46 protein-coding genes and 1 pseudogene (1 of these 47 running past the window's edge) are annotated in these 57,671 nt (G+C 70.9%); 24 read left to right on the top strand and 23 right to left on the bottom strand.

The window, feature by feature from the left end; genetic code table 11:
* Positions 1-798: the start of a sensor histidine kinase gene (locus HY68_RS03395; protein ID WP_041984230.1), read on the bottom strand. The gene continues 813 nt to the left of window position 1, outside the view; only the first 798 of its 1,611 coding nucleotides appear in the window; it begins with the start codon at positions 796-798; the stop codon falls past the left edge of the window.
* 152 nt (positions 799-950) lie between these two features.
* Here HY68_RS03395 and HY68_RS03390 point away from each other — a divergent pair, with 152 nt between their 5' ends.
* Positions 951-2,366: a cation:dicarboxylase symporter family transporter gene (locus HY68_RS03390; RefSeq protein WP_078863409.1), complete on the top strand. Its 1,416-nt coding sequence runs from the start codon at positions 951-953 to the stop codon at positions 2,364-2,366.
* 82 nt (positions 2,367-2,448) lie between these two features.
* Here the strand turns inward: HY68_RS03390 and HY68_RS03385 are convergent, their stop codons facing one another.
* On the bottom strand, positions 2,449-2,865 hold the full coding sequence (locus HY68_RS03385) for a DUF6415 family natural product biosynthesis protein (RefSeq protein ID WP_078863408.1): 417 nt from the start codon (positions 2,863-2,865) through the stop codon (positions 2,449-2,451).
* Positions 2,866-3,186: 321 nt separating this feature from the next.
* Between HY68_RS03385 and HY68_RS03380 the strand changes: the two genes are divergently transcribed.
* Positions 3,187-4,110, top strand: coding sequence for a CDP-diacylglycerol diphosphatase (locus HY68_RS03380; protein WP_041984229.1), 924 nt, complete (start codon positions 3,187-3,189; stop codon positions 4,108-4,110).
* A 43-nt stretch (positions 4,111-4,153) separates the two neighbouring features.
* Here HY68_RS03380 and HY68_RS03375 read toward each other — a convergent pair whose 3' ends face one another.
* Entirely contained in the window at positions 4,154-4,714 is a 561-nt protein-coding gene (locus tag HY68_RS03375) for a TetR/AcrR family transcriptional regulator (RefSeq protein WP_041984227.1), read from the bottom strand.
* Between the two features lie 113 nt (positions 4,715-4,827).
* Between HY68_RS03375 and HY68_RS03370 the strand changes: the two genes are divergently transcribed.
* Positions 4,828-5,661 carry an enoyl-CoA hydratase/isomerase family protein gene (locus HY68_RS03370; RefSeq protein ID WP_041984225.1) on the top strand — a complete coding sequence of 278 codons (834 nt, stop codon included), beginning with the start codon at positions 4,828-4,830 and terminating at the stop codon, positions 5,659-5,661.
* 5 nt (positions 5,662-5,666) lie between these two features.
* On the opposite strand, the gene HY68_RS03365 is transcribed toward HY68_RS03370, so the two are convergent.
* The 3 genes from HY68_RS03365 to HY68_RS03355 all read right to left on the bottom strand — a co-directional run bounded on the left by HY68_RS03365 (position 5,667) and on the right by HY68_RS03355 (position 8,980).
* Positions 5,667-8,012, bottom strand: a complete 2,346-nt coding sequence (locus tag HY68_RS03365; protein WP_241778730.1) for a tetratricopeptide repeat protein — start codon at positions 8,010-8,012, stop codon at positions 5,667-5,669.
* A 76-nt stretch (positions 8,013-8,088) separates the two neighbouring features.
* On the bottom strand, positions 8,089-8,718 hold the full coding sequence (locus HY68_RS44700) for a DUF6879 family protein (protein ID WP_041984223.1): 630 nt from the start codon (positions 8,716-8,718) through the stop codon (positions 8,089-8,091).
* The gene (locus HY68_RS03355; RefSeq protein ID WP_041984221.1) at positions 8,711-8,980 is read right to left on the bottom strand and encodes a hypothetical protein; all 270 of its coding nucleotides are present in this window, start codon (positions 8,978-8,980) and stop codon (positions 8,711-8,713) included. The genes HY68_RS44700 and HY68_RS03355 overlap by 8 nt, the downstream gene beginning before the upstream one ends.
* 223 nt (positions 8,981-9,203) lie before the next feature.
* Between HY68_RS03355 and HY68_RS03350 the strand changes: the two genes are divergently transcribed.
* The 5 genes from HY68_RS03350 to HY68_RS03330 all read left to right on the top strand — a co-directional run bounded on the left by HY68_RS03350 (position 9,204) and on the right by HY68_RS03330 (position 14,758).
* Entirely contained in the window at positions 9,204-10,238 is a 1,035-nt protein-coding gene (locus HY68_RS03350; RefSeq protein WP_052457002.1) for an AraC family transcriptional regulator, read from the top strand.
* A 90-nt stretch (positions 10,239-10,328) separates the two neighbouring features.
* Positions 10,329-11,342: an aldo/keto reductase gene (locus HY68_RS03345; protein WP_041984219.1), complete on the top strand. Its 1,014-nt coding sequence runs from the start codon at positions 10,329-10,331 to the stop codon at positions 11,340-11,342.
* A gap of 109 nt (positions 11,343-11,451) precedes the next feature.
* Complete coding sequence (locus tag HY68_RS03340; protein WP_078863406.1) at positions 11,452-11,940, top strand: MerR family transcriptional regulator; 489 nt, start codon at positions 11,452-11,454, stop codon at positions 11,938-11,940.
* Positions 11,927-12,259: a thioredoxin domain-containing protein gene (locus tag HY68_RS03335; protein WP_041984217.1), complete on the top strand. Its 333-nt coding sequence runs from the start codon at positions 11,927-11,929 to the stop codon at positions 12,257-12,259. Before HY68_RS03340 ends, HY68_RS03335 begins: the two co-directional genes overlap by 14 nt.
* A 183-nt stretch (positions 12,260-12,442) precedes the next feature.
* Positions 12,443-14,758: an ATP-binding domain-containing protein gene (locus tag HY68_RS03330; RefSeq protein ID WP_041984215.1), complete on the top strand. Its 2,316-nt coding sequence runs from the start codon at positions 12,443-12,445 to the stop codon at positions 14,756-14,758.
* Between the two features lie 93 nt (positions 14,759-14,851).
* Here the strand turns inward: HY68_RS03330 and glgB are convergent, their stop codons facing one another.
* The 4 genes from glgB to HY68_RS03310 form a co-directional block, all read right to left on the bottom strand.
* Complete coding sequence (gene glgB / locus HY68_RS03325; protein WP_198533203.1) at positions 14,852-17,314, bottom strand: 1,4-alpha-glucan branching enzyme; 2,463 nt, start codon at positions 17,312-17,314, stop codon at positions 14,852-14,854.
* Positions 17,315-17,504: 190 nt separating this feature from the next.
* Positions 17,505-18,956, bottom strand: coding sequence for a phosphotransferase (locus HY68_RS03320; RefSeq protein ID WP_041984211.1), 1,452 nt, complete (start codon positions 18,954-18,956; stop codon positions 17,505-17,507).
* 200 nt (positions 18,957-19,156) lie between these two features.
* Entirely contained in the window at positions 19,157-20,911 is a 1,755-nt protein-coding gene (gene treS, locus HY68_RS03315) for a maltose alpha-D-glucosyltransferase (protein WP_041984209.1), read from the bottom strand.
* Complete coding sequence (locus HY68_RS03310) at positions 20,908-22,896, bottom strand: alpha-1,4-glucan--maltose-1-phosphate maltosyltransferase (RefSeq protein WP_041995065.1); 1,989 nt, start codon at positions 22,894-22,896, stop codon at positions 20,908-20,910. The genes treS and HY68_RS03310 overlap by 4 nt, the downstream gene beginning before the upstream one ends.
* 623 nt (positions 22,897-23,519) lie before the next feature.
* On the opposite strand from HY68_RS03310, the gene glgP reads away from it, so the two are divergent.
* Positions 23,520-26,162 carry an alpha-glucan family phosphorylase gene (glgP, locus tag HY68_RS03305; RefSeq protein ID WP_041984207.1) on the top strand — a complete coding sequence of 881 codons (2,643 nt, stop codon included), beginning with the start codon at positions 23,520-23,522 and terminating at the stop codon, positions 26,160-26,162.
* A 221-nt stretch (positions 26,163-26,383) separates the two neighbouring features.
* The gene (locus HY68_RS03300; RefSeq protein WP_041984205.1) at positions 26,384-27,634 is read left to right on the top strand and encodes an alginate lyase family protein; all 1,251 of its coding nucleotides are present in this window, start codon (positions 26,384-26,386) and stop codon (positions 27,632-27,634) included.
* 56 nt (positions 27,635-27,690) lie between these two features.
* Here HY68_RS03300 and HY68_RS39485 read toward each other — a convergent pair whose 3' ends face one another.
* Together HY68_RS39485 and HY68_RS03290 are read right to left on the bottom strand one after the other, a co-directional pair.
* Complete coding sequence (locus HY68_RS39485) at positions 27,691-28,623, bottom strand: squalene/phytoene synthase family protein (protein ID WP_052457001.1); 933 nt, start codon at positions 28,621-28,623, stop codon at positions 27,691-27,693.
* A 158-nt stretch (positions 28,624-28,781) separates the two neighbouring features.
* Positions 28,782-30,845: a M4 family metallopeptidase gene (locus HY68_RS03290; protein WP_041984204.1), complete on the bottom strand. Its 2,064-nt coding sequence runs from the start codon at positions 30,843-30,845 to the stop codon at positions 28,782-28,784.
* A 420-nt stretch (positions 30,846-31,265) separates the two neighbouring features.
* Here HY68_RS03290 and HY68_RS03285 point away from each other — a divergent pair, with 420 nt between their 5' ends.
* Positions 31,266-31,631, top strand: a complete 366-nt coding sequence (locus tag HY68_RS03285) for a hypothetical protein (RefSeq protein WP_041995061.1) — start codon at positions 31,266-31,268, stop codon at positions 31,629-31,631.
* A gap of 30 nt (positions 31,632-31,661) precedes the next feature.
* Here the strand turns inward: HY68_RS03285 and HY68_RS03280 are convergent, their stop codons facing one another.
* Positions 31,662-33,632 (bottom strand): ABC transporter ATP-binding protein, encoded by a 1,971-nt coding sequence (locus tag HY68_RS03280; RefSeq protein ID WP_041984202.1) that lies wholly within the window; start codon positions 33,630-33,632, stop codon positions 31,662-31,664.
* Entirely contained in the window at positions 33,629-35,467 is a 1,839-nt protein-coding gene (locus tag HY68_RS03275) for an ABC transporter ATP-binding protein (RefSeq protein ID WP_078863403.1), read from the bottom strand. Before HY68_RS03275 ends, HY68_RS03280 begins: the two co-directional genes overlap by 4 nt.
* Before the next feature lie 176 nt (positions 35,468-35,643).
* Between HY68_RS03275 and HY68_RS03270 the strand changes: the two genes are divergently transcribed.
* The 4 genes from HY68_RS03270 (at position 35,644) to HY68_RS03255 (ending at position 39,340) form a co-directional block, all read left to right on the top strand.
* Entirely contained in the window at positions 35,644-36,618 is a 975-nt protein-coding gene (locus HY68_RS03270; protein ID WP_078863402.1) for an ABC transporter ATP-binding protein, read from the top strand.
* Between the two features lies 1 nt (position 36,619).
* A complete protein-coding gene (locus tag HY68_RS03265; protein WP_041984201.1) occupies positions 36,620-37,363 on the top strand; it encodes an ABC transporter permease in 744 nt (247 codons plus the stop codon).
* Between the two features lie 86 nt (positions 37,364-37,449).
* Positions 37,450-38,706 (top strand): sensor histidine kinase, encoded by a 1,257-nt coding sequence (locus HY68_RS03260; RefSeq protein ID WP_041984200.1) that lies wholly within the window; start codon positions 37,450-37,452, stop codon positions 38,704-38,706.
* The gene (locus tag HY68_RS03255; protein ID WP_041984199.1) at positions 38,699-39,340 is read left to right on the top strand and encodes a response regulator transcription factor; all 642 of its coding nucleotides are present in this window, start codon (positions 38,699-38,701) and stop codon (positions 39,338-39,340) included. Before HY68_RS03260 ends, HY68_RS03255 begins: the two co-directional genes overlap by 8 nt.
* Before the next feature lie 27 nt (positions 39,341-39,367).
* On the opposite strand, the gene glgX is transcribed toward HY68_RS03255, so the two are convergent.
* Entirely contained in the window at positions 39,368-41,515 is a 2,148-nt protein-coding gene (gene glgX / locus HY68_RS03250) for a glycogen debranching protein GlgX (RefSeq protein ID WP_241778728.1), read from the bottom strand.
* Between the two features lie 267 nt (positions 41,516-41,782).
* Here glgX and HY68_RS03245 point away from each other — a divergent pair, with 267 nt between their 5' ends.
* The 9 genes from HY68_RS03245 to HY68_RS03205 all read left to right on the top strand — a co-directional run bounded on the left by HY68_RS03245 (position 41,783) and on the right by HY68_RS03205 (position 50,511).
* Positions 41,783-42,994 carry an Ig-like domain-containing protein gene (locus HY68_RS03245; protein WP_041984197.1) on the top strand — a complete coding sequence of 404 codons (1,212 nt, stop codon included), beginning with the start codon at positions 41,783-41,785 and terminating at the stop codon, positions 42,992-42,994.
* A 219-nt stretch (positions 42,995-43,213) separates the two neighbouring features.
* Positions 43,214-44,467, top strand: coding sequence for an Ig-like domain-containing protein (locus tag HY68_RS03240; RefSeq protein ID WP_041984195.1), 1,254 nt, complete (start codon positions 43,214-43,216; stop codon positions 44,465-44,467).
* Positions 44,468-44,561: 94 nt separating this feature from the next.
* Positions 44,562-45,341 carry an enoyl-CoA hydratase-related protein gene (locus HY68_RS03235; RefSeq protein WP_041984193.1) on the top strand — a complete coding sequence of 260 codons (780 nt, stop codon included), beginning with the start codon at positions 44,562-44,564 and terminating at the stop codon, positions 45,339-45,341.
* Positions 45,342-45,592: 251 nt separating this feature from the next.
* Positions 45,593-46,117, top strand: coding sequence for an ATP-binding protein (locus tag HY68_RS03230; protein WP_198533383.1), 525 nt, complete (start codon positions 45,593-45,595; stop codon positions 46,115-46,117).
* Between the two features lie 78 nt (positions 46,118-46,195).
* Positions 46,196-46,411, top strand: coding sequence for an EF-hand domain-containing protein (locus tag HY68_RS03225; protein ID WP_041984191.1), 216 nt, complete (start codon positions 46,196-46,198; stop codon positions 46,409-46,411).
* Between the two features lie 244 nt (positions 46,412-46,655).
* Positions 46,656-47,537: a CopD family protein gene (locus tag HY68_RS03220; RefSeq protein WP_241778727.1), complete on the top strand. Its 882-nt coding sequence runs from the start codon at positions 46,656-46,658 to the stop codon at positions 47,535-47,537.
* Between the two features lie 77 nt (positions 47,538-47,614).
* Positions 47,615-48,580 carry a YihY/virulence factor BrkB family protein gene (locus tag HY68_RS03215; RefSeq protein WP_041984189.1) on the top strand — a complete coding sequence of 322 codons (966 nt, stop codon included), beginning with the start codon at positions 47,615-47,617 and terminating at the stop codon, positions 48,578-48,580.
* A gap of 357 nt (positions 48,581-48,937) precedes the next feature.
* Positions 48,938-49,723, top strand: coding sequence for a ferritin-like domain-containing protein (locus HY68_RS03210; RefSeq protein ID WP_041984187.1), 786 nt, complete (start codon positions 48,938-48,940; stop codon positions 49,721-49,723).
* Positions 49,720-50,511, top strand: a complete 792-nt coding sequence (locus HY68_RS03205; RefSeq protein ID WP_241778460.1) for a ferritin-like domain-containing protein — start codon at positions 49,720-49,722, stop codon at positions 50,509-50,511. The genes HY68_RS03210 and HY68_RS03205 overlap by 4 nt, the downstream gene beginning before the upstream one ends.
* A 70-nt stretch (positions 50,512-50,581) precedes the next feature.
* Here the strand turns inward: HY68_RS03205 and HY68_RS03200 are convergent, their stop codons facing one another.
* The 8 genes and pseudogenes from HY68_RS03200 to HY68_RS43435 form a co-directional block, all read right to left on the bottom strand.
* Positions 50,582-51,298: a DUF6390 family protein gene (locus HY68_RS03200; RefSeq protein ID WP_041984184.1), complete on the bottom strand. Its 717-nt coding sequence runs from the start codon at positions 51,296-51,298 to the stop codon at positions 50,582-50,584.
* Positions 51,298-52,365: a hydrogenase expression/formation protein HypE gene (gene hypE / locus HY68_RS03195; RefSeq protein WP_041984182.1), complete on the bottom strand. Its 1,068-nt coding sequence runs from the start codon at positions 52,363-52,365 to the stop codon at positions 51,298-51,300. The genes HY68_RS03200 and hypE overlap by 1 nt, the downstream gene beginning before the upstream one ends.
* An 8-nt stretch (positions 52,366-52,373) precedes the next feature.
* Positions 52,374-53,477 carry a hydrogenase formation protein HypD gene (gene hypD, locus HY68_RS03190; protein ID WP_041984180.1) on the bottom strand — a complete coding sequence of 368 codons (1,104 nt, stop codon included), beginning with the start codon at positions 53,475-53,477 and terminating at the stop codon, positions 52,374-52,376.
* Positions 53,474-53,800, bottom strand: coding sequence for a HypC/HybG/HupF family hydrogenase formation chaperone (locus HY68_RS03185; RefSeq protein ID WP_041984177.1), 327 nt, complete (start codon positions 53,798-53,800; stop codon positions 53,474-53,476). Before HY68_RS03185 ends, hypD begins: the two co-directional genes overlap by 4 nt.
* Before the next feature lie 49 nt (positions 53,801-53,849).
* Positions 53,850-56,390: a carbamoyltransferase HypF gene (hypF, locus tag HY68_RS03180; protein ID WP_078863401.1), complete on the bottom strand. Its 2,541-nt coding sequence runs from the start codon at positions 56,388-56,390 to the stop codon at positions 53,850-53,852.
* A gap of 2 nt (positions 56,391-56,392) precedes the next feature.
* On the bottom strand, positions 56,393-56,887 hold the full coding sequence (locus HY68_RS03175; RefSeq protein ID WP_198533201.1) for a hydrogenase maturation protease: 495 nt from the start codon (positions 56,885-56,887) through the stop codon (positions 56,393-56,395).
* A gap of 2 nt (positions 56,888-56,889) precedes the next feature.
* Positions 56,890-57,099, bottom strand: coding sequence for a hypothetical protein (locus HY68_RS03170; protein ID WP_157874279.1), 210 nt, complete (start codon positions 57,097-57,099; stop codon positions 56,890-56,892).
* A 129-nt stretch (positions 57,100-57,228) separates the two neighbouring features.
* Positions 57,229-57,671, bottom strand: a pseudogene (locus tag HY68_RS43435) (hypothetical protein); the annotation flags it as partial.

Genomic DNA, 57,671 nt, shown 5'->3' with positions numbered 1-57,671 from the left:
GGTGAGCGGTGTGGGCAGGCCGAGTTCGGCGACGGGCCGGCCGACGGCGGACTCGTCGAGGCCGAGCAGTTCCCGGCCGCCGTCGTTGATGAGGGCGATCCTGCGCGCGCCGTCGAGCATCAACAGCCCCTCGCGTACGGCGTGCAGGGTCGCCTGGTGGTAGTCGTGCATCCTGCTGAGTTCGGTGGCGTTCATGCCGTGGGTGTGGCGGCGCAGCCGCGCGTTGATGACGTACGTACCGAGCGCGCCGAGCGCCAGCGCGCCCGCGGCCGACAGGATCAGGATCTTGACCTGGTGGGTGACCTGGCTGGAGATCCGGTCGACGGTGATGCCGACGCTGACCAGGCCGGTGATCCTGCTGCCGTCCCTGATCGGGGTGACGACGCGGATGGAGGGGCCGAGCGTGCCGGTGTAGGTCTCGGTGAAGGTGTGGCCGCGCAGCGCGGCCGCCGTGCTGCCGAGGAAGGGCCGGCCTATCTGCAGCGGATCGGGATGCGTCCAGCGGATGCCCCGCGGACTCATGATGGTGATGAAGTCGACACCCGTGTCGCGCCGTACCCGCTCCGCGTACGGCTGGAGCGGCCCGGTCGGGTCGGGGGTGCGGACGGCGTCCCGTACAGAGGGCGAATCAGCCACCGCGCGTGCTGCGGACGTCACCTGCCTGCGCGCCGTCTCGTCGGCCTGGTCCCGGTCGGTGAGGTACGCGAAGACGGCGCACCCCGCCACGATGGCCGCGACCAGCACGGCCTGCATCGCGAAGAGCTGGCCGGCGAGGCTGCGCGGACGTGGCAGATGCATGGGCATCAGTGTGCCTGGCCGGAATCGTATGAACGAAATGAACGTAAGGGTGACCGGCGTCACACCGTGGTGGATAGTCGCCGGGACCCCTCGGGACGGGGGGCGGCTCCCTCGGGACAGGGGGTGCAGCAGGGACGAGTCGAGGAGGACCCGTGGCCGCAAGAGGGCGGGACCGTACGCACTTTCTGTACATAGCGGTGGTCGTGGCCGTCGGCCTCGGCATCCTGGTGGGCTTCGCGGCCCCGGGGGTCGCGGTCGAACTCAAACCGATCGGCACGGGCTTCGTCAGCCTCATCACGATGATGATCTCGCCGATCATCTTCTGCACGATCGTGCTGGGCGTCGGATCGGTCCGCAAGGCGGCGAAGGTCGGCGCCGTCGGCGGGCTCTCGCTCGCCTACTTCATGGTGATGTCGACGGTGGCCCTCGCCATCGGACTCGTCGTAGGGAACATCCTGGAGCCGGGCTCGGGGCTGCATCTCACCGAGGCGGCGCGCCATGTGGGCACGACCCAGGCGGAGGGGGCTTCGACCTCCACCACGGACTTCCTGCTCGGCATCATCCCGACCTCGATGCTCTCCGCCTTCACCGAGGGCTCGGTGCTCCAGACGCTGCTGATCGCACTGCTGTCGGGCTTCGCGCTCCAGGCGATGGGCCGCACGGGCGAGCCGATCCTGCGCGGTGTCGAGCACATCCAGCGCCTGGTGTTCCGGGTGCTGGCGATGGTCATGTGGGCCGCGCCCATCGGCGCCTTCGGTGCCATCGCCGCTGTGGTGGGGGAGACGGGCGTCGATGCGCTGAAGTCCCTCGCGATCATCATGATCGGCTTCTACATCACCTGCGCGCTGTTCGTCTTCGTGGTGCTGGGGGCGCTGCTGCGGGCCATCGCCGGCGTCAACATCCTACTGCTGTTCAAGTACCTGGCGCGGGAGTTCCTGCTGATCCTGTCCACGTCGTCGTCGGAGTCGGCGCTGCCGAGGCTGATCGCGAAGATGGAACACCTGGGTGTCAGCAGGCCCGTCGTCGGCATCACCGTGCCGACGGGCTACTCCTTCAACCTTGACGGTACGGCGATCTATCTGACGATGGCCTCGATCTTCATCGCCGAGGCACTGGACAAGCCGCTGTCGATCGGCCACCAGATCTCGCTCCTCGTCTTCATGATCATCGCCTCGAAGGGCGCGGCGGGCGTCAGCGGCGCCGGTCTCGCCACCCTCGCGGGCGGTCTCCAGGCCCACCGCCCCGAACTGCTCGACGGCGTCGGCCTGATCGTCGGCATCGACCGCTTCATGAGCGAGGCCCGCGCCCTGACGAACTTCGCGGGCAACGCCGTCGCCACGATCCTGGTCGGTACGTGGACGAAGGAGATCGACCGGGCCCGGGTGGACGAAGTACTGGCGGGCCGCATCCCGTTCGACGAACGGACCCTGCTGGACGAGGGGCACGGCGGCACGCCGGAGAAGGACCTGGACGAGGTCCCCGAGCAGCGTGACACGCACGCGGACACGGACACCGACGTGATCGAGCACGCGCGCGCCTCCCAGCCGAAGACCCAGGCCGGGGCCTGACCAGCCTCCCCACCCGGCCCTCCGAGGGACCGGCCCGCCCGGAGCACCACACTCCGCGCGGGCCGTTCCGCTGTCCTGCGGCTCACCCGTCGGCGTGCCGGAGCCGGTAGGCGGCGACGACCGGCCGTACGGCCGCCGCCAGGGCGCGCATGTGCTCGTAGGCGTAGCCGGGTGGGGTGTCGGGGTTCGGGCGGGCGGTGCGGTCGAGTACCGCGTACGCGTCGCGGTACAGCGCCCGGGACTCGGGGGTGTCGATGTCGCCCAGGTCTTCTCCCAGCAACAGCTCCAGGTGGCCGCGGAGTTTGACGGTCGTGCTGTCGACCCACGCCCGGTCGGGAAGCGCGAGGCGCCGGGCGAGCGCCTGGTCGACGGTGTGGGAGATCGTCACGAGGTCGATCGGGGGCCGCGACGGATCCGGGGGGTCGTCGGAACCCGTACCCCCGCCTTCCTGGTCGGCGTCTCCTGGCACGTCGTTCCCCGCTTCGCTCAGTCGGTTCACCGGGCCGGCTCCTTCACTGTCGGTCACCTCGCGGCGTCGACGGCGCGCCCGCGTGGCGACGGTGCGCACGATGTTGTACGGCCCGGGCCGGCTTCCCGCTCAAGTCACCTGGTGTGCAACTGAACTGGTGAAGCCGGGCGAAGGTCCGACCGCCGCTCTGTCCGGCCGGGGTCGTCGGCAATTCACCGGGAACGAGAAAGCTCAACGGGATCGCCGCTGAATGGCGGAACCCATGACACCGGCCGGGTCGGACGACAGGAAACCCGCTCCTCGCTCCCTACCCTGTGAGCGAAATCAGCGCGGCCGGAATCAGGAGCACGCATGAATGACGACAAGAATTCGAACGAACTGCCTCGGCGCCGGTTCGTGGCGTTCTCCGGCGCCATCGTTGCGGCGACCCTCCTGACGGGCGCGGGAGCGGCGACCGGTCGCACCGCTTCGGCAGCCGCCCCGACGTCCGCACACCCCGTGCCCGACACGTGCCCCACGCCACCACCCGGGGGAGCCCCGACCTGCCCCCCTGCGCAGCTCCAGCCCCTCTGCGGCAGCCCGTCCGACAACGATCCGCTGTGGCGGGACGTCCAGTACTGCACGCAAGGCAAGCCGCTGCCCCCCGGGCAGTTCCCGCCCGATTGTCTGAAGGTGACCCCGGACTACGTCGTCCTGCACGGCAGGCCGTCGAACCGGCACAACTTTCTCCTGACGCCCAGTTGCCGGATCACCGGTATCGAATGCCCCTTCATCGAGACCTCCGGCGCGCCGAATTACTGGAACGACGCTTGGGAAAACGCCCGGAGCGGAGGGAGCGTCCCCGTTCAATACCCCAATATCGGTCTGGGGATCAATTCGAAGAGCGCCCGGTTCCTCAACCAGTTGCACATTCACCTGGCCGGCGTCCGGGCGAGCACGCAACGGCGGCTGCAGGAACTGGAGATGACCGGACGCATGGCCACCAGTCCCGCGCAGTGGAACGCCGTGCAGTACCGGGTGCCGGTCACGGGCTCGGACGGGTCGGGGGACCGTACGTACCGAGCCCTCAGGCTGCCCGGTCTCGGGATGAATCTCTTCGCGCTGTTGCAGCAGTACGTGGTGAATCCGAGCGGGCTGAGCATGGCGAACCAGACGCTGATCGTGGTGCCGAAGATGACGGCTGCGGGATTCGCCGGGGCTTTCTACGTCCTCAACAGCGACTCGTCGCTCCACGACGGCACGAACACGTGTGACCACCTTCTCGTGTACAGCTGAGCCTCCGACTCGGCTGTCGGCACACGGCGTGGCCCGGCGGCGGTCAGGCGCGGTCGATACCCGTTCTGACCAGGCCGAGCAGGCGGACCGTCATATCGGCGCTGTTCGGGGTCTGTTGGCCGGCCCAGGCGACGCCGGTCGCGAGCAGGAGCAGTTCGCCCGCGGTGATGTCGCCGCGTGCCTCGCCCGCCTGCTGGGCGCGGGCGAGCAGTTGGGCCGCCTTGGTGCGCATGGCGTGGCAGGAGTGGTGGAGTTCGGACGTCTCGTCGTCGATCGCGGCGAGGATCGAGCCCGGCAGGCCCGCGTAGCGGCTGGAGTTGGCGGAGAAGGCTACCAGCCAGATGTTCAGCGCCTCGCCGGGCGGCTCCGACTCCATCAGCTCGTCCGCCCGTACGCACAGGCCGTCGAGCCCGCGCCGCATGATCGCCTCGACGAGCGCCTCGCGGGTGGGGAAGTGCCGGTAGAGCGTGCCGATGCCGACGCCCGCGCGGCGGGCGACATCGCGGAGCGAGACCTCGGTGCCGTACTCGGCGAAGGCCGTACGGGCCGCGTCGAGCAGCAGCTCGTAGTTACGGCGGCCGTCGGCGCGCCTGGTTTCGGCCATGGGGTTCGCCTCCGGGGTTGCCAGACGGAGCGGTGCTCCGGATATAGTCGGAGCAGTGCTCCGAATGGCAGCCTAACCGTTTCCGACCCCTTGACACGAGGTGTGACGTCACCATGGCGGCAATCCCTGACGACTGGCAGGCACGAAACGGCCGATACGTGCCCACTCCGCGCTTCGACGACTACGCCGAGAAGTACGCCGACTACTTCACGATGAGCCGCGACAACGGCGTGATCGAACTGACCATGCACACCGACGGCGGCCCCGCCGCCTACGGCATGGGCATGCACAACGCCTGGGGCCAGGCCTGGCTGGACGTCGGCAGGGACCCGGAGAACGAGGTGCTCATCCTCACCGGCACCGGCGACCACTGGCTCGCCCCCGTCGACCGGGCCCGGTTCGCGGAGATGATGCGCGAACCGCACCCCGACAACCACGCGTACCGCACGTACTACGACGGTCTGAAGCTCCTGGAGAACCTGATCTCCGGCATCGACATCCCCACGATCGCCGCCGTGAACGGCCCGAGCGGATCGGGACACACCGAGATAGCGCTGCTGTGCGACATCACCCTGTGCGCGGAAGAGGCCACCTTCGCCGACTCCCACCTCCTCGCGGGCGCCGCCCCGGGCGACGGCATGCACCTGGTCCTCCAGGAACTGCTCGGCACGAAGCGCGCGGCCTACTACCTCTACACGGGCAAACCGATCGACGCGGCAGCGGCCCTGGAACTCGGCCTGGTCAACGAAGTACTCCCGGCGCCCCAACTCCTCCCACGCGCCCGCGAACTGGCGGCAGCCATCCGCTCCCGCCCGACAGCCGCCCGCAGACTCACCCACGCCGTGGTCTCCCGCCCCTGGAAGCGCCGCCTGGTCGAGGACTTCGGCTTCGGCCTGGCCCACGAGATGTTCGGCATCTCCGCCGACAAGCTCTTCGAACGCTCCTGACCGGTTCAGCGCGCCGCGTCGGCGCCACCTTCGAGCCGGACGCGTAGCGCGGCGGCCCGGGGATCGTCGTGGTCGGCGATGAGTACCAGGGCTCTCCTGCGATGCCGGCCGGCCGCATCCGCGTCGCTGTCCGCCAGGGCGACGGCGAGGCCGTCGAGGGCGAGCGCTTCGTGCCAGCCGTCTCCGAGCTCGTGCTGGACGTCGACGGCGCGCCGGTGGAAGTTCGCCGCTTCGACGTCGCGGCCCAGCTGGTGGTAGGTCTGACCGGCGCCGTGCCAGGCCAGGGCCTCACGGCCACGGTTGCCGAGACGCCGGTGGAGGGTGGCTGACCGCTGGTAGGCGGTGAGGGCGTCCGCGTACTGGGCGATTGCCCGATGCGCGTCGGCCAAGGTCAGCAGCCAGTAACCCTCCAGCCGGTGATCGCGCAGGGCGAGGGCGATCTCCACGGCCCGCTGGGCGGATTTCAGCGCGCTCTCGGCCTCACGCCGGTCGAGCTGAAGGCTGCTCAGCAGGCGTAATACGTTCCCCTCCCCGCGCCGATTGTCCAGCGCGCGATGTCGAGCCAAGGCCTCCTCGACCGCGGCGGCGGCCTCCGGCAGCCGCCCCGCGTTGTGGTGGGCCGTCGCCAGGTTCGACAGGGCTGTGGCCGCCCAGTGAGCGGAGCCGGCTTGCTGGAAGAGCGGGATGGCCTGCTCGAAGTGGGCCGCCGCCTGGTCGAGTTGGCGGACCCGCAGATGGCCGAGGCCGATCAGATTGAGCGAATTGGCCTCGCCGAGCCGGTCACCCGTGGCCCGCGCGATCTCCAGGGCGCGCCGATGGCTGTCCAGACTCGACGACAAGTCGTCGATCCGGCTGTGGTCCATTCCGAGATTGGTGAGGAGCAGGCCCTCCGCCGTCCGGTCGCCGTCCCGCCGGGCGGCGGCGAGAGCCAGCTCGCCTGCCGCAAGCCAGTCGGCGACCGGGGCGGACGAGGACCGTGCGTTCCAGAAGACCACCGCCAACTGCCAGGCACGCCTGTCGTGTTCCCCGGCGGCGGCGCGAACGGCCTGGAGAACGTTGGTGTTCTCCTGCTCGGACCAGTCCACGGCCGAGTCGTAGTCCGGGAACGTCAGTGGCCGTACGGCATCGGCAGGCGCGGCGAGAGCCAGATGTGGTTCGGCGGGGCTGAGCAGGCTCTGCGCGGCGTCGGCGCTGTGCAGATACCAGTCCAGCACCCGCCCGAGCGCCGCCTTCCGCTCCTCGGGAGGCTCCTCGCGGTGTGCCTGGTCGGTGGCGTAGGCACGCAGCAGGTCGTGGAACTGGTAGCGGTCAGGGGCGGTCTGTTCGAGGAGGTGGGCGCCGACCAGGGTGTCCAGCAACTGGCGGGTCCTGTTGACCGCCAGCCCGGCGAGGGCGGTGGCGGCCTGGAGGGCGAACTCGGGCCCGGGGTGCAGACCGAGGAGTCGGAAGAGCCGGGCGGCTTGGTCCGGCAAGGCCCGGTAGGACCAGGTGAACACCGTCCGCACCGCCTCGGCTTCGTCGTCGTCCCCGGTGCTGAGCGCGTCCCAGAGAGCGGATTCGTCGCGGAGTTCGGCGATCAGGTCGTCGAGCCTCATATAGGGACGGCTGGCCGCTCGCTCGGCGGCGATGCGCAGGGCGAGCGGGAGTCTGGCGCAGAGATCGGCGAGTTCGGCGAGCTTGTCGGGATCGTCGTCGGGCCGGTAGCCGGCGGTGACGGTGCGGAGCAGAGCCACCGCCTCGGTCTGCGGGAGGATGCCGAGGGTCAGCCGGCGCGCGCCGTCGCGGATCGCGAGTCCGGAGAGCCGGCTGCGGCTGGTGACGACGACCAGGGACCCAGCGCTGCCCGGCAGCAGCGGGCGGACCTGTGCGACGGTGGCGACATTGTCGAGGACGATCAGGAGCCGCCGCTCCGCGACCAGGGACCGGTAGAGAGCCGCAGCGGCGTCGGGGTCCTGGGGCACGGACGAGGTGGCCACCCCGAGAGCGCCCAGAAAGCGGCGCAATGCTTCCTGGGCTGTTACGGGTTCACCGGGGTCGTACCCGCGCAGATTGACGTAGAGCTGCCCGTCCGGAAATCGCTGCCTGACCTGATGAGCCCAGCGCAACGCGAGCGAGGTCTTGCCCGAACCCGCCGTACCGGCGATCACACAGACCGAGATGACCAGGGAACGGCCGTCCTCGTCGGCCAGTACCGCGTTCAGCTCGGCCAGTTCCTGGGTCCGATTGACGAATCCGTGCACATTGGCCGGCAGTTGTCGGGGTGTCGGGCCGGTGGCTGCCTCCTTGGCGGCGCCGGATGCGACGTGCTCGTGGAAATGAATCCCTCCCTCGACGCTACCGGCCTGCACGATGTCGCGTGACGACCCGGACAGGTCGTTGTGTGAGCTGTCCGGGGTCGCGTCTTCACCGTTGTCCTTGCTGATGTGCCTACTCCGATGGTGTGTGCGGAGCGGGGAGCCGTCCGACCTCGCGGTCGAAATAGGCGGCCATGTCCTCGCCCGTTTCGTAGAGCGCCTTGATATAGCTTCCCCAACGCCCCACCAGTTCGGGATCGGTGTACCTGACGGCGCCTGTCGGCAGGCCCGCATCGGTGTAGAGGACGCGGTAAAGGGTGCTGCTGCCCAGCACGACCACTTCCGGAAGCGCCCCCCGCTCTTCCACCGAACTCAGCGCCCGCGCGTTCACGACGCGGATCCGCTGGCCGTACTCCGCCTGTTGGCGCAGTGAGTGCAACTCCCACTGCATATAGGCGGTCAGCGGCTGCTCGACCACCCGCACCCGGTGGAACACGTGGCCGCGGCGCGCGTCCTCCCGTGCCTCGGCGACGAGTGCGTCGTGCCGCTCCTCCATGAGCCGCAGCGCCTCGTGCCACTCGCCACGGCGCATCGCTTCTCTGCTGGCGCTGCCTTGTTCCTCGAAATGCTGGCGCCGCTCCAGCTTCCAGGAGGATGCATTCCGGATTTCCGCCTCACGACGCCGGAAATCGCGCTTGTAGTCCGGGCGTGCGAGTAACTCGCCCTGGGCGGTGTCGAGATCGGGTGCGTAGAGGCTAAGCATCGCGAATGTCCGCCTTCGCCGCGCTGAGCACGTTCCCCGGAATGACGACCAGCCGCTCGTCGGTCGCGAGAGTCACCCCGTCCGGCATGTGTGCCGCGTAGGCGTGAGTCAGATCCCTGCCGATCACCGCGATGTCGCCGTTGTCGAGCTGCCAGATGTCCGGGCATTCGTCCTTCCCGTCGGAGTTCCCCAGCTCTACGGGTGACTTGCCCAGCCGTCGCTCGAATAACGCGGACGGATCCGCCTCCCACGCGCGTGCCATGCCTGCCTCCAGCTCGTCCGGTCGCCCCGCCGTCGCTACACATTCTATGTGTGGCTGATTACACAGAGCAACGGAAGGCCGAGGCGGATTCTCGCCATTGGCAAGCGGACCCCGGCGGGGCGGGGGGCTAGGGCTTCGCCCATGTCGTACGCGAGCTCGTGGCGGACGCGGGCGACGCGGCGCCGGGCCCGGAGGGTGGGAGCGGGCAGTAGCCTTCGGTGACATGGAACCACCGCTCGACCCGCTGTCCGACGTCTTCGCCTCGCTGAACGTCCGCACCGGCTCGTTCTCCGGGCTCGACGCCGGCGGCCGCTGGGGACTGCGGTTCCGGATGCGCGACCACATCAAGATCGGTGCGGTGCTCTCCGGATCCTGCCTGCTCTCCGCCGACGGCGGCGAACCGCTGTGGCTGACCGCTGGCGACTGCTTCCTGCTCGCCGCCCATGAGGAGTTCGTCCTCAGCGACGGCCCGCGAACGCCGCTGAGCAGCGGCGAAGCGGCCTTCGCCGCCGCCACCGGCCGGATCGTACGGGTCGGCGACGACAACAGAGGCGGCGACGAAGGCAGGACCCTGGTGATCGCCGGCAGTGTCCACTTCCTCGACGCCACCGTCGCCCTGCTGCTGAGCGGTCTGCCGCCCGCCTCCGCCATCCGCGCCGACACCCCGCAGGCACGCGCCATCCAGCCGCTGCTCACCCTGTTCCGCGACGAGGTCGGCGCCGTCCGGCTCGGCGCCTCCGTCATGTCCGCGCGGCTCACCGAGATCCTCTTCATCCAGGCGATGCGCGCGCTCGTCGCGGGCGAGGAGCCCGCCGCCGGCTGGCTCGGGGCGCTCGGCGACCCCCGGATCGGCGGCGCGCTGCTCGTCATGCATCAGCAGGCCGCCCGCCGCTGGACCGTCGCCGAGCTGGGCCGCGAGGTGGGCATGTCCAGGGCCGGCTTCGCCGCCAGGTTCAAGCAGCTCGTCGGGATGCCGCCGCTCGTCTATCTCCAGCGCTGGCGCGTCCTGGCAGCGGGCAAGGAGCTGCGCGGCGGGGAGCGGACCGTGGCGGCGGTGGCGGCCGACTGGGGCTACACCTCGGAGAGCGCCTTCAGCAACGCCTTCAAGCGGGTCACCGGCGTCTCACCCGCCCGCTACCGCAACGACCCGGCCGCCGCCGCGCCCGAGCAGCCACGCGACCGGTTCAGCCCCCGTCCCCACCCGTCGGACGGCGATCCGCGCGAGGACCCGGCCCGGACGAACGCGCAAGTCTTCTAGACGCGTGATCATGGCCGGTCGGCCCGTCGGTGCCTAGCGTCGGAAGGAGCCGGGCCGACAGCTCGGCCGACCGATGAAAGGCAGAACGACATGCAGTACGAGCGACTTGGCGCCACCGGGGCCTTCGTCTCCCGGATCGCCCTGGGCACGATGACGTTCGGCGGTGCGGGAACCCCGCCCTGGAACGTCCTCGGCGCGCTCGACGAGAAGGCGGCGGGCGAACTCGTCGGGCTGGCGCTCGACAGCGGCGTCAACCTCATCGACACCGCCGACATGTACGCGGGCGGCGAGTCCGAGGAGATCCTGGGCCGGGTCCTGGGCGCACGCAGGCGCGACGTGGTGCTGGCCACGAAGCTGTTCGTCCGGATGGGCCACGGCCCCAACGAGGTGGGCCTGTCGCGCCTCTGGGTCACCCAGGCGCTCGAAGACAGCCTGCGCAGGCTCCGCACCGACCACATCGACCTCTACCAGATCCACAGCTTCGACCCGCTGACCCCGGTCGAGGAGACGCTGGGCGCGCTGGACGACGCCGTACGGGCGGGCAAGATCCGCTACATCGGCGCTTCCAACCTGGCCGCCTGGCAGATGATGAAGTACCTCGGCGCCGCCGACCTGCGCGGGCTCAGCAGGTTCGTCTCGCAGCAGGTGTACTACTCGCTCGCCGGCCGCGACATCGAGCGCGAGCTGCTGCCGATGGCCGTGGACCAGGGCGTCGGCACGCTGGTCTGGAGCCCGCTGGCCGGCGGTTTCCTCTCCGGCAAGGTCGACCGACACGGCAACACCGACGCCGCGTCGCGCCGCGCCCAGTCCGCCAACCCGCCCGTCGACCTGGAGCGCGGTTACGACATCGTCGACGCGCTGCGCGTGGTCGCCGCGCGGCACGATGTGGGTGTGCCCCGGGTGGCCCTCGCCTGGGTGCTGGCCCGGCGTGGCGTCACGAGCGTCATCGTCGGCGCCAAGCGCCCCGACCAGCTCACCGAGAACCTGGCGGCGGCCGATCTCGTCCTGACCGACCAGGACATCGAGGAGCTGGACGCGGTCAGCGCCCTTCCCGTCCCGTACCCGGACTGGGGCCAGGGCGACCCGGCCGCCCGCCTCCCGTAGCGGAGCCCGTAGCGCCGCCCGCCCGCCCCGTAGCGTGCCCGGCGCCCGTAACGGTGCTCGGACGCCGACGCTTGCCTTGACGTCGGCGTCAACGATTACCGTCGAAGACATGCGAATCGGCGAGCTCGCGGAACGGGCGGGGACGACCACCCGCACGCTGCGGTACTACGAGTCCCGCGGGCTGCTGTCGGCCCGCCGCTCGGTGAACGGCTACCGCACGTACGACGAGGACGACCTCCGGCTCCTCCAGCAGATCAGGACCCTCCAGGACTTCGGGTTCGAGCTGGAGGAGACCCGGCCCTTCGTGGAGTGTCTGCGCGCCGGGCATCCGGCCGGCGACTCGTGCGCCGACTCGATCGCCGTCTACCGCCGCAAACTCGCCGAGCTGGACGGGCTGATCGACCAGCTCCGTACGGTACGGGGCCAGGTCGGCGCCGAGCTGGCGCGGGCCGAGGCCGCGCGGGCACCGGAGCCGGCCTGCGACCTGACGCACGCGCTCAACCGCGGCATCGCCGAAGCCGATACGGCGGGCGGTGCGGCGGCCGACGAATTGCGGGAATCACCCGACGGAGGGGAAAAGAAAAATGATCAAGGCTGAGGGCATCGACACCGTTACGGACGAGACCTTCGACGATGTCGTGATGCGGCCGGGTCTGCCGGTCCTGGTGGAATTCACCGCCGACTGGTGCCCGCCGTGCCGGCAGCTCGCGCCCGTACTGAGCGCCATTGCCGAGGAAGAGGCCGATCGGCTGAGAATCGTGCAGATCGACGCGGACACCAACCCGGAGATCATGACCAGGTACGGGGTGCTGTCGATGCCCACCCTGCTGGTGTTCCGGGACGGTGAGCCGGTGAAGTCCATCGTCGGCGCCCGTCCGAAGCGCAGGCTGCTGCAGGATCTGGCGGACGTCCTCTGAAAGGACCGCCACGCGGCTGAAAGACCCGCCGCCCGGCCCCGAACACAAAAATGCCCCGCGCCGAATTGACGGCCGGGGTGTTTTTCTGTGACCATTAACGTTTCCGTACTCGCATAAATGCGGGCATAGAAAACCTCACTCGGCACAGAATATCGGACAGGGGCTCCATTGTCAACCGAGGAATTGCAGAACGAACAGCAATTCATCTCCCTCCTCTATGAGCGGCTCGATGCTCTGCGGGAGCAGGCCGAGACGGCGATGAGCCGGTCCTTCGGCGAGGTCAGCACGGGCCGGCAGGCCCGGGTCGAGCGCGACATCAGCGTCGCCGAGCAGTCGGACCGGATGTCGGCGCTCAACGCCGTCGAGTCGGGGCTCTGCTTCGGCCGTATCGATCTCGCCGAGAATGCCAAGGACGCCGAGGACGCCGAAAGCGCCGGGGACGGGACCGAGGAGGGTGGTACGACCCATCACATCGGCCGTATCGGTATGCGCCGGGACGACGAGGAACGCACGCCCCTGCTCATCGACTGGCGGGCCCCTGTCGCCCGTCCCTTCTACCTCGCCACCGGCTACACCCCGATGGGGCTGCGGCGCCGCCGTCACATCACCACCAAGGGCCGCACCGTCACCGCCCTGCACGACGAGATCATGGATCTCACGGACACCACCCGCACCGGGTACGAGGACCCCGACGGCGACGCCGTGCTGCTCGCCGCGCTCAACTCGGTGCGCACCGGCCGGATGAGCGACATCGTGCAGACCATCCAGGCCGAGCAGGACCGCATCATCCGCGCCCCGCACCGGGGTGTGCTCGTGGTCGAGGGCGGCCCCGGCACCGGCAAGACCGCCGTCGCGCTGCACCGCGCCGCCTATCTCCTCTACGCCTACCGCGAGCAGCTGGCCCGCCGCGCCGTACTGATCGTCGGCCCCAACCCGGCCTTCCTCGGCTACATCGGCGAGGTGCTGCCCTCGCTCGGCGAGACCGGTGTGCTGCTGTCGACGACGGGGGAGCTGTTCCCCGGCGTCGTCGCCACCGGTACGGACACCCCCGAGGCGGCCGAGGTGAAGGGCCGCGCCGAGATGGCGCAGGTGCTCGCCGACGAACTGCGCGACCGGCAGTCGCTGCCCGAGTCGGTGCTGGAGATCCCGCACGAGGACCACGGCACGCTGCTGCTCGAACGGGACGCGGTACGCGAGGCCAGGCAGCGCGCCCGGGACACCGGACTGCCGCACAACCTGGCCCGGCCGGCCTTCGCCTTCCGGATCATCGACGTCCTCACCGCGCAGCTCGCCGAGCGGCTCGGCGCCGACCCGCTCGGCGGCCCGAACCTGCTCGACCCCACCGACATCGCCCAGCTCGGCAAGGAGATCGCCACCAGCCCCGACGTGCAGGCCGCGATCGACTCGCTGTGGCCGAGCCTCACCCCCGAGCAGCTGGTCGCCGACTTCCTCGCCGTGCCGTGGCGGCTCGAAGCGCGGGACGCCGCCGCCGTACGCAGGCCGGAGCCGCGGACCGGCGCCGACGCCCGGATCGACTGGACGCCCGCCGACGTGCCGCTGCTCGACGAGGCGGCGGAGCTGCTGGGCGAGGACGACACGGCGGCCCGCGCCGCCGCAGCGCGGGAGAAGCAGGAGCAGATCGCCTACGCGCAGGGCGTGCTGGAGCTGTCGTACGGCTCACGTACCCAGGAGTTCGAGGACAAGGACGAGGACGAGTCGGAAGTCCTCGCCGCGCACGACATCATCGACGCCGAGCGGTTCGCGGAGCGCCAGGAGGAGACCGACTCGCGCAGCGCTGCCGAGCGCGCCGCTGCCGACCGCACCTGGGCCTTCGGCCATATCGTCGTGGACGAGGCGCAGGAACTGTCCGCGATGGCCTGGCGGTTGCTGATGCGCCGCTGCCCCAGCCGCTCCATGACGCTCGTCGGTGACCCGGCGCAGACCGGGGACGCGGCGGGCTGCGACTCGTGGCAGGACATCCTGGAGCCGTACGTCGGCAAGCGCTGGGAGCTGACGACGCTGGGCGTCAACTACCGCACGCCCGCCGAGATCATGGAGGTCGCCGCCGATGTGCGCCGGCTGTCCGACCCGGGCTTCCAGCCGCCGCGCTCGGTGCGTGCCACCGGCGCTGTGCCGGTCGTACGGTCGGTCCGGCGGGCAGGACTGGCGCGCGCCGCGGCCGAGTTGGCGACGGAGGAACCACGCGAAGGACGGCTCGCCGTCATCGCGCCCGCCGGGCTGCTGCCCGCGCTCGCCGCCGAACTCCCCGACGCCTCATGGGGCACGACCCCCGATCTGACCCGCGACGTGGTGCTGCTCAGCGCCCGGCAGGCCAAGGGGCTTGAGTTCGACACGGTGATCGTCGTCGACCCGGAGGCCGTCATGGACGGCTCGCCGCGCGGTACGAACGACCTGTACGTGGCGCTGACCCGGGCGACGCAGCATCTGGGGATCGTGCGCGACGCGGACGTGCCGTCCCGGCTCACCGTCGGCCGGTGAACAGGCGGGTGGGCGCCGCCGGGAAGAACCCGGACGGCGCCCACCGGACCGCACCCGTCAAGCAGGCCGCACCTGTCAGGCAGGCCGCACCTGTCAGGCAGGCCGCAGCCACACCGTCGCCAGCGGCGGCAGCGTCAGCTGGATGCTGGCCGGCCTGCCGTGCGCGCCGACCGACTCCGGCTTCAGCGGCTCCGGGTTGAGCACGTCACTGCCGCCGTAGCGCAGCCCGTCCGTGTTCAGCACCTCGGTCCACGCCGCGTACCGGTCGGGCACGCCCAGCCGGTAGTTGTGCCGCACCACGGGGGAGAAGTGCGAGACGGCGAGCAGCGGCGCTCCGTCGGCGTCGAACCGCAGGAAGGCGAAGACGTTGTCCTCACCGGCGTCGCCGTCGACCCACTCGAAACCGTCCGGCGCCGTGTCGCGCTCCCACAGGGCCGGGGTGTCGCGGTAGACCGTGTTCAGATCGCGTACGAGGTCCCGTACGCCGCGGTGGTCCGCCTCCGCCGAGTACGACGGGTCCAGCAGCCACCAGTCCGGGCCGTGGCTCTCCGACCACTCGGCGCCCTGGGCGAACTCCTGCCCCATGAAGAGCAGTTGCTTGCCCGGGTGGGCCCACATGAAGCCGAGGTAAGCGCGCTGGTTGGCGCGCTGCTGCCACCAGTCACCGGGCATCTTGGAGACCAACGCGCCCTTGCCGTGCACGACTTCGTCGTGCGAGATCGGCAGTACGTAGTTCTCGCTGTACGCGTACACCATGGAGAACGTCATCTCGCCGTGGTGGTACTTGCGGTGGACCGGCTCCTTGGAGATGTAGTCCAGGGAGTCGTGCATCCAGCCCATGTTCCACTTCAGCCCGAAGCCGAGACCGCCGAAACCGTCGGGTCCGACGATGTCGGTCGCGCGGGTCACCCCGTTCCACGCGGTGGACTCCTCGGCGATGGTCACCACACCGGGACAGCGGCGGTAGACGGTGGCGTTCATCTCCTGGAGGAAGGAGACGGCGTCCAGATTCTCCCGGCCGCCGTACTGGTTCGGGGACCACTGGCCGTCCTCGCGCGAGTAGTCGAGGTAGAGCATCGAGGCGACGGCGTCCACCCGCAGCCCGTCGATGTGGAACTCCTCGCACCAGTACACGGCGTTGGCGACCAGGAAGTTCCGCACCTCGGTGCGGCCGTAGTCGAACTCCAGCGTGCCCCAGTCGGGGTGCTCCGCGCGCTGCGGATCCCCGGGCTCGTACAGCGGATACCCGTCGAACCTGGCCAGCGCCCACTCGTCCTTCGGGAAGTGCGCCGGCACCCAGTCGACGATGACCCCGATGCCCTCCTTGTGCAGAGCGTCCACCAGGAAGCGGAAGTCGTCCGGGGTGCCCATCCGGGAGGTCGGTGCGTAGAACCCGGTGACCTGGTACCCCCAGGACCCGCCGAAGGGATGCTCGGCGACCGGCATCAGCTCGACATGGGTGAAGCCGAGATCCTTCACGTAGCCCGGCAGTTGGACCGCGAGCTGACGGTAGGTCAGGCCGGGCCGCCAGGACGCCAGATGCATCTCGTAGACGGAGAACGGCGCCTCGTGCACCGGCCGGTCGGCCCGGTGCGCCAGCCACTCCTGGTCCTGCCACTCGTGGTGCGCCTCGGTCACGATCGACGCGGTGGCGGGCGGCACTTCGGTGCGCCGGGCCATCGGGTCGGCGCGTACGGTGTGCGAGCCGTCGGGCCGCGCGATGTCGAACTTGTAGAGAGCGCCCTCGCCGATCCCCGGCACGAACAGCTCCCACACACCGGTGGAGCCGAGCGAGCGCATCGGCATCGACGTGCCGTCCCAGAAGTTGAAGTCGCCGGTGACCCGCACACCGCGGGCGTTGGGCGCCCAGACGGTGAACCGGGTGCCGGTGACGCCCTCGTGGGTCATCGGCTGTGCGCCCAGCGCCTTCCACAGCTGCTCGTGGCGGCCCTCGCCGATGAGGTGCAGGTCGAGTTCCCCTATGGCGGGCAGGAACCGGTACGGGTCGTGCACCTCGGTCACGTCCCCGTCAAGGGCGTCGCCGTACCGCACCTGGAGCGTGTACTCGGGCACGGCGCGCAGCGGCAGCACACCGGAGAAGAAGCCGTCGCCGTCGTCGTTCAGCTCGCCCCTGAGATCCTTCGCCACGACCGAGACGCCGTGTGCGAACGGCCGCAGCGTACGGAACAGCACACCGTCCTCGACGGGGTGCGCGCCCAGCAGCCCGTGCGGGTCGTGGTGCGTGCCGCTCAGCAGCCGCTCCCTGTCGCCGCCGTCGAGCGGCCGCGCGGCCAGTGCGGCTGCTCGCTCCACCGCGTCGGACGGAGCAGCCGTGGCGGACGGCGTGGGTTCCCCGCTCCGCGGTGCGGAAGGGGTCGCAGCGGGGGGAGCAGGAGCGGGTGCGGGCGGTGTGCGGCGTCCTGGCACCGGCTTTCCGGGCTCCACCGGTACGGAGCCCGAGGCCCTGGCCGGTCGGAAGGTGGGGGAAAGCTCGGATTCGGAGTGGTGGTCGGACGGCGGGCGGGCGGTCACGGGGGCTGCCTCCTCGGAGGACATGAGTGACGGACAGGGATCGAAGGACAGGCGGAACAACAACAGGCTGAGCAACAGACGGAACGGCAATCGGGTACTTCAGGTGCGTCGAGTACGACGAACGGTGCGCGGCGAGCCGCGGTCGACCGAAGTCAACAGCCTCGTCCCTCGACGGTAGGGCGGCGGGTGGCCCCGCGCATGCCGGGCGATGTGGTCAGGACCCGTCGGCCAGCCGGGTGATCGCCGCCATCGGGACCGGCAGCCAGTCCGGCCGGTGCCGGGCCTCGTACAGCACCTCGTAGACCGCCTTGTCCGTCTCGTAGGCGCGCAGCAGCTCGGGTTCGGCGCGCGGATCGGTGCCCGCGGCCTCGGCGTACCCCTCGCAGAACGCGTCCCTGCAACGCGCCGCCCAGTCCGCGCGCCACGGCTCGTGGGAGCGGGCGGCGTAGTCGAAGGAGCGGAGCATGCCGGCCACGTCGCGCACCGGCGGCTGCGGGCGGCGGCGCTCGGCGAGCGGCCTGGCGGGCTCGCCCTCGAAGTCGATGACGGACCAGCTGCCGTCGGGGGAGCGCAAGGTCTGTCCCAGATGCAGATCGCCGTGGACCCGCTGGGCGGGTCTGCCGCGTCCTGCGGCGTCGAGCCCGGCGAGCGCGTCGAAGGCGGTGCGCAGCCCGGGGACGTACGGCAGCAGCGCGGGCACCGCCTGCGCCGCCGCGTCGAGCCGCTCGCGCATCGCATGGGCGACCTGGGCCGTCTGGCTGCGGCCCAGCGTCACCGTCGGCAGGGCGGCGGCGAGCGCGGTGTGCACCTCGGCGGTGGCGCGGCCGAGGATGCGGGCCTCGTCGGTGAACTCGCGGCCCTCGTCGAGCGCGGCGAGCGCGAGCTGCCAGCCGTCCTGCGAGCCGCGCAGAAAGGTCTGCAGGACGCCCAGGGTCAGCGGTTCGTCACTGCCGGACGGGTCGACGGCGTCGAACCAGGCGACCGGCGCCGGTACCCGCTCGCAGCCCTCGGCGGCGAGCGCCAGGGGCAGCTCCAGATCCGGATGGGGGCCGGGGAAGACCCGGCGGAGGATCTTGAGGATGTAGGCGTCGCCGTAGACCAGCGAGGAGTTCGACTGCTCGGCGTCGAGCAGCCGGGAGCTGAGCCCCGCGGGGATGGCGCCGGCCCGGCCGAACCGCAGCGCGCCGACGGCGCCCGAGGTGCGCAGCCGCTCGATCAGCACATCGGCGAGGAGCGGGTCGTGCAGGCCTTCGTAGACGGTGCGTCCGGCCAGCGGGCCCTGGGTGGCGTGCCCGACGAGTGCGGGTGCGAGCCGGGGCGGCAGCGCCGTACGCGCGCCGAGCAGGAGCTGGTAGCAGTCGCCCGCGTCGGCCGGGGCTCGGCCCGGGGCCTGCTGAGCGCCCTGTCCTGCCGACTGCTGTTCCACCCGGACGAGCAGATGCAGCAGTGAGGTGCCGGTGGCGTCCTGCGGCAGCAGTTCCGTCACCGTCACCGGGACGAATCCGGTGACCTGGCGTCCTTTGCCCGCGAACCAGCGCTGGCGGGGGAGCCAGTCGTGGAGCAGCGGCGCGAGCGAGCCCACCAGTGCTTCCGCCTCGGCGGGCGGCACACTGCGTGGGACGGCGGCCGGGCGCGGGTTACTCCGGGTGGATGCAGCCTTCGACATGGCAGCGCGTCCTTTCCCCGGGCACACCACAAGATGCGCAGAGTGTCCCGGATTGCGGCAATGGCTGTCCGGCTGTGCGGGACGTGTCGGGAGAGGATGATCCGTACGGGCTTGCTTCCGTACGTACGGGACGTTGGGGAACGTGCCCCGTGCGAGGCCGTGGAAACCGGCTCGCACGGGGCACGTCGGTCACCATCGCGTTACGCGGCCGGAAGGGTCGGCGCGGACGGAACGGCGGTCGCCGAATCCTTCCTCAGCCGGAACCAGTAGAAGCCGTGTCCCGCCAGCGTCAGCAGGTAGGGCAGCTCGCCGATGGCGGGGAACCGCACACCGCCGATCAGCTCCACCGGGTGGCGCCCGTTGAACTCCTTGAGGTCCAGCTCGGTGGGCTGGGCGAACCGCGAGAAGTTGTGCACGCACAGCACGAGGTCGTCGCCGTTGCCCTCCTCGGACGGTGCCTCGCGCAGGAACGCGAGCACGGCCGGGTTCGACGACGGCAGCTCGGTGTACGAGCCGAGACCGAAAGCGGGGTTCTGCTTGCGGATCTCGATCATGCGGCGGGTCCAGTGCAGCAGCGACGACGGTGATGCCATCGCCGCCTCCACATTGGTGACCTGGTACCCGTAGACCGGGTCCATGATCGTCGGGAGGTAGAGCCGGCCGGGGTCGCTGGAGGAGAATCCGGCGTTCCGGTCGGGGGTCCACTGCATCGGGGTCCGTACGGCGTCCCGGTCGCCGAGCCAGATGTTGTCGCCCATCCCGATCTCGTCCCCGTAGTAGAGGATCGGGGAGCCCGGCAGCGACAGCAGCAGAGCGGTGAACAGCTCGATCTGGTTGCGGTCGTTGTCGAGCAGCGGGGCGAGCCTGCGCCGGATGCCGATGTTGGCGCGCATCCGCGGGTCCTTGGCGTACTCCGCGTACATGTAGTCGCGCTCTTCGTCCGTCACCATTTCGAGGGTCAGCTCGTCGTGGTTGCGCAGGAAGATGCCCCACTGGCAGCCGGTCGGGATGGCCGGTGTCTTGGTCAGGACCTCGGAGACCGGGTAGCGCGACTCACGCCGTACGGCCATGAAGATCCGCGGCATGACGGGGAAGTGGAACGCCATGTGGCATTCGTCGCCGCCCGAGCTGTAGTCGCCGAAGTAGTCGACGACGTCCTCCGGCCACTGGTTGGCCTCCGCGAGGATCACGGTGTCGGGGTAGCCGGCGTCGATCTCCTTGCGGACCCGCTTGAGGAACTGGTGGGTAGCAGGAAGGTTTTCGCAGTTGGTTCCTTCCTGCTGGTACAGGTAGGGCACCGCGTCGAGCCGGAACCCGTCGATGCCCAGGTCGAGCCAGAAGCGCAGCGCCGAGATGATCTCTTCCTGCACCTTGGGGTTCTCGTAGTTGAGATCCGGCTGGTGCGAGAAGAAGCGGTGCCAGTAGTACTGCTTGCGGACCGGGTCGAAGGTCCAGTTGGACGTCTCCGTGTCGACGAAGATGATCCGGGCGTCCTGGAACTGCTTGTCGTCGTCGGCCCAGACGTAGTAGTCGCCGTAGGGACCGTTCGGGTCCTTGCGCGACTCCTGGAACCAGTCGTGCTGGTCGCTGGTGTGATTCATGACGAAGTCGATGATCACGCGCATGCCGCGCTGGTGTGCGGCGTCGACGAACTCCACGAAGTCGGCGAGGTCGCCGAACTCGGGAAGCACCGCCGTGTAGTCGGACACGTCGTAGCCGCCGTCGCGCAGCGGCGACTTGAAGAACGGCGGCAGCCAGAGGCAGTCGACCCCCAGCCATTGCAGATAGTCCAGCTTGGCGGTGATGCCCTTGAGGTCACCGATGCCGTCGCCGTTGCTGTCCTGGAAAGAACGCACCAGGACCTCGTAGAAGACGGCACGCTTGAACCAGTCGGGATCACGGTCCTTGGCCGGGGTGTCCTCGAAGGTGTCGTGGACGGGCTCGTTGACGATCATGATGTGGGTGACCCTCCGATCGGCGGGGACGGTCGCAGGGAAACGATGTGCGCGGGCGTGACGCCCGGCTCTAGGCGCACATAGTTGGCCCTGCCCCAGTGATAGGTCTCGCCGGTGAGCTCATCGCGCACCGGGACGGTCTCGTGCCATTCGAGGCCGAGTCGCGGCATGTCCAACGAGACCGTCGCCTCCTGGGTGTGGTGCGGGTCAAGGTTCGCGACCACCAGAATGATGTTCGAACCCGACCTCTTGCTGTACACGATGACCGAGTCGTTGTCCGCGTGGTGGAAGTGGATGTCGCGCAGCTGCTGGAGCGCCGGGTGTCTGCGGCGGATCCGGTTCAGGGTGGTGATCAGCGGGGCGATGGTGCGGCCTTCGCGCTCGGCCGCCTCCCAGTCACGGGGACGGAGCTGGTATTTCTCCGAGTCGAGATACTCCTCGCTCCCGGGCTTCGCCGCCGTGTTCTCGTACAGCTCGAAGCCTGCGTACACGCCCCAGGAGGGCACCATGGTCGCCGCGAGCACGGCCCGTACCTCGAAGGCAGGGCGGCCGCCCTCCTGAAGATAGGCGTGCAAGATGTCCGGCGTATTGACGAAGAAATTCGGTCGCATGTACGCCGCGGAGTCGCCGGACAGCTCGGTCAGGTACTCGGTCAGTTCCTGCTTGGTGTTGCGCCAGGTGAAGTACGTGTACGACTGCTGGAAACCGATCGCGCCGAGGGTGCGCATCATGGCCGGCCTGGTGAAGGCCTCGGCCAGGAAGATCACGTCCGGGTCGGTGCGGTTGATGCTGCCGATGACCTTCTCCCAGAACACCACGGGCTTGGTGTGCGGGTTGTCGACGCGGAAGATCCGCACCCCGTGGGTCATCCAGTAGCGCAGGACCCGCGTCGTCTCCCTGACCAGACCGCGCATGTCGGCGTCGAAGGCGATGGGGTAGATGTCCTGGTACTTCTTCGGCGGGTTCTCGGCGTACGCGATGGTGCCGTCCGGGCGGTGGTTGAACCACTCGGGCTTCTTCTGCACCCAGGGGTGGTCGGGCGAGCACTGGAGCGCGAAGTCCAGTGCGATCTCCATCCGCAGATTGCGGGCCGTCTCGACGAAGTGGTCGAAGTCCTCGATGGTGCCGAGATCGGGGTGGATCGCGTCGTGGCCGCCGTCGGCCGAGCCGATCGCCCAGGGCACACCGACGTCGTCAGGACCCGGCGAGAGCGTGTTGTTGGGGCCCTTGCGGAAGGTGGTGCCGATGGGGTGGATCGGTGGCAGGTAGACCACGTCGAAACCCATCGCCGCGACCGCGGGCAGCCGCTCGGCGGCCGTCTTGAACGTGCCGCTGACGGGCGGCTCGCCCTTCTTGACGACGGCGCCCTCGGAGCGCGGGAACAGCTCGTACCAGGATCCGAACAGGGCGCGCTTGCGCTCGACCTGGAGCTTGGCCGGCTTGGTCGCGGTCACCAGCTCCCGCAGCGGGTGCCGGGCCAGGGCCGCGTCGACCTCGGGGGCCAGCGCGGCGGCGAGCCGGGACGCCGGGGGGCGCCGCTCGTCCCGCAGCAGATCGACGGCGGCCAGCACCGCCTCGCGTCCGTCGCGTTTGGGCACACCGGCGGCGGCGCGCTCGTACAGCTCGGCCCCTTCGGCGAGGACGAGCGCGGTGTCGATGCCGGCCGGGATCTTGATCTCGGCGGTATGGCGCCAGGTCGCCACGGGATCACTCCACGCCTCGACGTGGTACGTCCACCGGCCTTCCTCCGTAGGGGTGACTTCCGCGCCCCAGCGGTCGGTGCCGGGGGCCAGCTCGGCCATGGGGGTATAGGGGCCTGGGTGGCCTGTGGGGTCCGTGAGGACGACATTGGCCGCCACGGCGTCATGGCCCTCGCGGAACACGGTCGCGGTGACCTGGAACGACTCACCGCTCACCGCCTTCGCGGGGCGTCTGCCGCAGTGGACGGACGGAGCGACGTCCAGGACGGGAATGCGACCAATCAGCGGTTTCACTGCATTTCCTGAGGGTCGTGCGGGCGTGACAGGCAGGGCGGGTGGAGCGGCACGAGCCGGTTGGGGGCTCGTGGGGTTTTTATTAAGGTTTGCTGTTCTTTGTAGCCGCTTGGTCGACGACTGACGGGCTGCGGGCATGGCCGCTCCTGTCCGCGTTCACTCGAATAGCGCTGGGATCGGGTGGGGACGCGCTCGTGTGCCGTGCGTACCGGAGGAGCCTTCCCACCCGTTTCGGGGGGCCAATCCGGCGCTCTGCCAACTACTGGGTCAAGGACGGGGCCAACTGCTGAGCCCACTGTGGGGGTGTGAAAAACCGAACTGGAAAAGGGCGCACGGTGCCACCAGGGCGAACCGGCCCGTGGCGGCGACGTGGTCACCCAATCCTCCACTGGAGGAGGACCGTGCGCGAGCCTGTTCGGGCATTCGCCGCCAGTCTTACCGTCATATTTGCCATCACAGGTAAGCGACTTCCCACGCGGCGCGGAAAGACACGGGGGCGTGCGCTCATGCGCCGTGGTTTCGGAGGGCAGGGTACGGCTAACGTCGGGTGGCGTCGGGACGTACAGAGCGGTGCGTCCCTCGTGCTACGTATGTCCCTTGCGAAGGTGGAACACGTGAAGGCAATCCGTCGGTTCACCGTCCGCCCAGTCCTGCCCGAACCTCTGCGACCCCTCAGCGACCTCGCCCGCAACCTGCGCTGGTCCTGGCACACCGAGACCCGTGAGCTGTTCAAGGACGTCGACCCCCGCGGGTGGCGGGCCGCCGACGGCGATCCCGTACGGCTCCTCGGGACCGTGTCGGCCGCCCGGCTGACCGAGCTGGCCGCGGACGCCGAGTTCCTGGACAGACTGCACGCGGCAGCCGATGACCTCGGCGAATACCTGCGGGGCGCCCGCTGGTACCAGGAGCGGGACGACCAGGGCGGCGAGCTGCCCGCTGCGGTCGGCTACTTCTCGCCCGAATTCGGCGTCACCGCCGCCCTGCCGCAGTACTCGGGCGGGCTCGGCATCCTCGCCGGCGACCATCTCAAGGCCGCCAGCGACCTGGGCGTACCCCTCATCGGGGTGGGCCTGCTCTACCGGCACGGCTACTTCCGCCAGTCGCTGTCCAGGGACGGCTGGCAGCAGGAGCAGTATCCGGTGCTCGACCCCAACGAACTTCCGCTGACGTTGCTGCAGGAGGAGGACGGCACACCCGCCCGGGTGACCCTCGCGCTGCCCGGCGGCCGTCAGCTGCACGCCTGCGTCTGGCAGGCGCAGGTCGGCCGGGTGCCGCTGCTGATGCTCGACTCCGACGTCGAGGAGAACGGCCCGGGCGAGCGCGAGGTCACCGACCGGCTCTACGGCGGCGGCAGCGAACACCGGCTGCTCCAGGAGATGCTGCTGGGCATCGGCGGCGTCCGGGCCCTGCGCACGTACTGCCGGCTCACCGGACACGCGGCGCCCGAGGTGTTCCACACCAACGAGGGCCACGCCGGATTCCTCGGCCTGGAGCGGATCAGGGAGCTGGCCGACACCGGGCTCGGCTTCGAGGCGGCGCTGGAGACCGTCAGGGCCGGCACCGTCTTCACCACCCACACCCCGGTCCCCGCCGGTATCGACCGTTTCGACCGGGACCTGGTCGCCCGGCACTTCGGCGACGACGGCGAACTGCCCGGCGTGAATGTCGAACGGGTCCTCGGCCTCGGCATGGAGACCTACCCGGGCGGCGAGCCGAACCTGTTCAACATGGCCGTGATGGGGCTGCGGCTCGCCCAGCGGGCCAACGGCGTCTCCACCCTGCACGGCGCCGTCAGCCGCGAGATGTTCTCCGGGCTGTGGCCCGGCTTCGACGCCGAGGAGGTGCCGATCACCTCCGTCACCAACGGGGTGCACGCACCGACCTGGGTGGCCCCCGAGGTCGTCGCGCTCGGCGCCCGGCAGATCGGCGACGGCCGTACCGAACACGCCCTGTCCGTCGGCGGCTCGCAGCGCTGGGACGCCGTCGCCGACATCCCCGACGGGGACGTCTGGGACGTACGCCGCACGCTGCGCGCCCAGCTGGTGACGGAGGTGCGCAAGCGGCTGCACGCGTCCTGGCGCCAGCGCGGCGCCGCCGCGGCCGAGCTGGGCTGGATCGACGGGGTGCTCGACCCGGACGTGCTGACCATCGGCTTCGCCCGGCGCGTCCCCTCGTACAAGCGGCTGACCCTGATGCTGCGTGACCGGGAGCGGCTGACGCGGCTGCTGCTCGACCCGGAGCGGCCGGTGCAGATCGTCGTCGCCGGCAAGGCGCATCCGGCGGACGACGGCGGCAAGCGGCTGGTGCAGGAGCTGGTGCGGTTCGCCGACGACCCGCGGGTGCGGCACCGCATCGTCTTCCTGCCCGACTACGGCATGGCGATGGCGCAGAAGCTCTACCCGGGCTGCGACGTGTGGCTGAACAACCCGCTGCGGCCTCTTGAGGCGTGCGGGACCAGCGGGATGAAGGCCGCGCTCAACGGCTGCCTCAACCTGTCGGTGCTGGACGGCTGGTGGGACGAGTGGTTCGAGCCGGACTTCGGCTGGGCCATCCCGACGGCCGACGGGGTGGCGGCCACGGACGAGAACCGCAGGGACGAGCTGGAGGCCAACGCCCTCTACGAGCTGATCGAGGACCGGGTCGCGCCGCGCTTCTACGACCACGGCGGCGACAGCGGACTGCCGGAGCGCTGGATCGAGATGGTCCGCCGCACCCTCGTCACCCTCGGCCCGAAGGTCCTCGCGGGCCGGATGGTCCGGGAGTACGTGGAGCGGCTGTACGCGCCGGCGGCGCGGGCCCACCGGGCGCTGGACGCGGCCACGGCCGCCGAACTCGCCACCTGGAAGTACCACATCCGGACCCTGTGGCCGCATGTGACGGTGGACCATGTCGAGACCGTCACGGCCCCCGCGGCCGACCGGACGGCCGCGCTGGGCAGCACCCTCGCCCTGCGCGTCGGTGTCGGCCTCGGCGAACTGCGCCCCGACGACGTGGAGGTGCAAGCCGTCGCGGGACGGGTCGGCTCGGACGACACGATCGTGGACGCGCAGACCTTCCCGCTGAAGCCGGTGAGCGGACCGGACGCCGAGGGCCGCTGGATGTACGAGGGGCCGCTCGGTCTTGACCGCACCGGGCCGTACGGCTACACCGTGCGGGTGCTGCCCTCGCACCCGCTGCTCGCCACCGGCGCCGACCTCGGGCTGGTCACCCTGCCGGCCGAGACGGTGACGGACGGCGCGGGACTGCTGATGCGCTGACCGTCACTCAGCACCCCGGCCGGGTCCGGTCCCTGATGAGGGACCGGGCCCGGCTTTCGCGTGCGCGCCGTTCATAGGTCCAGACCTTGACGCGATGCGGGGATGCCCTTAAGTTCCTCACTCACCAGAGTTCACAAACCCACTCAGTGTTCATGTCCATGAACTATCCATGAACCAGAGGGGATTTGCGGAACGCCCGCCCACCGGAAGGCATCCCCCACATGCGCCCCGGAACCATCCCCAGAATCGTCGGACTCGCCGCGGCCCTCGCCGGCCTCTCGGCCGCGGCCTTCATGTCCCCGGCCATGGCGGCCAAGCCCGCCCCGGCGGCGAAGGCGGTCCAGGCGGCCGTCACCCCGGCCGTGGCCCAGGCACCCGCCGCCTTCACCCACCCCGGCGTCAACCTGAACACGGCCCAGCTCGACTTCGTACGCTCCAAGGTCCAGGCGAGCGCCCAGCCGTGGAAGGCCGCCTACGACCAGATGATCGGGAGTAATTACGCCTCCCTGTCCCGCACGCCCAAGGCGCGCGCGACCGTCGAGTGCGGCTCGTACTCCAACCCCAACAACGGCTGCACCGACGAGCGCGAGGACGCGATAGCCGCGTACACGGACGCGCTCGCCTGGTACATCACCCGCGACGACCGGTACGCGCAGGAGTCCATCAAGCTGATGGACGCCTGGTCGGCCACGATCAAGGACCACACCAACAGCAACGCGCCGCTGCAGACCGGCTGGGCGGGCTCCTCCTGGCCCAAGGCCGCCGAGATCATCAAGCACGTCTACGGCAACTGGCCCAACCAGGCGCGGTTCGACACCATGCTGCGCAACGTCTACCTCCCCAAGCTCATCAACGGCTCCAACTCCAACGGGAACTGGGAGCTGACGATGGTGGAGGCGGCCACCAGCATCTCCGTCTACCTGGACGACAAGACGAGTTACGACAAGGCGATCAGTCTCTATCTGACGCGCGTACCCGCCTACGTCTACCTGGCGTCGGACGGCGACCTGCCGAAGACCGTGCCCAGCCAGAACCTCAACACCCGCGACAAGATCGTCGGTTACTGGCAGGGCCAGTCCACCTTCGGTTCGGCCATGACCGGTCTCACCCAGGAGACCTGCCGGGACTTCGTCCACACCGGCTACGGCATCTCGTCCATCTCGCACGTCCTGGAGACCTCGCGCATCCAGGGCCAGGACCTCTACCCGCAGGTCGGCGAGCGGCTGCGGCAGGCGCTCGGCTTCCAGTCCAAGTTCCAGGTCGGGGCGGCTTCGGCGCCGTCCAACCTGTGCGGCGGCAACCTCACCCTCGGACTGGGTCCGATCACCGAGGTCGGGTTCAACACGCTGAACACGCTGCACGGCGTCGCGATGACCAACACCCAGACGCTCACCCAGCAGCAGCGGCCCTCGGGGACGAACAACCTGTTCGTCGCCTGGGAGACGCTGACCAACGCGCAGAACCCCAACTGACCGCGCCTTCTCCGGAAGGGCGGACTCCTGACTGGGCCGGTAGCCGGCGGTGGCGGCTACCGGTCCTGCGCGTTCTCCCACAGCGACTCGTTACGGGAGTCGTGCCGCGCCCTGTTCAGCACCCGTACACACTCCACCGGGTTGTCGCGCACCGGGCGCCGGGTGACGGCGGCGCCCAGCGCGCTGACGTTGTCGAGCCTGTGGTGGTAGAGACCGAGGAGACTGAGCACCAACGCGCGGTACTCCGGAGGGACTTCACCGACGATCCGGTCCGCCTCCAGCAGCGCCTCGCGGGCGGTGGCCGCCGTCGCCGCGATCAGGTTCCGTACGCCGGGGGTGTCCCGGCCCTGCTCCAGATCCTCCCGCGTGACGCCGTACCGTGCGAGGTCGGAGCGGGGCAGCGCCAGCCGGCCGTCCCGCAGGTCATCCGACAGGTCGGTCAGCAGATCGGCGCGCTGCGCGCCGTCGGCGACCAGCCGGCAGGACTCGGCGAACTGCTTGTCCGGGACCAGGTGGGGGGTCAGGCCCGTGCTGAGCATGATGCCCGGCCAGGTCAGCGTGTCGATGTAGCGCTGGTACGCGCCCTCGTCGGCGAAGCCGGGGAAGTCCAGGTCGATCCGGGTCCCGGCCAGATAGGTGTCCGCCCAGTGCCTGGACAGACCGCGCTCCCCGGCCGAGTGCAGATAGGCGCGCAGCAGCGGGTGGTGCGAGGTGCCGGTGTCCAGCGCCGCCCCCACGTGCCCGGCCCAGGTCTCGAACCGCGCGGTGCGCTCCTCGGCGGGCCCCCGGTCGCAGATGTCGTCGGTGAAGCAGAGCAGCGCGGCGCCGACGACCGCGTGCGGCTGGAACTCCGGCGGCGCCAGCACCCGCACCACACCGCGCAGCGCGAACTCGCGGCGCCGCAGATACCGCTCGGCGAGGGTGTAGTCGGAGCGCAGCGCACCGCCGCGTACCCCGGCCAGATCGAGACACCGTCCCCACGAACGCACGCGCACTCTCCAAGAATCGGCACAACGGGTCAATCGGCACAGGAGCGTCAGCGTATCGGCGGTATCCGGCCACGCCGAAGCCGCCCGGGGTGTGGGGGCACCCCGGGCGGCTCTGGACGATCAGTGCGGTGGTGCGGTGGTGCGGTCTGACCGATCGGTCAGAAGGTGAGCTTGAAGCTGTTGATCCGTCCGGTGTCGCTGGACGCGACATCCTGGACCTTCAGCTTCCACGTGCCGTTGGCCACCTCCGAGGAGGCGTTCACGGTGTAGGTCGCGACGACGTTGTCCGCCGAGTCGCTGCTGCTGGAGTTCTTCAGCCGGTAGGCCGTTCCGTCCGGTGCCACCAGGTCGATGACCAGGTCACCACGCCAGGTGTGCGTGATGTTCACGTCCGCCTTGAGGGTGCTGGGGGCGTTGCCGGTGATCCCGGTGACGTTGACCGACGAGGTGACAGCCGCGCCGTGGTCGGGGATGGTGACCGGCGTGGTGTTCTGGAAGACCGTGCCGGTGGGCGGGTTGCCCGGGTCGCCGCCACCCGGGCGGGTGCCGACGTTGATGCCGGCCCACGCGTCGGCGACGGACTTGTACTCGGCGCTGGTCGTGCCGTACAGCTGACCGGCCACGGCGAGCGTCCCGGTGCGGGCCGACGCGTAGTTGGTCCTGCTGGTGAACTGGGTGGAGAGGGCCTTGAACCAGATCTGCTCGGCCTTCGCCCGGCCGATGCCGGTGACCGGGAGCCCGTCCGAGGTGGGGGAGTTGTACGAGACGCCGTTGATGGTCTTGGCGCCGCTGCCCTCGGAGAGCAGGTAGAAGAAGTGGTTCGCGGGACCCGACGAGTAGTGCACGTCGAGGTTGCCGAGGCTGGAGGACCAGTTGTCCGGGGAGCCACCGTCCCTGCTCGGCTTGTCCTGGTAGCGCAGCGGGGTGCCGTCGCCGTTGATGTCGATCTTCTCGCCGATGAGGTAGTCACCCGGGTCCGACGCGTTGTTGGCGTAGAACTCGACCGAGGTCGCGAAGATGTCCGAGGTGGCCTCGTTGAGGCCGCCGGACTCACCGCTGTAGACCAGGCCGGCCGTCGCCGCGGTCACCCCGTGGGACATCTCGTGGGCGGCGACGTCGATCGACGTCAGCGGGTCGGCGTTGCCCGACCCGTCGCCGTACGTCATGCAGAAGCAGGAGTCGTCCCAGAACGCGTTGACATAACCGCTGCTGTAGTGGACCCGCGAGTACGCGCCGACGCCGTCACCGTTGATGCCGGTGCGGCCGTGCACGTTCTTGTAGTAGTCCCACGTCAGCCCGGCGCCGTACGCGGCGTCGGCGGCGGCCGTCTCGGTGTTGGACGTGGTCCCGTTGCCCCAGGTGTCGTCGGGGCCCGAGAACAGCGTGCCGGTGCCCGACGTGCCGCGGTTCAGGTTGTACGTCTTGTGGTTGCCGCGCGCGCTGTCGGTCAGGTTGTACGTCGAGCCCGAGTGGACGGAGTTGACCGTCACCGTGCCGCTGTACTGGGTGTTGCCGACACCGGTCTCGATGCCCTGCCACTGGAAGATCTTCTTGCCCGTGGTGGCGTCCGTGACGACGTGCAGCTGGTTGGGCGTGCCGTCCTCCTGGAGCCCGCCGACGACCGTCTCGTACGCGAGGGTCGGTGCGCCGTCGGTCAGCCAGACCACCTTGCGCGGGGCGCTGTCGGGCGCGGTCTTCTTCGAACCGTCGGCGGCCGCGAGACCCAGCGCCTGCTTCTGGGCGACGGCGGGCGCGATGTCGGCGGTGGTGTCGACGTTCTTCAGCGTCGCCCTGGCCGCCTTGACGACGGACTCGGTGGCGCCGGCCTTCGACTCGGCGACGACCAGGTCGCCACCGAGGACGGGAAGACCGTCGTAGGTGCGCTCGTAACGGGTGTGCGTGGTGCCGTCGATGTCCTGGACGACGTCCCGTACGACGAGCTTCTCCTGCGCGCCGAGGCCGAGTTCCTTGGCCTTGGCCGCCTTGCCTGCGTCGGCCTTCTTGATCAGCGCGGTCCGCTGGGCGGGGGAGAGGTCACGCGGCAGCGCACCGGGATCGGCGGTGCGGGCCGCCTGCCCCGCCAACGCGGCAGGCAACGCGGGGGCGTTGGCGCTGTCGGCCGTGGCGGAGGCGGTGCCTGCCTGCACACCGACGGAGAGGAGAGCTGCTGCGGTTATCAGAGCGCCGATCGCTGTGGCACGACGGCTGGGCGTGGGTCTCACGCGAACTCCTTATGCGAGGGGGGTCCAGGCCGCGGGGTGGGCGGCCCGGTGTAAGCAAACGGAGAGTTGTGGTGCGGAGAACGGGGGAAGAGTGGCAGTACACGCACCTTCCTGTCAGGAGCGCGTCAACAAGTTGGCCGGATTCGTTCGCTGCGAGTTGTGTCATGTTCGTTAAGCGGACGTTTCGTCGGGCATCGGCCCCGGACCGGCCAGGATGTGGGTCGGCCCGGATCGAAGAGGCCGTCAAGATCGGGGCCCGCCCGGTCCTTTGTGAACAGATTGTTGAGCGACGACTCAAGGTCGGTGGCCGAGATCGCCACCTATTGTGGCTGATTCTTTTCCATCCGCTTCTCGCCCGGCGAGCCGCGCGTGGCCGGTGTCCTCCCGTACGGGTACACCGCGTCCACCTATGCTCGCGGGATGGAACAGAGCGAGGTCCTGAAGCGAGTGATCGGCATCCTCACCGAAGCCAGCGAGTGGCAGCGGCTGCTGGAGGAGGGCTCGGAACGCGAGGACCTGGCGGGCGAGCCCGGGATCGTGACGGCGCTGCTCAACGAGACGATGCCGAAGATCGAGATCCCGGGCGACGCGACGGCCGAGGAGATCGCCACCCTGGTCGGCCGCGAGGTCGGCGGCGCCATCCAGCAACTCGTCGGCGCCTTCAGCCTCTCCTTCGTGATGCTGGCCCGGGTGCACGACACGGGCCAGCAGGACGTCACGTCCACCGAGGTGCTCCAGGACCTGGCCCTGCGCGCCGAGGACCTGAACCCGGGCCGCGAGGCCTAGGCCCTGGCTGAGGGCGGCCCCCGGGCCGCGTCAGGCCAGGCTGTCGCGCCAGGCGCGGTGGAGGCCCGCGAAGCGGCCTGTGCCGGCGATCAGCTCCGCGGGGGCGCCGTCCTCGACGATCCTGCCGTGTTCCATCACCAGCACGCGGTCGGCGATCTCCACCGTCGACAGCCGGTGGGCGATCACCACGGCCGTACGGCCGTGCAGCACCGTGTCCATCGCGTTCTGCACGGCGCGCTCGCCCGGGATGTCCAGCGAGCTGGTCGCCTCGTCCAGGATCAGCACCGACGGGTCGGCCAGCAACGCGCGTGCGAACGCGACCAGTTGGCGCTGGCCGGCCGAGATCCGGCCGCCGCGTTTGCGTACGTCCGTGTCGTAGCCGTCCGGCAGGCCGCTGATGAACTCGTGCGCGCCGATCGCCCGCGCGGCCCGCTCGATATCCTCGGGTGACGCGTCGGGGCGGCCGATCGCGATGTTCTCCGCGACCGTGCCGGAGAAGAGGAACGCCTCCTGCGTCACCATCACGACACCGCGCCGCAGTTCGGGCGTGTCCAGCTCGCGCAGATCGACGCCGTCCAGCAGCACCCGGCCGCCGGTCGGGTCGTAGAACCGGGCCAGCAGCTTGGCCAGCGTGGACTTGCCCGCGCCCGTCGAGCCGACGACGGCGACCGTCTGCCCGGCCGGGATCGTCAGCTCGAAGCGGGGCAGCACCTCCCCGCCCGTGCGGTACCCGAAGCTGACCCCGTCGAAGACCACCTCACGGCCGGGGAAGTCGCTCGCGAGCACCGGCAGCGGCCGGGGGTCCGCCGCCTCCGGGACCGTCGGCACCTGCGCCAGCAGCCCGGCGATCTTGTCCAGTGAAGCGGCCGCCGACTGGTAGGAGTTGAGGAACATCCCGAGCCGGTCGATCGGGTCGTACAGCCGCCGCAGATACAGCACGGCCGCCGCCAGCACACCGAGCGCGAGGGTGCCGTCGGCCACCCGGTAGGCACCCCACAGGACGATCGCGGCGACCGCGGTGTTGGCGATGAGCCGGGAGCCGATCACATAGCGGGCCATCTCGATCAGCGCGTCGCCGTTGCTGCGCTCGTGGCGGCGGTTGAGGGCCCGGAACTCCGCGTCGTTGGCGCGCTCGCGGCGGAACGCCTGCACCGGACGGATGCCGTTCATCGTCTCGGCGAACTTCACGATGACGGCCGCGATCGCCGTGGACCTGACGCTGAAGATCCGGCCCGCCCTGCGCTGGTAGAGCCGCACCAGCAGGTACAGCGGCACGAACGACACGACGGCGACGGCGCCGATCCCCAGGTCCAGGTAGAGCAGCATCGCCGAGATGTAGACGAACGCCAGCACCACCCCGATGAGTTCCTGGAGCCCCTCACTCAGCAGCTCACGCAGCGACTCGACGTCCGTGGTCGAACGCGAGATCAGCCGCCCCGAGGTGAACCGCTCGTGGAAGTCCACACTCAGCGCCTGGGCGTGCCGGAAGATCCGGCCGCGCAGATCGAGCAGCACGTCCTGGTTGACCCGGGCCGACGCCTGGATGAAGGCGTACTGGAAGGCGCCGGAGGCCACCGCGCACACCCCGTACCCGACGGCAACGGCGATCAGCGGCCCGTGGTCGCCGTCCCGGAACGCCGGCACGCCGCTGTCGATCGCGTACGCCACGATCAGCGGCCCGGCCTGCGCCGCCGCCTGCTGGACCAACAGCACGACCACGGCGAGGAGCGCCCGGCCGCGCAGGGGCCGCAGCAGCGAGATCAGCAGGGCGCGGGTGGCGCCGGGCGCCGCGGGCAGCGCGTCCTGGTCGAACGGATCGTCCGAGGCCGGGCCGGCCGACTCGACGCCGGGGGAGCCCGAAGGAGCCGGTACGGCCCGCCCGGCGGAACTCGTCCGCGCGTCCGTCCCCGCGTCCGTCGCGGCGCCCGCCGTCCCGGAGTCCGGTCCTGCGCCGGGTCCTGTGCCGTCGGGGGTCTCGTCCGTCGTCGTGGACGTCGTCATCGGATGCTCTCCTCGACAGCCTCGGCCCTGGCATCCGCCCCGGACATCAGCCAGCCGTACTCCGCGTTCTCACGCAGCAGTTCCTGGTGGGTGCCGACGGCCGCGATCCGGCCGTCGGAGATCAGCGCGACCCGGTCGGCGAGCATCACCGTCGAAGGACGGTGCGCCACCACCAGCGCCGTGGTCTCGCCGAGCACCCGTCGCAGCGCCGCTTCCACCAGCGCCTCCGTGTGTACGTCGAGCGCCGACAGCGGGTCGTCGAGCACCAGGAAGCGCGGCCGGCCGACGACCGCCCTGGCGAGCGCGAGCCGCTGCCGCTGACCGCCGGACAGGCTCAGACCCTGCTCGCCCACCTCGGTCCCGACGCCGTGCGGCAGATCCTTGACGAACCCGGCCTGCGCCGTGTCCAGCGCCCGCTCCAGCGCGTCCTCGCCGGCGTCCGGCGCGCCCATCAGCACGTTCTCCCCGACCGAGGCCGAGAAGAGCGTCGGCTCCTCGAACGCCACCGAAACCAGCTCACGCAGCAGCGGCCGGGGCATCAGCGCCACGTCCTGGCCGTCCAGGGTGATCCTGCCCTCCGTCACCTCGTGCAGGCGCGGTACGAGCGCGGTCAGCGTCGTCTTGCCGGAACCGGTGGCCCCGACGAGCGCCATCGTCTCCCCGGGCCTGATGTGCAGATCGATCCGGTCCAGCACGGGAGCGGAGTCCGGTTCGGCGTCCGGGTAGCGGAAGGAGACGCCCTCGAAACGCAGCCCCGCCGCGTCGCCCGCGCCGTCGGCGCCCGGCACGTCGGCGCCGGACTCCGGGTCCAGCTCCTCGGCCACGTCCATCACTTCGAAGAACCGCGCGGTCGCCGTCGCCGACTCCTGGCTCATCGCCAGCAGGAAGCCGATGGACTCCACCGGCCAGCGCAGCGCGAGCGCCGTCGACAGGAAGGCGACCAGCGTCCCGGCCGAGAGGTCGCCGTCGGCGACCTGGATCGTGCCGAGCACGACGGCCGCGCCGATGGCCAGCTCGGGGATGGTCGTGATGACCGCCCAGATCCCCGCGAGCAGCCGCGCCTTGCCCAGCTCCGTGGTGCGCAGCCGGTGGGTGAGCGCGCGGAAGGCGAGCGCCTGACTGCGGTGCCTGCCGAACCCCTTGACGATCCGGATGCCCAGCACGCTCTCCTCGACGACCGTGGTCAGATCCCCGACCTGGTCCTGCGCCTTGCGCGCGACGAGCGAGTACCGGGACTCGAAGAGCGAGCACAGCACGACCAGCGGCACGGCGGGCGCGAGCAGCACCAGACCGAGCGTCCAGTCCTGGCCGAGCAGGATGACGAAGCCGACGATGATCGTCGCTCCGTTGACCAGCAGGAACGTCAGCGGAAAGGCCAGGAACATGCGCAGCAGCATCAGGTCGGTCGTGCCGCGCGACAGCAGCTGGCCCGACGGCCAGCGGTCGTGGAAGGCCACCGGCAGCCGCTGCAGATGCCGGTAGAGGTCCGCCCGCATCGACGCCTCGACCCCCGCCAGCGGCCGGGCCACCAGCCAGCGGCGGAAGCCGAACAGCACGGCCTCGGCGACCCCGAGCAGCAGCAGATACAGCGCACCCAGCCAGATGCCGCCGGTGTCCCGGTCGGTGACAGGTCCGTCCACCATCCACTTCAGGACGAGGGGGATGACCAGACCGAGACAGGACGCGACGATCGCGACGAAGGCGGCGAGCGACAGCCGCACCCGTACCGGCTTCACATAGGGCCACAGCCGCAACAAGGAGCGGGTGGCCGACGTACCGGCGGGCCGGGCGGGGTCGCCGGGTGCGGGTTTCTCGGGTGCGGGTTTCTCGGACATCAGGGGTGAGCCTACGGTTCACCACTGACATCGCTCATGTGGTTTTTGCCTCGGACCCGCCTCCGGTCGGACCCCGGCGCAGCCTCGGTCGGACCCCGGCATCAACCGATCGGATGATGCCGGATCGAGCGCGACGGCCGATTGTTCCGGCCTCCGGCGCGGGGGATTCTTGGCGCATGGCAATCATCGAAGTGAATGGCCTGCACAAGGCCTACAACGGCAAACCCGCCGTTGACGGGGTGACCTTCGACGTCCAAGAAGGCGAGATATTCGGGATCCTCGGTCCCAACGGCGCCGGCAAGACGACGACGGTGGAGTGTGTCGAGGGACTGCGGATCCCGGACGCGGGGACGGTCCGGGTGGCCGGGCTCGACCCGGTCGCCGACCACGAGCAGGTGACCCGGCTCCTCGGCGTACAGCTCCAGGAGAGCGAACTCCAGGCCAAACTGACCGTACGGGAGGCGCTGGAGCTGTACAGCGCGTTCTACTCCGACCCGGCCGACTGGCGCCCCCTCGCGGCGCGCCTCGGCCTGGAGTCCAAACTGACGACCCGGTTCGCGAAGCTGTCAGGGGGCCAGAAGCAGCGGCTGTTCATCGCGCTCTCGCTGATCGGCAACCCGCGGGTGGTCGTCCTCGACGAGCTGACGACCGGACTCGACCCGCGGGCCAGGCGCGACACCTGGACCCTGATCGAGGAGATCAGGGACAGCGGCGTGACGGTGCTGCTCGTCACGCACTTCATGGAGGAGGCCCAGCGGCTCTGCGACCGGATCGCGGTGATCGACAAGGGCAGGGTGGCGGCGCTCGACACCCCGTCCGGGCTGATCAGCAGGTCGACGGCGTCCACCGTCATCTCCTTCACCCCGTCCGAGCCGCTCGGCGAGCGCGAACTGGCCGCGCTGCCCGAGGCGTCGGCCGTGGAGTACAAGGGCGACCGGGTCACGATCAACGGCACGGACGAGACCGTCAACGCCGTGATCTCGCTGCTCGCCGTCCGGCACGTGACCGCGCGCCAGCTGCGGGTCACCGAGGCGTCGCTGGACGACGCGTTCCTCGACCTCACCACCGACGCGACGAGCACGGCCGCCACCACCACGACCGGGACCGCCGGGACCGCCGGCACCTCGGAAGAGACAGAAGAGAGGGTCTGACATGGCTTCCGCATCCGCCGTCGTCTTCAAGACGGAGACCAAGCTCTTCTTCCGCGAGCCCGCCATCATCTTCTGGATCCTGGCCTTCCCGACCGTCCTGATGGTGATCCTCGGCCTGATCCCGTCCTTCCGTGACCCCGATGCCTCACTCGGCGGCCGGCGGGTCATCGACCTGTACGTCCCCGTTGCCGTCCTGCTCGCCCTGATCATGGCCGGGCTGCAGGCCATGCCGCCGGTGCTGACCGGCTACCGGGAGCGCGGCATCCTGCGCCGGATGTCGACCACGCCGGTGCGCCCGCAGGCGCTGCTGACGGCGTATCTGCTGCTGCTCGGCGCCGGTTCCATCGGGTCGGCGATCCTGGTGATGGCCGTGGGCAGGCTCGCCTTCGACGTCAACCTGCCTGACCAGCTCGGCGGCTATCTGCTGGCGCTGGTGCTCGCCGCGGCGAGCGCGCTGTCCCTGGGCGCCCTGGTCTGCGCCGTCGCCCGTACCCAGAAGGCCGCCCAGGCCATCGGCTCCGCGGCCTTCTTCCCCGCGATGTTCACCGCAGGGGTCTGGCTGCCGGTGCAGACCATGCCCGACCTGCTGCGGAAGATCGTCGAGTACACGCCGTTCGGCGCGGGGTCGCAGGCCCTGGACCAGGCCATGCGCGGCGACTGGCCCGGCTGGGCGCACCTCGGTGTCATGGCGCTGTGGACAGTTGTCCTGACGGCCTGCGCGGCACGCTGGTTCCGGTGGGAGTGAGAGGTCCGAACTCCGACTCCGAGGGGACGTCGGCGTTCGTCGCGGGGCTACTGCGGGGCCAGGGGCGGCAGGGGGAGACTGAGGACATGGCAGGGATGGGCATGGTCTCGCTCGAACGGCGCTGGGAGCAGTTCTACCGTTACGGCGCCAGCGCGCTGCTGGGGTTCGCGACGCTGATCTCGGCGGCCGTGGCCCAGGCGATCGGGATGACCCGCGCGCAGATGTACGCGGCCGGCGCCCTCGTCCTGGCCACCGTGGCGCTCCAGGTGTGGTGGGGGCGGGTCAGGCCGGGGCTGCCCGAGCACGCGGTGCCGGGCAGGGTCTACTACTGCGTGCGGACGGCCCTGGCCTTCGCGCTGACCTTCCTCAACCCGCTGTTCTCCATCTTCGCCGTCATCGGCTACTTCGACGTCGCGCGGCTGCTGCCGAAGCCGGTGATGCGGGCGGGGATGCTGGTCACCGCCGTCACCATGGCCGGCTCGGAAGCCGGCGGCCTGCCGCCCGACGGCGCGACCGGCTGGATCCTCTTCGGCGGCCTCTTCGTGCTGAACGCCTCCATCACCACGGCCTTCGCCCACCTCGGGGTCAAGGAGCTGGAGGCGGCCAAGGAACGGGCCGCGACGATCATGTCGCTGGAGGAGACCAACGCCCGTCTTGAGCAGGCCATGGAGGAGAACGCGAGCCTGCACGCCCAGCTGATCATCCAGGCCAGGGAGGCCGGGGTCGCCGACGAGCGGCGCAGGCTCGCCGCCGAGATCCACGACACCATCGCGCAGGGCCTGGCCGGCATCATCGCCCAGCTCCAGGTGGTCTCCGCCAGCACCGACACGCAGGTCGCCCGGACCCATCTGGAGCGCGCGTCGGCCCTCGCCCGCAGCAGTCTGGGCGAGGCCCGCAGGTCGGTGCAGAACCTGAGCCCGGCCGAGCTGGAGAACGACACACTCCCCGAGGCGCTCAAGAAGACCGTCGCGGGCTGGGCCGAACGCGGCGGCGTCCGGGCCGACTTCACCGTCACCGGTACGGAGGAGCCGCTGCACGACGAGGTCGCCTCGACACTGCTGCGGATAGCCCAGGAAGCCCTCGCCAACGCCGGCAAGCACGCCTCCCCGGCCCGGGTCGGCGTGACGCTCTCCTTCATGGGCGACGAGGTGTCCCTGGACGTACGGGACGACGGCAGCGGCTTCGACCCGCTCGCCCTGCCCGCCCGCTCCGGCAGCCACGGCTTCGGTCTGGCCGGCATGAAGGCACGCGCCGAGCGGATCGCCGGCACCGTCACCGTCGAGTCGGAGGAAGGCGGCGGCACCGCCGTCTCGGCTCGCGTACCTTTGGTGCGCCATGGCTGAACGGACCATCACCCTGATCCTCGTCGACGACCACCCCGTGGTACGGGACGGTCTGCGCGGCATGTTCGAATCGGCGCCCGGCTTCGCGGTGCTCGGCGAGGCGGCGGGCGGCGTCGAGGGTGTCGAACTGGCCCTGCGCCTCGACCCCGACGTGGTCCTGATGGACCTGCGGATGCCGGACGGCGGCGGGGTCGCGGCCATCGCCGAGCTGGCCCGGCGCGGCGCCCGCGCGAAGGTGCTCGTGCTGACCACGTACGACACGGACTCCGACACGCTCCCCGCGATCGAGGCGGGCGCCACCGGCTATCTGCTGAAGGACGCCCCGCGCGAGGAACTGTTCACCGCGGTACGGGCGGCGGCGGACGGCCGTACGGTCCTGTCGCCCGCGGTCGCCTCCCGGCTGGTCTCCCGGGTCAGGACCCCGGCGGCGGGCGGCGTCGAGCCGCTGTCGGCGCGCGAACGCGAGGTGCTCGAACTGGTCGCCAGGGGCACGTCGAACCGGGAGATCGCCAAGGAGCTGTTCATCAGCGAGGCGACCGTCAAGACCCACCTCACCCACCTCTACGGCAAGCTCGGCGTGAAGGACAGGGCGGCGGCGGTCGCCGTGGCGTACGACCGCCGCATCCTCGGCTGACGCGGCGCCGACCCCGCCGGCCGCGCCTTACGCCCGTACCCGCAGCAGCAGTACCGCCCGGCCCGGGACCGTCACCGTCGTGCCCGCCTCGAAGACCGTCCCCGGTTCCTCGGCCTGCTCCTCCAGCGACGTGTCGACCACCAGCTCGTACTGGCGCGCCCACGGCGGGCCCGGGAGTGCGAAGTCCACCGGCTCGGCCGACGAGTGCAGCACGGTCAGGAAGCTGTCGTCGGTGATCTTCTCGCCGCGCGCGTCCCGGCCCGGGATGTCCCGGCCCGAGAGGAAGAGACCGAGCGTCGAGGCCGGCGCCCACCAGTCCTCCTCCGTCATCTCCTCGCCGCGCTCCGTGAACCAGGCCAGGTCCCGCAGCCCGTCGGCGGTCTGCGGCCGGCCGGAGAAGAAGGCGCGGCGGCGCAGCACCGGATGGTCCCTGCGCAGCTCCAGCAGCCGGGCGGTCAGCCGGTAGAGCCCGTACGAACCCGGCTGCTCCAGCAGGGACCAGTCGAGCCAGCTCACCTCGTTGTCCTGGCAGTACGCGTTGTTGCTGCCGCCCTGCGTACGGCCCATCTCGTCGCCCGCGACGAGCATCGGCACGCCCGTCGACACGAGCAGCGTCGTCAGCAGGTTCCGCAGCTGGCGGCGGCGGAGCGTGTTGATCGCCGGGTCGTCGGTCTCGCCCTCGGCGCCGCAGTTCCACGCGCGGTTGTCGTTCGTGCCGTCGCGGTTGCCCTCGCCGTTGGCCTCGTTGTGCTTGTGCTCGTAACTGACCAGGTCACGCAGGGTGAATCCGTCGTGCGCCGTGATGAAGTTGACGGAGGCGTACGGCCGCCTGCCGCCCCACGCGTACAGGTCGCTCGAGGCGGAGAGCCGGTAGCCGAGATCGCGTACGTCGGGGGTCGCGCCGCGCCAGAAGTCCCGTACGGCGTCGCGGTAGCGGTCGTTCCACTCCGTCCACAGCGGGGGGAACGCGCCGACCTGGTAGCCGCCGCTGCCGACGTCCCACGGCTCGGCGATCAGCTTCACCCGGCGCAGCACCGGGTCCTGGGCGATGACGGCGAGGAACGGCGAGAGCATGTCGACGTCGTGCATGGAGCGGGCCAGCGCCGCAGCCAGGTCGAAGCGGAAGCCGTCGACGCCCATCTCCGTGACCCAGTAGCGCAGCGAGTCGGTGATCAGCCGCAGCACATGGGGCTGGACCACGTGCAGGGTGTTGCCGCAGCCGGTGTAGTCCGTGTAGCGGCGGGCGTCGGACGGCAGCCGGTAGTAGCCGCGGTTGTCGATGCCGCGCAGCGACAGTGTCGGACCCTGCTCGCCGGCCTCGGCCGTGTGGTTGTAGACCACGTCGAGGATCACCTCGATGCCCGCGTCGTGCAGCGAGCGGACCATCTCCTTGAACTCCTCGACCTGCTGGCCGCGGGTGCCGCCCGCCGCGTACCCGGCGTGCGGCGCGAAGTAGCCGATGGAGTTGTAGCCCCAGTAGTTGCGCAGCCCGCGCTTGAGCAGATGGTCCTCGTGGGCGAACTGGTGCACCGGCAGCAGCTCGACCGCCGTCACGCCGAGCCGGCGCAGATGGTCGACGGCCGCCGGGTGGCCGAGCCCGGCGTAGGTGCCGCGCAGCTTCTCCGGGATGCCGGGGTGGAGCTTGGTGAAGCCGCGCACATGCAGTTCGTAGATGACCGAGTCGGCCCAGGGGGTCTTGGGGCGCCGGTCGTCGGCCCACTCGTCGCCGGGGTCGTCGTCATGGACGACCACCCCCTTGGGGACGAACGGCGCGGAGTCCCGCTCGTCCCGTACGGTGTCGGCGACCTGCTGCTGCGGCCAGTCCCTGACATGCCCGTACACCTCGGGCGGCAGCGTGAAATCGCCGTCGACCGCGCGGGCGTACGGGTCGAGCAGCAGTTTCGCCGGGTTCCAGCGGGCCCCCGTCCAGGGGTCCCAGCGGCCGTGCACCCGGAAGCCGTACCGCTGCCCCACCCCGATGCCCGGCACGAAGCCGTGCCAGATCCCGTGGGTCTGCTCGGTCAGCGGCAGCCGGGTCTCGGTCTCCTCGTCGTCGAACAGGCAGACCTCCACCGCCTGCGCGCCGCCGGCCCACAGGGCGAAGTTCGTGCCGGCGACCCCGTCGGGGCCCACCCGGTAGCGCGCCCCGAGCGGGGTCGGCGCCCCCGGCCACACCGGCGGTACGGCCCTGCCGGGCTCCCCGAGGAAGCCGAAGGCGCCGACCGCCTCCGCCGCCTCCCTGGTCTCCCGCACCGTTCTGTGCGCTGTCTCCTGCTCGGCTGCGCTCGCCACCTGTCCGGCCTCCTGCGGCTCGTCGGCCTCGCGGCTCGGTGCGCACGGCGTCCCGGCCGTGGCTCTCCTCGCGTGGTCCTTGCGACTGTTCTTCCCTTCTCGGGCCCCGCCCTCACGTTTCCGGCGCGGGGGGCTGATCGTTGGAAGTGTGTGAGACATGTACTGAAGCGCGCAGGGGCCGCCGCGGCCACCGTACTGGCCTGGGCAGGACTGATGGGCGGGCTGGCGGGGTGCTCCGGCGGCGGCTCGTTCCTGGCCGGAAAGTCCGGGGCACCCGGGGACTCGATCCAGGTCACGCCCGGGAACGGCACGAAGGGCGTCGGCCGGTCGGACCGGATCGCGGTCAAGGTGGCCGAGGGCCGTCTGGAGCGGGTCGAGGTACGCAGGGTCGAGGACGCGGTCCGGGAGCCGCTGGCGGGCCGGATCTCCGCCGACGGCCGCTCCTGGGCCCCGCTGAGCGGCGAGCGGGTCGCCCTGGCGGCCAAGTACGGCGTGGACGCGGTCGCGGTCGACGGGGACGGCAGGCGCTCGGCGCGGCACACGACCTTCACCACGGCGGTGCCCACCCACCGCTTCATCGGGTACTTCAAGCCGGAGAACCGTTCGACCGTCGGTACGGGCATGATCGTCTCGTTCGACTTCAACCGGCGGATCCGCGACCGGGCCGCCGTCGAGCGCGCCATCCGGATCACCTCCGTCCCGGCGGTGGAGGTCGTCGGGCACTGGTTCGGCGACCGGCGCCTCGACTTCCGGCCGCGCGCTTACTGGCGGCCGGGCACGAAGGTCACGGTCGATGTGCGGCTGCGGGACGTCCAGGCGGCGCCCGGGGTCGTCGGCATCCAGCGCAAGACCGTCGCCTTCACGGTCGGCCGCTCGCAGGTCTCGCTGGTCGACGCCGAGCGGCACACCATGGAGGTACGGCGCGACGGGGCGCTGCTGTCCACCCTGCCGATCACGGCGGGCGCCGCGAAGACGACCACGTACAACGGCAAGATGGTGGTCTCCGAGCTGTACGACGTCACGCGCATGGACGGCAGGACCGTCGGGTTCGGCGGGGAGTACGACATCAAGGACGTGCCGCACGCGCTGCGGCTGACCACGTCGGGGACGTTCCTGCACGGCAACTACTGGGCGTCCGAGGACACGTTCGGCTCCCTGAACACCAGTCACGGGTGCGTGGGGCTGCGGGACGTCAAGGGCGGCGGCGCCGACACCCCGGCGGGCTGGTTCTTCGACCGGACGCTGGTCGGCGACGTGGTGGAGGTCGTCAACTCCCGTGACAGCGTGGTCGCTCCGGACAACGGGCTCAGTGGCTGGAACCTGGACTGGCCGGCCTGGGTGGCCGGCTCGGCCCTGCGCTGAGCCCGCGCCGTCCGGCCCGTACCCCGCGCTGCCCGTACACCGCGCCGTCCGGCCCGTACACCGCCATGACCTGCACTGTCCGGCGCAGTTGGGACGGAACGGTGACATTAGCGAGAACTCCACGGGGCACTCGATGTGATTATCTATCGCCGGGCGCGTGGACCAGGCGCGCAGGAGTGCGGGCCGTGGCGGGGCCAGGCCGTGCGAGGGGAGACGACCATGGTGAACCAGCTACCGATATCCAAGGCGCCGGTGCGGCGCAGAAGCCGAACGGGGCTGCTGGCGCTGTTGCTCGGCGCCCTGCTGATCATGGTCACCGCCTGCGGGGGCGGCGGCGGGGGCGGCGCGGCGAAGGGCGGCGGTGACAAGGCGGGCGACGCCAAGGACGCGGCGCAGGCGGCCAACACCGCTTCGCAGGCGGTCGTGACGATCGCACCGGAGGACGGCGCGAAGTCGGTCGCCACCACCGGCGCGCTGAAGGTGTCGGCGGCCAAGGGCAAGCTGACGACCGTCACCGTCAAGGACGACAAGGGCGACCCGGTCGACGGGAAGCTCGCGGCGGACGGCAGCACGTGGCAGCCGCTCCAGCATCTGGCGGGCGCGACCAAGTACAAGGTGCACGCGTCGGCGAAGGACGCGGACGGGCGGGTGTCCGCCAAGGACATCACCTTCACCACGCTCGTCCCGCAGAACACCTTCATCGGCTACTACACCCCCGAGGACAAGGCGACGGTCGGCGTGGGTATGCCGGTCTCGCTCAACTTCACCCGGGGCATCACGGACCCGGAGGCGGTGGAGAAGGCCATCACCGTGACCGCCGACCCGGCGGTGCCGGTCGAGGGCCACTGGTTCGGCAACGACCGCCTCGACTTCCGGCCCGAGAAGTACTGGGCGCCGGGGACCAAGGTCACGGTCAAGCTCAACCTCGACGGCGTCGAGGGGCGGCCGGGGGTCTACGGCAAGCAGGCCAAGTCGTTCAGCTTCACGATCGGCCGCTCGCAGGTCTCCACGGTCGACGCGGGCAAGCACACCATGAAGGTCGTCAGGGACGGCAAGCAGATCAAGAAGATCCCGATCAGCGCGGGCGCGCCGGCGAACACCACGTACAACGGGCAGATGGTCATCAGCGAGAAGTACGCGGTGACCCGGATGAACGGTGACACGGTCGGGTTCGGCGGGGAGTACGACATCCCCGACGTGCCGCACGCGATGCGCCTCTCGTCGTCGGGCACCTTCATCCACGGCAACTACTGGGCGGCGCCGGGCATCTTCGGCTCGACCAACACCAGCCACGGCTGTGTCGGCCTGCGTGACGCGCGCGGCGGCGGCGACAGCGGCACCCCGGCGGCCTGGTTCTACAACAGCTCGCTCATCGGTGACGTGGTCGTCGTGAAGAACTCCAAGGACAAGACGATCGCCCCGGACAACGGGCTGAACGGCTGGAACCTGTCCTGGGCGGACTGGACCAAGTAGGTACCCGCTCCACCGGCTTCGTCACCGGGGACCCGGCGCGCTGTGACCAAGCGCACCGGGTCCCCGCGCGTTAGCCGCCGTTAACCTGCCTCCCATGGCATCTGCGAACACTGTGACCCTCGAAGTCGACGGCGGCGTCGGAACGATCCGGCTCGACCGCCCCCCGATGAACGCGCTGGACATCTCGATCCAGGACCGGCTGCGCGAGCTCGCCGAAGAGGTGGGCCGGCGTGACGACGTGCGCTCCGTCGTCCTGTACGGCGGCGAGAAGGTCTTCGCCGCCGGCGCCGACATCAAGGAGATGCGGCAGATGGACCACGCGGCGATGATCGTCCGCTCCCGCTCCCTCCAGGAGTCGTTCACGGCCGTGGCCCGTATCCCCAAGCCCGTCGTCGCCGCCGTCACCGGCTACGCGCTCGGCGGCGGCTGCGAGCTGACCCTGTGCGCCGACTTCCGGATCGCCGCCGACAACGCCAAGCTCGGTCAGCCCGAGATCCTGCTGGGGCTGATTCCCGGCGCCGGTGGCACCCAGCGGCTCGCCAGGCTGGTCGGACCCTCCCGCGCCAAGGACCTGATCTTCACGGGCCGTCAGGTCGCGGCGGACGAGGCTCTGGCGATCGGTCTCGTCGACCGGGTGGTCCCGGCGGCCGAGGTCTACGAGCAGGCGCACGCCTGGGCGGCGAAGCTCGCCAAGGGGCCGGCGCTCGCGCTGCGCGCGGCGAAGGAGTCGGTCGACGCGGGTCTGGAGACCGACCTGGAGACCGGGCTCGCCATCGAACGCAACTGGTTCGCAGGCCTGTTCGCCACCGAGGACCGGGAGCGCGGGATGCGCTCCTTCGTCGAGGACGGTCCGGGCAAGGCCAAGTTCCTCTGACCCACTGCCTGTTGGACATGGCGACGGGTTCCGTCAAGTGGCCTGACGGCTTAGCCCCACCTTAAGAGAACCTTAAGAAAAAACGCTTGATCGCGTGTCGCGACCGTTCGAACGCGCGGTGTCACCGCAGGTCAGTCAGGCTGTTCGGCAATGCGTACTGCCGGTGGCATATGCCAAACACGCCCCCCGGAATGACTCATTCCGGGGGGTTGATTCCCCAGGAACGCCCCCGGAGCGCCCTCGCTGCGGCCATGATGGTGGGCATGGCGGGCCTGGAGGATGTGGAGCAGCCGCAGCGAAGCGGCCATGCGTCCACGGTGCGGCGGACACCGGCCGTCGAGGACGAACAGGCGCTTCAGGCGCTGGAATTGTTCGGTAATCCGACGGACGCGGAAGTCCGGCTGCCGTCCCGCCCCGAGTCGGCGGCGGCCGCCCGGCGGATCACCCACGGTGTCGTACTGCGCCAGTGGGCGCTTTCGCCGCAGACCGCCGAGTACGCCGTCCTGCTCGTCTCCGAACTCGTCGGCAACGCCGTCCGGCACACCGGCGCCCGGGTCTTCGGGCTGCGGATGCTGCGGCGCCGCGGCTGGATCAGGATCGAGGTACGGGACCCGTCGCGCGGGCTGCCGTGTCTGATGCCGGTCCGCGAGATGGACACCAGCGGCCGGGGCCTGTTCCTGGTCAACCGGCTCGCCGACCGCTGGGGCGTGGACCTCTTACCCAGGGGCAAGACCACATGGTTCGAGATGCGCGTCGCCGACCGACAGCTGCCCTGACGTACCGCCGCTCAGGAGGGCCGCGACGAGCCGATAATCTGAACCCGTCCATACGGCATGAACGAAGGGGCGGAATCAGTGGCGGACATCGACGACGTGCGCAAGGCGTTCGACCAGTTCGACGCGGACGGGGACGGCCTGATCACGGCCGCCGAGTACAAGAGCCTCATGGCTCGGCTCGGCGACCACTACGTGACGGAGCCCGTGGCCCAGGCAGTCATCAACGCCCACGACGGCAACGGTGACGGGCTGCTGAACTTCGACGAGTTCCTGGCCGCCCGCAGCAAGGGCTGACACGCGACCGGCGCGCGGCGGCCCCCGGGTCCGGAGGGCCGCCCACCGGATCCGCCGTACGGCATTCGCCGCAGCCGAGCTGGCGCGCGACAGCGGCGGCGGAGACGATCATCCGGTGATCTTCCCGGGACCCATCGCAGGCGATGTCACCGAGGCAGGCCGCCGGCGGACCGGCGCGGGCCCCGGTGCCGGTCCCGCGAGCGCGCCGCCGCCCGCCACGCGACCGACCCCCCGTACCAAGGCCCTGCTCGCGGGCGGGGCCGTGCTCGCCGTGCTGATCGCCCTGCTCGGTGTCGGCGCCGCCACCCACGGCACCGGCGAGCTGCACATCCCCGCCGCGGGACCCACCACCCTGCTGCGCGCCGCCGTCTTCGCCGCGCTGGCCCTGCACATCGGCGAGCTGGCCGGTCACCGGTTCGCGCGTACCGGTCCCGCGCCCCGCAGTTGGGCCGTGCCCGCCGCACTGACCGGAGCCGCCGCGGCGGCAGGTCAGATCCTGGTGCTCTCCGAGGTCAGCGACCTCGACATCGCCTCCGTCTACGGCACGGTCGACGGCCGGCTGCTGCTCGTCATGGCCAACGGCTTCCTGCTCGCCGCCGGCTGCGCCGCGCTGAGGCGGCCGTTCCTCGCCGCGCTGCCGCTGGCCGTCGTCATCGGCGCCGAGGCCCTGCGCGCGCACCCCGAGGCGTACACCCCGCTGCTCGGCACGGCCCTCACCGTCGTCCATCTCACCGCCGCCTCCGTGTGGACCGGCGGCCTGTGCCACGTCCTGCGCACGATGTGGCTGCGCAGGGCCGACAGGACCGAGGCGCGCGCCGTCCTCGCCCGCTACGCCCGGGTCGCCGGCTGGCTGCTCGCCGCCCTCACCGCGACCGGCACCGTGTCGGCGCTGCGCCGCCTGCCGTTCGACGTGGTGCTCAGCTCGGCGTACGGCCGGGTCCTCATCGCCAAGCTCGCGCTCGTCGCCGTGGCGAGCGGCCTGGCCCTGCGCGCCAGAGGGCGGCTGCGGGGCGGCCGGGACGCGGGCGGGCCCGCCCGCGCCGAACTGGCCGTACTGTCCTGCGTCGTCCTCGTGTCGGCCGTGCTGACCGTCGTCCCCGACCCGCACTGGCTCAGCGTCCGCTGACGGCCGCCCCGTGCCTGTTCCCGGCCGTACGGGGTAGACGCCGCCGGGGATCACCGGGCGGCGAGGCGGGGGACGAGATGGGGACAGCGGTCCATGTTCCGCAGACGCGGGACATGATCGGTGACGAGCTGTCCGGCGACGAGGCGTGGGCGGCGCTGCGCCGCTACGGCGGCCGCAAGCTGCTCGTCGACGCCTTTCTGCGGTTCCGTTACGCGGACGGCTTCAGCAACGCCCGCGCGCTGGCCTTCCAGATCGTCCTGGCGCTCGTGCCGTTCACCATCGCGCTGGTCGGGGTCGCCACCACCGTGCACACCGAGAGCGTCGGCCGGGTCGTGGAGCTGACGCTCGGCCGGATCGCGCCGGGGCCCAGCGCCGAACTCGTACGCGACTCGCTCGACCGGTCGCGGCGCGGCGCGGGCGCCGGGATCGGCGCCGCCATCGCCGTCTGGCTCGGCCTCGGCTTCGCCACCGTCAATCTCGCCGCCGCCATGTCCCAGATCGAGCGCGGCGCCAACCGCATCTACGGCATCGAGCGCGACCGGCCCTTCGTGCTCAAGTACGGCAGGGCGCTGCTGCTCGTCGTCATCGCCGGACTCCCGCTGATCGGGGGGTTCCTGGTGCTGGTCGGCGGCGAGGCGGTGGGCAGCGCCCTGGACGAGACCTTCGGCTGGGGACAGGGGCTGCGCAACGCCTGGGACTGGCTGCGGATCCCGGTCGGGGTGCTGCTGACCTGGGTGGCGTCGGCGGCCCTGTTCCGCTGGGCGCCCCGCCGCGACCAGCCGGGCTACACCTGGCTCGCCTTCGGCTCCGCCGTCCATCTGGTGCTGTGGGTGGCGGCGACCTGGCTGCTCGGCCTGTACGTCGACCGCAGCGGCTCCTTCGGCACGGTCTACGGGCCCCTGACCGCCTTCGTCGCGCTGCTGCTGTGGGCCAACCTCGCCGCCATCGCCCTCCTCCTCGGCGTGGCCTTCGCCGCCCAGCTGGAGGCCGCGCGCGCCGGGCTGCGCGACGCGGTACGGCCCGATCCGGGTCCCGGCGCCTAGGGCCTGTCGGGTGGATCGTGCCGGGCTCGCGGGGGCCGGCACCGCGCCTCGCGGCGTTGTCGTCGGTCGGCGACGCTCCGCGTCGCCTCCCTCCTCCGCCTTGCGATCCACGACACCGGCTCCCGCTCCCTGATCCGGCCCGATCCACCCGACAGGCCCTGGGCGCACGACCGGGGGTCTGTGCGAAGGCGCCCGAAGGCCCTTGCTACTACCCCCGGTATCCCCGGCCCTTCGTTGGGCCGATGGGGTGAATCAGTGCGCCATGCCGGTGACAAGGGCAATCCCCGCCTCCCTACCTCGCGAATGTGTCGGTGGGAGTGCCCGCGGTGGCGCGGGCGCCGAGAGAGATGGGGCGTGATGGGCGCAGAGCACATCGACACCCGACTGCTTGAAGAACTGACCGAGCAGTCACAGGACCTGAACAGCGACGCCTTGCGCATCACGGGCAGCGCGCTGGCGGACTTCGCCGAGTCCGCGGGCCGACCGGAGCGGTGGTGGCAGCGGGGAGGCGTGCTGGCAGGCGCGATCGGCGCCGCGGCCCTCTTCGGCCCGAACCGGGCGATGGCCGCGACGTCGGCCGACGACATCATGGCGCTGCAGACCGCGGCGTCCATCGAGAACCTGGCCGTCAGCGTCTACCAGACAGCGGCAGGCCTGCCGTTCATCAAGAACGGCAACAAGACGGTCGCGGCGTTCATCGCCAAGACCACCCAGCAGCACCAGGCGCACGCCAAGGCGTTCAACGCGGCGGCGACCCAGGGCGGCGGCAAGGCGCAGACCGGGCCCGACCCGAAGTACGCGGCCATCGTCAAGCAGACCCTGCCGTCGATCAAGACCCCGGCGGACGTGGTCAAGCTGGCCATCACGCTGGAGGACGTCGCCGCGCAGACGTACACCAAGAACGTCGGCCAGGTCAGCGACCCGCAGCTGCGCAGGCTCTTCGCCTCCGTCGCCCCCGTGGAGGCGCAGCACCGCTCGACACTGCTGTCCGTGCAGGCGCTGCTCGCCGCCGGTGACGCCAGCCTGATCGCCATCCCCACGGATGCCGCCAAGCTGCCCGCCGCCGCCGGCACCGTCGGGATCCCCGACACCTTCTACCCGACCAAGGATGCCTCGCCGATCTCTGAAGGGGCCGTGAAGTGAGTACCAAGCAGGGCGGCTGGGAGCTGCCCATCAGCGAGGGTCAGCTCGACCGTCTCACCCACGAGATGGAGGAGGCGCACCGCGAGACACTGCCCGCGATGCGCGCCAGTGCCGCCGATCTCACGGAGCAGATCAAGTCCGACCGGCGGCGGTTCCTGCTGGGCGCCGGCGGGGTCGGCGCCGCGTTCCTGCTCGCCGCCTGCTCCAGCGACAAGGACTCGTCGGCCTCCCAGTCGTCGGCCGGCGACGCCCGGTCGCCCGCCGCCGTCTCCGACAAGGTCACCTACACCGGCGACCTGAAGATCGTCGCCCTGGCGGTCGCGCTGGAGAACCAGGCCGTCGGTGCGTACAAGGCGACGCTGTCCGCGGCCAAGGCGGGCAAGCTCGGGACCGTACCGCCGGCGGTGGCGAGCTTCGTCACCAAGGCGATGGCGCAGCACGAGGACCACGCGAAGGCGTGGAACGCGGTGCTGACCGGCGCGGGCAAGCCGGCCATCACCAACGTGCCGCTCTCCAACCAGCAGCAGGTCACCAGCGCGCTGTCGAAGGCGACCAGCGTCGCCGACGTGGCGAAGCTGGCGCTCCAGCTGGAGGACCAGGCGGCGCAGACGTACCTCTTCGCCACGTACAACGTGAAGAGCGCCGGCGGGATCGAGACCGCCGCCACCATCGCGCCCGTCGAGGCGATGCACGCGGCGATCCTGCACTTCGTCCTCGGCCAGTACCCGGTGCCGGACACGTTCCTGCCCACCGACAAGGCGGCCAAGCCGAGCCTGCTGACCGTCTGACGGTCGGCCGGACGGCGCGAGCCGTGTGACAGCGACGGGTGCGTGCCCAGGAACGGGCCCATGCCCCCGGTTACGGAACCGGGCACGCACCACCGTTGCGGCGCGACTCCTCCAGCGACTCGACACGCGCTGCCTGTTCCTCGGTGAGGACGTCACACACCCAGTCCCAGTGCAGCGCCACCCGGTCGCCGGGGGAGAGCCCGCCGATCAGCGACCTGCCGCCCGTCGACCAGCGCACCACCTGGCGGCGCGGCTCCCCGGTCACCATCCGCGTACCGTCCCAGACGAGCGGACGCGACCGCGCCACCGCCGTCTCGCCGTCGACCTCGCACACCACACCGGTGCGGATCCGGCACTGGTCGAGCACGCCCAGCGCCGTAGGACTGCCGCCGGCGCGCAGCATCCGCGCCCACGGGTACACGTCGAACACCTGGAAGCTGTGATGGGCGAGGGCGCGCTGCCCCGCCTCCTGCCACGTGCCGCCGAGCTGGCCGCGGAACCGCTCCCGCATCCGGTCGAGCAGCGCACCAGGATCGGCCAGCTCCAGCAGGTCGTTGCCGAGCCAGTACGCCTCGACGACGCGCGGGTCCAGCGGATCGGCGAGCCCCGCCGACTCGGCCAGGAACTCCAGATAGCACCACGCGCCCTCGAACTGCCGCGCCCGCCGCTCGATCCCGGCGCTCCCGCCGGGCGACAGCAGCGCGGAGGCGTCCGCCGGGCCGCAGTAGCCCAGTTCGTTCGGCGGATAGGCGTACCGCGCGAAGAGCACCGCGCCCTCGGCGCTCATCAGCAGATCCTCGGCAACTGCTCACCGATGGGCAGGCCGACCACCCGGGTGCCGCCGAGACCCGTCCGGGCGACGACCATGCCCGGATGGTCGGGCACACACGTGCCGATCCGGCACGCCGAGCCGCCCAGCGGATGCGCGCGCATGGCGGCCAGCACCTCGTCGGCCGCCTCGGCCGGTACGACGGCGAGCAGCTTGCCCTCGTTCGCGACCTGGAGCGGATCGAGTCCCAGCAGGCTGCACGCGTCCCGCACGGTCTCCGGGACCGGCAGCTCCTTCTCGACCAGCTCGACGCCGACCTGCGAGGCTCGGGCGATCTCGTTCAGTGAGGCCGACACACCGCCGCGGGTGGGGTCGCGCAGGACGCGCACGTCGGCGCCGGTGGCGAGCATGCGGGCCACAAGCCCGTGCAGCGGCGCCGTGTCGCTCTCCACGGTCGTGCCGAACTCCAGACCGTCCCGGCAGCTCATGACGGCGACGCCGTGCACGCCGATGTCGCCGCTGACGAGCACCGCGTCGCCGGGCCGCGCGCGGCGCGGGCCGATGTCGACGCCGTCGGCGATCACCCCGATCCCCGAGGTGTTGATGTACACCCCGTCGCCGCTCGCGCTGTCGACGACCTTGGTGTCGCCGGTGACGAGCCGGACCCCGGCCGCCTGCGCCGCCTCGCCCATGTCCCGGGCGATCCGGCCGAGTTCGGCGAGCGGGGTGCCCTCCTGGAGGATGAAGGCGGTCGACAGGAACAGCGGGGTCGCGCCGGACATCGCCAGGTCGTTGACCGTGCCGTTCACGGCGAGATCACCGATCGACCCGCCGGGGAAGAACATCGGCTTCACCACGAACGAGTCGGTGGAGAAGGCGAGCCGGCTGCCGTCACCGGCCGACACGACCGCCGAGTCGCCCAACTCGGCGCTGGCGGCGGCCCCGTACCCCGGCAGGAACAGATGCTCGATCAGTTCGCCCGACATCGCGCCGCCGCCGCCGTGGCCCATCACGACGGTCGGGGTGTCCCGCAGCGGCACCGGGCAGACCCAGCTCTCGAAGTCGAGATCGGCTGCGTGTTGCATGGCTTCAGTCACTTCGAATCGACCAGTTCCAGTCGGCGGTAGGCGTGGTAGGCGGCGCACGCGCCCTCGGAGGAGACCATCGTCGCGCCGAGCGGGCTGCGCGGCGTGCACTCCTTGCCGAAGGCGGCGCACTCGTGCGGCTTGATGAGGCCCTGCAGGACCTCGCCCGACCGGCACAGCGACGACTCGGCGGTGCGGATGTCCGCCACGTCGAACCGCAGCTCGGCGTCGAACTCCCGGTACTTCGGGGCCAGTCGCCAGCCGCTGCGCGGGATCATGCCGATACCGCGCCAGGTGCGGTCGGTCACCTCGAAGACGTCCCGCAGCATCTCCATCGCCGGGACGTTGCCCTCGGCGCGCACGGCGCGCTCGTAGGCGTTCTCCACCTCGTGCCGGCCCGCTTCGAGCTGGACGACCGTCCTGCGGATGCCTTCGAGGATGTCCAGCGGCTCGAAGCCGGTGATCACGATGGGGACCCGGTACTTCGCGGCGAGCGGCGGGTACTCGGCGGTGCCCATCACACTGCACACGTGCCCGGCGGCGAGGAACGCCTGCACCCGGCAGGTCGACGACTCCATGACGGCCGACATCGCGGGCGGCACCAGCACGTGCGAGACCAGCAGCGAGAAGTTCGGCACACCCAGGCGCGCGGCCTGATACACCGTCATGGCGTTGGCGGGCGCGGTGGTCTCGAAGCCGATGCCGAAGAAGACGACCTCCCGGTCGGGGTTCTCCCGGGCCAGCTTCAGCGCGTCGAGCGGCGAGTACACCACCCGTACGTCACCGCCGGCGCTCTTGACGGAGAACAGGTCCCGGCCGCTGCCCGGCACCCGCAGCATGTCGCCGAAGGAGCAGAAGATCACCCCGGGGGTCGCCGCGATGGCGAGCGCCCTGTCGATGATCTCCAGCGGGGTCACACAGACAGGACAGCCGGGGCCGTGGATCATCTCCACGCCCTCGGGCAGCAGTTGGTCGATGCCGTGCCGGATGATCGAGTGGGTCTGGCCCCCGCAGACCTCCATCATGGCCCAGGGCCTGGTGGTGGCCGCGTGGATCTGGTCGAGCAGCCGCTTCGCCAGCTCGGGGTCGCTGAACTCGTCGAGATACCTCATCGGCCGGCTCCTTCGGGCAGCGGCGCCTGCCGCACGGGTGCTTCCGACAAACCCGCCTGCTCGGCGGCGAGTTCGAAGCCGTCCCCGAACTCCTCGGCGAGGATGCCGAGTTTCTCGAAGTTGGCCAACGTCTCCTGCGCGGAGCGTTCGTCGAGGCGCTGGATGGCGAAACCGACATGGACGACGACGTATTCACCGACCGTCACGTCGGGGATGTACTGGAGGCACACCTCCTTGCGTACGCCGCCGAAGTCGACGTCGGCCATCAAGGTGCCGTCGACCTCGGCGGTACTGAGGACACGCCCCGGAACTGCCAGACACATGGTCTCTCTTCTCTGTGGTTCTCTCGGTGCTTCGGCGGACGCGGTGCGCTCAGCCCGAAGCCGCGATGAGCAACTGGCCGAGCGCGATTCCGCCGTCGTTCGGGGGGAGCAGCCGGGGCCGCAGCACGGTGAAGCCCCGCCCGGCCAGGGTCCGTTCGGCGCCTTCGAGCAGCACGGCGTTCTGGAACACACCGCCGCCGAGCGCCACCACGTCGAGGCCCGTCCGGCTCCGGCAGTGCTCGGCGAGGTCGCCGACGAGGGTGACGACGGCGGCGTGGAAACGCGCCGCGATCAGTTCGCTGGCGGTACCGGCCCGTACGTCGGCGACGACGGCGCGGATCACCGGACCCGGATCCGCGATCACCGGCTCGTCGGAACCGGTGGCGGCGGCGGAGTCGAGGCCGAAGGCATAACCCGTCCCCGCCGGTACGCCGACGCCGCGCGCCAGACCCTCCAGCGCGACGGCCGCCTCCGCCTCGTACGCCACCTCGTGCCGTACCCCGGCCAGTGAGGCGACGGCGTCGAAGAGCCGGCCCATGCTCGACGTCGGCACACAGCCGAAGCCGGTCCCGAACTGGTGGACCAGCACGTCCCGTTCCCTGGCCGGGCAGGCGGCGACCGCCGGAATGTCCTCGGCCCAGTCGACCCCGGCCGCGTGCAGATGCGCGAGCGCCATCCGGTAGGGCCGCAGCACACTCGCGTCACCGCCCGCGAGCGGCACGTAGCGCAGCCGCGCCGCCCGGTGGAACGACTTGTAGCCCGCGACCAGCACCTCACCGCCCCAGGCGGCCCCGTCCGTGCCGTGCCCGGTGCCGTCGAAGGCGACCCCGATCACCCGCTCACCGGCCTCGACGCCGTGCTCACCCATCACGGAGGCGATGTGCGCGTGGTGGTGCTGGACCGTACGGACCGGGCGGCCCGCCGCGTTCGTCCTCGCCCACTCCGCCGAGCGGTAGTCGGGATGCCCGTCCGCCACCAGCTGGCCGGGGGAGACGCCGGTGAGCTGTTCCAGCTGGGCCTCGGTCGCGGTCAGCGCCTCGACCGTGGCGAGGTCGTCCATGTCGCCGATGTGCTGGCTCACCCACGCGTACCGGCCCTCCGCCAGCGCGCAGGTGTTCTTCAGGTCGGCCCCGACAGCGAGCATCGGCGGCACCCCGAACGGCAGCGCCAGCGGCAGCGGCGCGTACCCGCGCGAGCGGCGCAGCGGCAGCTCCGCCCCGGCGACGAACCGGCTCACCGAGTCGTCGCACGGCATCTGGATCTTCCGGTCGTGCCGCAGCCAGGCGTCGACCAGCGGCGCCAGCTCCGTCAGCGCCCGCGCGTCGTCGGTGACGATCGGCTCGCCCGAACGGTTGGCCGAGGTCATCACCAGCGCGTCGGGCCCCGCCGGATCGTCGCCGATCCCGAACAGCAGCGTGTGCAGCGGTGTGTAGGGCAGCATCAGCCCGAGGTCGGGACTGCCCGGCGCCACCTCGTCGGAGAGCCCGGGGCCCGTCCTGCGCGGCAGCACGACGATCGGCCGCCGTACACCGGTCAGCAGCGCCTCCTCGTCCTCGCTCAGCGACACGAGCCCGGCGGCGGTCCCCAGGTCGGCGACCATCACGGCGAACGGCTTGCCGCCGCGCTGCTTACGGCGCCGCAGCTCCGCCACCGCCGTGTCGCTGCGCGCGTCGCAGGCGAGGTGGTAGCCGCCGAGCCCCTTGACCGCGACGATCCGGCCTTCGGCGAGCAACTGCCGCGCCACCCGCAGCGCTTCGGCGCCGTCGGCGGGCGAGCCGTCCTTGCGGATCAGTTCGAGCCGCGGCCCGCAGTCGTGGCAGGCGATCGGCTGGGCGTGGAAGCGCCGGTCGCCCGGATCCTCGTACTCCGCCCGGCACGCCTCGCACATCTCGAAGGCGGCCATCGTGGTCGCGGCCCGGTCGTAGGGCGTGCCGGTGACGATCGTGAACCGGGGGCCGCAGTGGGTGCAGGAGATGAAGGGGTGGCGGTGGCGCCGGTCCGCCGGGTCAGCCAGCTCGGCCAGACAGTCCTGGCAGGTCGCGACGTCGGGGGAGACCAGGGTGCGGGCGCGGTCGCCCCCGGTGGAGTCCTCGATGGTGAATCCGGTGCCGCCGCGCGTCGGCTGCTCGGAGGTGTGGACGGCTTCGACGACCGCGAGCGGCGGCGGGCGCTCGATCAGCCGGCGGCCGAACTCGGCGACCGCCGGCTCGTCGCCCTCGACCTCGGCGACCACTCCGGCCGGGGTGTTCGTCACCCAGCCGGCCAGCATGAGTTCCGAGGCGAGGACATAGACGAACGGCCGGAAGCCCACACCCTGCACGACGCCGTGCACCTCGTACCGCCGCCGGACCCGGCTCGTACCGCCGCTGCCCATCATGGCGAGACCGGCCAGCGCCTCGCGCGCCTTGGCCCGGTCGATCAGCTCCACGGCGAAGCCCATGTGCAGCAGCACCCAGTCACCCACGGCGGGCGGTGCGTCGAGCATGCCGATGTTGACGCGCCGCCGGGCGCCCTCGACGTCGACGAGCGCGAGCTGTCCCGCGTACCCCTCGACGATCTCCACGACCTGACCGGGAATGCCAAGGCACATGTTCAAGGGCTCCTGGGCTCGGCGGGTTCGGCCGGCACGAGCCGCCGGACCAAGGTGCGTACCGCGTCGAGCGCTTCGGGTACGGCGGCGGAGACGGCATCGCTCAGTCCGATGCCCTCCTCCACCCCGGCCGGGGTGCAGCCCACGACGTAGGTGACCGGAAGAGTACCGCCCAGTTGGCCCAGATTTGCCAGTACTGCGACCGGATTCATCCCGTGTGCATCGAATTCACCCGTACCGAGGTCGTCGGGCCCGACTTCGAGCACGGTCACCTCACCGGCGGCGCCGCCGCCCGGATACGCGTCGACCAGCACCAGCGCGTCGTACCCGTCGAGCAGGTCGTACGCGAGGTGCATGCCGCGGATGCCGTAGTCCGTGACCCGGACCGACGGCGGCAGGCCGCCCTCGCCCGCCAGCCGCCGTACGACCTCGGGGCCGAAGCCGTCGTCACCGAGGAAGAGGTTGCCGATGCCGGCGACCAGTACGCCGTCGGCCACGGTCAGCCTCCGCCGGACTGCAGGTCCGGCGCGTCCGGGTGGTTCGGTGACTGCGGGTCGACCGAGGTGTCGGACTTCTCGTCCGAGCCGCCCTCGGGGCGGTCGGCCGGGCCGCCGGACGGCTTGTCGGAGCCGGTGTCGCGTGAGCCCTTGGCGCCGCGCTCCTCCTGTGGCTCCTCCGCCCGGTCCTCTGCTGGTGTGTCGTTCTTCATCGGATCCATGTCCTTACATCGCGCGCATGCGCAGGTAGCGGCGGACGTCGGGGATCGACATCACACCGACGACAACGGCCACGGCCGCGGCGGTCGCCGCGACGCCTGTGGTGATGATTCCCAGGGTCTTCACGATCGGCTCTCCTCTCGGTGTTCCGGCTCCGGTTCCGGGTGGCTCCCGGCGGGCAGCGGTTCCAGCTCGTCGGGGGCGAAGTAGAAATACCGGCCGTACCAGTCGTGCATGTCGGCCGCCGGATCGTCGACGAGTACGAGCGCGACATGCACCCCGCCGTCGACGTCCGAGAGCACGGCGGTCACCCGCGCCACCTGCCCGGCGAAGAACAGGTCCTGGGCGTCCGCGCGGCGGGAGGGGTGCACCCGTACGAGGCTGCCCTTGGCGACGCTGACGCCGTTGATCACGACCGCGTCGGTCGCGGGCCGGAAACCGGCGTCCGCCGCCGGGTCCCACCAGGGCGCGCCGCCGGTGTCGAAGGACGCGGGCTCCGCGTCCCGCAGATCGGCGGGCGCGCCGGGCAGTTGGGCGGGCGCGGAAGGCGCGGCGGGCGCCTCGC

The sequence above is a fragment of the Streptomyces sp. AcH 505 genome (genome assembly GCF_000818175.1).
Taxonomy (GTDB): Bacteria; Actinomycetota; Actinomycetes; order Streptomycetales; family Streptomycetaceae; genus Streptomyces.
Note: the sequence above shows the minus strand (reverse complement) of the source record. Positions and strands in the feature narration are given on the sequence as shown.

Coding starts and splice junctions, on each gene's coding strand:
- HY68_RS03380 (WP_041984229.1), top strand. CDS start 3,187: ATGAATGACGACAAGAATTCGAACGAACTGCCTCGGCGCCGGTTCGTG.
- HY68_RS03375 (WP_041984227.1), bottom strand. CDS start 4,714: ATGGCCGAAACCAGGCGCGCCGACGGCCGCCGTAACTACGAGCTGCTG.
- HY68_RS03370 (WP_041984225.1), top strand. CDS start 4,828: ATGGCGGCAATCCCTGACGACTGGCAGGCACGAAACGGCCGATACGTG.
- HY68_RS44700 (WP_041984223.1), bottom strand. CDS start 8,718: ATGCTTAGCCTCTACGCACCCGATCTCGACACCGCCCAGGGCGAGTTA.
- HY68_RS03355 (WP_041984221.1), bottom strand. CDS start 8,980: ATGGCACGCGCGTGGGAGGCGGATCCGTCCGCGTTATTCGAGCGACGG.
- HY68_RS03350 (WP_052457002.1), top strand. CDS start 9,204: ATGGAACCACCGCTCGACCCGCTGTCCGACGTCTTCGCCTCGCTGAAC.
- HY68_RS03345 (WP_041984219.1), top strand. CDS start 10,329: ATGCAGTACGAGCGACTTGGCGCCACCGGGGCCTTCGTCTCCCGGATC.
- HY68_RS03340 (WP_078863406.1), top strand. CDS start 11,452: ATGCGAATCGGCGAGCTCGCGGAACGGGCGGGGACGACCACCCGCACG.
- HY68_RS03335 (WP_041984217.1), top strand. CDS start 11,927: ATGATCAAGGCTGAGGGCATCGACACCGTTACGGACGAGACCTTCGAC.
- glgB (WP_198533203.1), bottom strand. CDS start 17,314: ATGTCCTCCGAGGAGGCAGCCCCCGTGACCGCCCGCCCGCCGTCCGAC.
- HY68_RS03320 (WP_041984211.1), bottom strand. CDS start 18,956: ATGTCGAAGGCTGCATCCACCCGGAGTAACCCGCGCCCGGCCGCCGTC.
- treS (WP_041984209.1), bottom strand. CDS start 20,911: ATGATCGTCAACGAGCCCGTCCACGACACCTTCGAGGACACCCCGGCC.
- HY68_RS03300 (WP_041984205.1), top strand. CDS start 26,384: ATGCGCCCCGGAACCATCCCCAGAATCGTCGGACTCGCCGCGGCCCTC.
- HY68_RS03285 (WP_041995061.1), top strand. CDS start 31,266: ATGGAACAGAGCGAGGTCCTGAAGCGAGTGATCGGCATCCTCACCGAA.
- HY68_RS03280 (WP_041984202.1), bottom strand. CDS start 33,632: ATGACGACGTCCACGACGACGGACGAGACCCCCGACGGCACAGGACCC.
- HY68_RS03275 (WP_078863403.1), bottom strand. CDS start 35,467: ATGTCCGAGAAACCCGCACCCGAGAAACCCGCACCCGGCGACCCCGCC.
- HY68_RS03270 (WP_078863402.1), top strand. CDS start 35,644: ATGGCAATCATCGAAGTGAATGGCCTGCACAAGGCCTACAACGGCAAA.
- HY68_RS03265 (WP_041984201.1), top strand. CDS start 36,620: ATGGCTTCCGCATCCGCCGTCGTCTTCAAGACGGAGACCAAGCTCTTC.
- HY68_RS03260 (WP_041984200.1), top strand. CDS start 37,450: ATGGCAGGGATGGGCATGGTCTCGCTCGAACGGCGCTGGGAGCAGTTC.
- HY68_RS03255 (WP_041984199.1), top strand. CDS start 38,699: ATGGCTGAACGGACCATCACCCTGATCCTCGTCGACGACCACCCCGTG.
- HY68_RS03240 (WP_041984195.1), top strand. CDS start 43,214: ATGGTGAACCAGCTACCGATATCCAAGGCGCCGGTGCGGCGCAGAAGC.
- HY68_RS03235 (WP_041984193.1), top strand. CDS start 44,562: ATGGCATCTGCGAACACTGTGACCCTCGAAGTCGACGGCGGCGTCGGA.
- HY68_RS03230 (WP_198533383.1), top strand. CDS start 45,593: ATGATGGTGGGCATGGCGGGCCTGGAGGATGTGGAGCAGCCGCAGCGA.
- HY68_RS03215 (WP_041984189.1), top strand. CDS start 47,615: ATGGGGACAGCGGTCCATGTTCCGCAGACGCGGGACATGATCGGTGAC.
- HY68_RS03210 (WP_041984187.1), top strand. CDS start 48,938: ATGGGCGCAGAGCACATCGACACCCGACTGCTTGAAGAACTGACCGAG.
- HY68_RS03200 (WP_041984184.1), bottom strand. CDS start 51,298: ATGAGCGCCGAGGGCGCGGTGCTCTTCGCGCGGTACGCCTATCCGCCG.
- hypE (WP_041984182.1), bottom strand. CDS start 52,365: ATGCAACACGCAGCCGATCTCGACTTCGAGAGCTGGGTCTGCCCGGTG.
- hypD (WP_041984180.1), bottom strand. CDS start 53,477: ATGAGGTATCTCGACGAGTTCAGCGACCCCGAGCTGGCGAAGCGGCTG.
- HY68_RS03185 (WP_041984177.1), bottom strand. CDS start 53,800: ATGTGTCTGGCAGTTCCGGGGCGTGTCCTCAGTACCGCCGAGGTCGAC.
- hypF (WP_078863401.1), bottom strand. CDS start 56,390: ATGTGCCTTGGCATTCCCGGTCAGGTCGTGGAGATCGTCGAGGGGTAC.
- HY68_RS03170 (WP_157874279.1), bottom strand. CDS start 57,099: ATGAAGAACGACACACCAGCAGAGGACCGGGCGGAGGAGCCACAGGAG.